This is a genomic window from Myroides odoratimimus (assembly GCF_001485415.1).
GTDB classification, from domain to species: domain Bacteria; phylum Bacteroidota; class Bacteroidia; order Flavobacteriales; family Flavobacteriaceae; genus Flavobacterium; species Flavobacterium odoratimimum.
Map to the genome: position 1 here is coordinate 230,686 of NZ_BCMQ01000002.1, position 57,671 is coordinate 288,356.

The window sequence follows — 57,671 nt, forward strand, 5'->3', positions numbered from 1 at the left end:
ATAATGTGTAATAAACGTATTTGTCAAGAAACTTACATTGTATGCTTTTTTCCATTTACCATCTTGTGATGTAATAACGTACTGTACTGGACCTTTAGAGAAGTTTTGTTTTGACCCATTTTCAGGAGTGATAGTTGCTCCGTCCGATAATTTAAATAGCGGTGCAAACTCTCTTTCGTCTACGTCAGGAAGAAGTCTAAAGAACACATTATTATTAGTAATTGTTGGAGTAGTAAGTAAGAACTTATTCGCATCTTCAATTGTTGCAGAAGTAATGTCTGATTCCATTGTGTCTGCCTCATCTTTTATACAAGAAGAGAACGTGATCCCTATGGTTGTTAATAGGGCGAATAATAAGTAGTTTATTCTCATAAGTATTGTATTATTTATGTTATATAAAATTATTGCTTGCTATTTAATGATAACTTAATGTTTAATTAACTGTCAAATAACAAACGAACATACAAAGATAAGGATTATCACTCTAATAGTCGTTTCCTTTAAATACGTTAAAGATATGAGGACAACTTCTTGTTTTGATATTATTGTAAGTGATTCGGTTTTTTGTACTCTTAAAGTTTGCCTATTCATTGAGAAAATGAAAAACACTGTGAGAATGTTTCAAATGGTTTTTAAATAATAAAGGTCAATCTATACGATTGACCTTCATAGTTTAATGTTTTTTTAACGTTAGAACGTATACCCAAAACCGAGATTTAAGTAAATATTATACATTTTAAAAGAGATAGCATCAAAGTCTTTTTTGAAGACACCATTCAGTCCCCAGTTTAGATCTGAGAATATGCGGAAATGTGTATTTAGCTTGTATTCACCTCCTACTTGTACTCCATATTGAAATCTGTTTAGATCCTCAGAGAAGTCATAGTCGCCTTTAGCATCTCCTTCGAATTCTACAGGTGTACCGATAGGTGTACCTTCTCTTAACACTCCATCATACACATATCCTGTAAAGTCCTTGTCTATTAAGCCTGATAGATACAGTCCTCCATAGGCATTCCAGTTCTCAGATGCATTATAGGCTACTAATACAGGAAAGGTTATATAAGAGTTTTTCATCGTAGTCTTTACGTTTCCTGTGAAGTACCCTTTGGTTTGTTTTCCATCACCACCATCTATCTGAGTATAATAGTTCTTTACACGAGCATCTGTTTTCATACCTCTACCTTCCATGCGCAGCCCTGTACGGATTCCCCATTTGTGGTCATTGCTCAACCATTTAGTGACGTTTAACTCTAGTCCTAATTGCAGCGTAGGGTTATAGCTATTGATCTCTCGTATCTCAGCAGGCATACCGAGTGGAGTACTTCCTCCTATGCTGAATTGTCCTCTTAGTTGGTATTCTATATTTTCTTTAAAGAAAGCTTTAAATCCTGTTGTGTCTTTAGTTTGAGCGAAAGACACTGTGTTTATTCCTATCAATAGGATTAAACAAATACTATATCTCTGTAGTAATCCCATCTTATTCCTTATTATCTTTTTCATAAACTAACTCTATCTCGTCTACTAGCAGTGTACTGCCTACTGCGCCCTTAAAGTCCGCTCCATCTATACTAGATGTCATCACGATAGCGAGTATATAATCTTTCTGTGGATCATAGGTCTTACCAGGTACTAGCACAAACGGGACATTAAACTCCGTCCACAAGTTTGTCTCTATTCTATCTTTAGCTTCTATTCTAGCGATAGCTACATTTCTAGGATCTTTAAAAGCGTGATCACCTGCTAGGAAGTTGTTTTTCTTTTGTGTTTCAAATAATATTGCATAGATATCAAAAGTGTCTTTTGCACCAGGTATCTCGTTATAGTTACTGTCTGTCACGATTTTACCAGCAGTGTATTTAAACGAACCTCTTAAACTACTAGGTAGCTCACCTGTGTAGGGTAGCCCAAACTTGGTAGATTTAATAGGAAACAGAGGATTGAGTTTAAAAGTACCTAGGAATAAGTTACCGGCAGCTATAGGGTTACCTGCTATCTGTCCCGTTTTTGAAGTATAGACCGTCTGCATCTTTACAGACAGACCACCTCTTCTACCAGGTGCTATCGTAGTAGGGTATCCTTCTGGTGGCGTGTTTCCTGCTACAGTAGAGTATCCCTCATTACCGCTATCCCAGTCGTATATTTTATCTCCATTAGAGCCTATTTCGTAGAATCTATAGTATCTGTTTTTATTTGTAAGTTCTGCATTGTTAAAGGTGTATAATGTACTTAGCTCATCACTCGTGAAGCTAACGATATACTTCTTTTTCCAACTTTGATCTTGTGCTGTTACGATAACTTCCTGACTATTTCTGAAGTCCCTTGTTGTACCATTAGGAGGATCCATAGTAGCATTAGGCGAGATGATAAAGAAAGGTGTTTGTTTTTCTAAATCAACATTCGCTTTTACTCTAAATTCTACAGATGTATTCGTGATAATAGGATCTGTCTTTAGATACTCAGAAGGAATATATGCCTCTAGAATGTCTGCATTCGTATCTAGTTCCTCATCCTTGATACATGATGAGAAGATTAGTGGAGTTAGCAGTAAGAAGGCTTTAATGTACTGATTCATATAAGTCTTTTTTATTGGGATAACAATATTCTTGCCACAGTTAGTTTTAGTATGATGTCTTCTTCATTTAGATACCCTATATCCTCCGTCATAATCGAGATAAAAATAAAAATATTGTTCTGATTATTTATCTAAAAGATGATTTTTTAGTTAGTATTTATACCTGTTTTAATGTGGTGATTATTAGGTTTTTGCATAATAAAAAAAGGGATGACCATTCAGATCACCCCTTAGTTAGTATATATTGGATTGTATTATTTCAGAGCTCTAGTTTGATATAGATCCGTACGTCTATCTTTTTTGATACGTACACTACCGTGCTCGTGTAGTTCTTTTAGTAAGTCTACATCCACATCTACGATAAGTGTCATCTCTGTATTAGGTGTTGCTTCTGCTTTTACCCCATTTGTTGGGAAGGCAAAGTCAGATGGAGTAAGTACAGCTGCCTGAGCGAACTGTATATCCATATTATTCACCTTCGGTAGGTTACCCACACATCCAGCTATCGCCACATAACACTCATTCTCGATCGCTCTAGCAGCAGCACAGTTTCTCACACGAGTATATCCATTCTGCGTATCTGTAAGGAATGGAACGAATAAGATATCCATCCCTTGATCTGCTAGTAATCTAGACAATTCTGGGAACTCCACATCATAGCATATCATGATACCGATCTTACCACAGTCTGTATCGAAGGTCTGTATCTTAGATCCTCCTCTCATACCCCAGTAGTGTACTTCGTTAGGAGTGATATGGATCTTAGAATACATCTCGTATGTACCATCTCGCTTACATAAGAATCCTACGTTATATAAGATACCATCTACTAAGTATGGCATACTTCCTGTGATGATATTGATATTATAAGAGATAGCAAACTCCTGAAACTTCTTGCGTATAGAGTCAGTATATCTTGCTAATTCACGTATTGCATCTGCCTCAGATAAGTGGTTATAGTCAGCCATAAGTGGTGCTGTAAACAACTCTGGGAACATAGCGAAGTCACTCTCATAGTCTGATACCGCATTGATAAAGAATTCTGCCTGATCGAAGAACTCTTGTAGATCGTTTAGCGGTCTCATCTGCCACTGTATCAGCCCTAGTCTGATTACACTTTTTTTAGCATTGATCAGCTGTACATCTTTCTCATAGTAGATATTATTCCACTCTAGAAGTACTGCATATTCCTTAGAACTCGTGTCTCCCTCTAGGTAATTGCGCATTAGGCGTACCATGTGGAAGTCGTTAGCCATCTGGAATGACATCACAGGATCGTGTATTTCTTTTGTTTTTACTTTTTCTAGATATTGCTTAGGCGTTAGCTCATCAGCATATTTAGAATATTTAGGGATACGCCCTGCGAATACGATAGACTTCAGATTTAACTGTTCACACATTTCTTTACGCGCATCATATAACCTTCTTCCTAATCTAAGTCCTCTATACTTAGGATGGATGAATACGTCTATACCATATAGTACATTTCCTTCCGGATTATGCGTGCTAAAGGTAGAATATCCTGTAATCTGCTCATAGGTATGGGCAGACATTGCCTGTTTTTCATCAATAATAAGTGACAAAGCTGACCCTACTACAACACCATCTACTAAAACGACAAGCTGTCCTTCTGGAAAGACTTCTAATAATTGTTCGATTTCATCTTTGTTCCAGTACGAATCTTCTAGCCCTTGGTATGATTCGAGCATTGATTTTTTTAGCTCTAAATAATCGTCAATTAATAAATTTCTTAATTCTACTTTATTGATAGTAGTCTCCATAATGAATTTTTTTGTTTGCAATTTACGAATAAAAGAAAACAAAGTAAATGAGAAGTTTGGTTAAATATTCAAATAAGTGTTAAAAAATGGGGCTATTTTTGATATTGTTTCTATTGAACAAAGCTATATGTAATAAAATATTAACCATTAAAAAAAACAGTTATGAGTTCAATAAAAAACAAAGTGCAATTAATTGGCAGGGTTGGACAAGACCCAGAAGTGAAAATGTATAAATCAAATAAAAAGCGTGCTACCTTCTCACTTGCGATAAATGATGTGTATTATAACGATGCTGGAGAACGAGTAGAATCTTGTAATTGGCATAATATTACAGTCTGGGGGAAGCTAGCCGACATTGTTGAAAAGTTTGTTAATAAAGGAAAAGAAATTGCTGTCGAAGGTAAGTTAGTTAATCGTAGCTTTGAAGATAAAGATGGTAATCAGCGCTATGTTACCGAAATTGCTGTTTCAGAATTAGTTTTTCTAGGCAGTAAGTAAAGTTTTATTATTTCTGTTGTCGCTCAATATTCGCAAGAATTTTGAGCGACTTTTTTTTGTGCTAATCCTTTGTAGGCAATATGTAGGGCAGGATTTAGCAACTATTTAGTACACTGTAATTTAACTTTATAATTAAAGTCTTACATCTCATTTTTTAAAAAAGCCTTACCTTGCTACAGGATAATTTAAGTAGTAATACAGTGGATAAAATATTAGTTATCGAAGATGATATTCGCGTAGCAGAATTACTTCAGCGCAGTCTAGAGGAACAAAACTTTGAAGTAGATGTAGCTTATGACGGATACTTAGGGAAGAAACTTGCCTTGCAGAAACCGTATGCACTAATCATAACAGATGTAATCTTACCTAAGATCAATGGTATCGATCTGTGTAAGGAGATTAAGGCTACCTTACCTCATATCCCTATCATTATGCTTACAGCACTAGGTACTACAGATGATAAGGTAGAGGGATTCGATGCAGGGGCAGATGACTATTTAGTCAAGCCATTTGAGCTAAGAGAACTTTATGTACGTATACGTGCATTGCTTAAGCGCTTCGAACATATACAGTCTACTGACGCTCATCTTTTAAAATATGCAGATTTAGAATTAGACCTAAACGAAAAGGTATTTAAGAGAAACGGACAAGAGATACATCTGACTCCTAAAGAGTTTAACCTACTGCAGTATATGATGGAGAATCCTGAGCGTGTACTATCTAGAACAGAGATTTCTGAGAAAGTATGGGATACACACTTCGATACAGGAACTAACTTTATCGATGTATACATCAACTATCTGCGCAAAAAGATAGAAATAGACCCTTCTAAGAAAGTGATTCATACCAAATCTGGTATGGGATTTATACTAAAGAGTAATGAGAATTAAGACTAGACTTACCTTATTGTTTACCTTACTAGTGGCATCTATATTATTAGTATTTGCTGTAGTAGTGTATTGGTCATCGTCTAAGAATAGGGAAGTGGAGTTCTTTGAAGAGTTAGAGAAGGAAGCCATCACTAAGGCTAAGCTATATCTAGAGACAGAGGTAAAGTCATCTACACTACATAAGATATACAGATATAATAATGAAGTCATCAATGAGGTACAGGTAGCTGTATATGACTTTGACTTTAATCTATTATACCACGATGCAGAAGAAATCGATAGTGTCAAGGAGACTAAAGAGATGATCGATCAGATCGCTTCACAAGGACGTGTACACCTATTCCAAGATGACTGGCAGGTGATTGGTATAGTGTATAACAGTGGAGGTCAGGACTATGTAATCACAGCCATCGCTCTAGATCAGTACGGATATACGAAGCTGCACAATCTTTTTCTGACGATACTCGTGTTGAGCATTGTGTCCTTGATTGTTATTTTCTTTGTGGGAAGCTTCTTTGCAGAGCGTGTTCTACGTCCATTGAAGCTAATGAATGAAGAGATTAATAATATCACGGCTACTAATCTAGATTTGCGAGTGAGTACTGAGGCTAATCAGGATGAGCTGAGCCGATTAGGAAATACATTTAATACGATGTTAGACCGACTAGAACAGTCTTTTGATTCGCAGAAGCAGTTCGTGTCGAATATCTCACATGAGCTACGCACTCCATTAGCAGCAGTGATAGCAGAGTTAGAGTTATCACTTTCTAAAGAACAAGACACCGCTAGCTATATCAGAACAATAGAGAACGCTTTATCAGATGCGAAGAAATTGGTACGATTATCGAATAGTTTATTAGACTTCGCGAAGGCGAGTTATGATCCTACCGAGATTGTATTCAAGCCTACTAGAATAGATGAGGTGATATTAGATGCCTGTCAGAAGATACAGAGGGGAAATGCTGCATATACCTTTAGCTTTATGATAGATGAAGAGATAGACAGCGAAGAGTTAGTGACGGTACGAGCAAACCCTTACTTACTGGAAGTAGCGATTATTAACTTGTTAGAGAATGCGTGTAAGTACTCCGATAATCATCATGGCAAGGTGAGTATTTCTAATCTGAATAATGCTGTAGTGATCAAGATAGCTGATGAAGGATTAGGGATGAGTGCAGAGGATCTAGACGGGATCTTTAAACCATTCTTTAGAGGTGAGAACGGAAAACACTTAGATGGAAATGGTATCGGACTTTCATTGACCAAGAAAGTTATTGATTTACATAAAGGTACTATTACAGTCATTTCAGAGATAAATAAAGGTACAGAGTTTACGATAACCTTATAGTACAACCATATAATAGCAGAAAGCACTCCTAGTAGGGGTGCTTTTTTTTGTAGTGTTGTTTCTCCTTATGATTAGCTATTAGAGGTTGTTCTAATCTTGTTGAATGTCTTTTTTGTCCTTTTTCGGTAGGTGTGGTCGGCATGTGGTCGGCTAGTGATGGGCATTTGGTCGGCTTATAAGTACCAAAAATAGCCCATCACTAGCCTATCATACCTATATCATTAGGCAATCATGTGAACTTAAAACGAAATAATGTCAAGCAGAGTGATGATTTTATCGCTTTTGGAACGCTATATGTGGGTATTCTAATAGGATTCTAATTTTTTTCTAAAAGCTTTCTAATAGCCTCTAGAAGGGGTAATACCTACTTTTGCCAAGTCAAAAAAAATAAGAGATGGAAACAGAGTCCACATTAGTTAAACGGGAATGTTAAACCTTCTTTCTGAATATGCATGATAACAATGTAGCTCAGAAAGAGCAAAAAAATAGTTATCATGTTAATTACAGTATTTATAGGAAGATTAGCTCTTGCTTTTATTTTAGGAGCTCTTATCGGGGCAGAGAGACAAGTGAGACAAAAAAGTGCGGGTCTAAGAACCAATACGCTAGTGAGTATCGGTGCAGCAGGCTTCGTGTTGATGGCGTATACCATCGGAGATATGGCTGTGGGGAGAGTAGCCTCTTATGTAGTAAGTGGTATCGGATTCTTAGGAGCTGGAGTGATTATGAAAGACGGATTCAGTATCCGTGGACTGAACACTGCTGCTACGATCTGGTGTTCGGCTTCAGTAGGGTCTATGTGTGCTGTAGGCTTATGGATGGAAGCGATAGCGATGACAGTATTGATTTTATTAGCACATATTTCGCTTAGACCTATTGGCAATATGATTAATAAACTCTCTTTTGAGAGTGAGACAGACTCAGCTGAGGTTCATTACGAGATTATCGTAGGATGTAAAGAGCAGGTAGAGAATCATATCAGAGTAATGGTGTTAGAGAATCTACGCGCTCAGAAAGATCTTCAGCTACGTTCATTAAAAAGTACAGATAATGGCAATCCTGCTTTTTCTTACCTGAAGTTTGAGATACTATGCATCGGTAAGAAAGATGATATTCTAGAGCAGATCACGAGTAAAGTGTCTTTAGAATACGGAGTATCAGAAGTGACATGGGAATTGACAGCGTATTAATCTATTAAAAACTGAGGTATTATGAGAATGCATAACAGAGATTTAAAAAATCTACAGAAGATAGCAACTGATATGAACAGTATGAAGAAGATAACGATGATGCTGCCTGTGATCAAGAAGATGCCTATTATCGACATCAGCGAGCTACTGAGTAGAGTGGCTAATGATGATTTGGTTCTTGTGTTTAATGAGTTTACAATAGCAGAGCAAGGGGAGATTTTTGCAGAATTTCCGTTGGTGAAGCAGTTAGGATTCTTTCAGAGAGTGAGTAAGAAGCTATTCGCTAGGATATTCGAAGAGATGCCATCAGATGCTAGAGCAGATCTGTTTCAGCTGATGACACAGCAGGAGCAGGTAGACTTACTACCTTATCTAACGAAGAATATACGCGAGAATGTGCTAGCACTTAGTTCGTATCCTGCGCATACAGCGGGGGGAATCATGATTACAGATTTCGCTACAGTATCTAAAGACATGACGTGCTTCGAAGCGATACAACAAGTGCGCAAAGACTCTCCTTCTAAAAAGACGATATACTATGTATATGTAGTGAATGAGGATAAGACTTTAGTAGGCTTTATTACTTTAAAAGATTTGATCATAGCTGAGCCTGATGTATTAGTTAAGGACGAATTACATACAGAGTTTGTATTTGGTTTTTTAAGTGATAGCAGTGAGTCAATAGCGAAGAAAATAGATAAGTATCAGCTAGTAGCCTTGCCGATACTAAACGATAAGAAACAGCTAGTAGGAATAGTGACACATGATGAGGCACTAGATGTGATACAAGCAGAACATACAGAAGATATGGAACGCTTCATGGGAATCATTGGTACGAATGAGGAGTCTGATTATAATCAGACGAGTATATTCAACCATTTTAAGAAGAGAGTGTTTTGGCTAGTGACACTAGCAGTAATCGGGATAGGAGCAGGGATGATCATCTACAGTTATGAAGCGACATTAATGCAGCTGATGATTCTAGCCTTATACATGCCGATGATAGCCTCTACAGGAGGTAATGCAGGGAGTCAATCTGCGACAGTAGTGATCAGATCACTGGCACTAGGGCAGATTACAGTAAAGTCATGGCTAAAGGTATTGTGGAAAGAGCTAAGGATAGCACTGATGTTATCTTGTTTTCTTGGTTTAGTCGCTTTTGGTATCGTAGTGTTTCTAAACTGGGGGACAGAGATTCCGACAGGTTACACACTAGCGTCCATAGGAGGAGTGATCGCGTTAGCCCTGTCGCTACAGGTGATTACCTCTACGATAATAGGAGCTTTGTTGCCGATGTTGGTTCGCAGGTTTAACGGAGACCCTGCAGTAGCAGCTAGCCCAGCTATCACTACGATCGTAGATATATCGGGGTTACTGATTTACTTTAGTATAGCAGCTCATTTTTTCAACCTAAAGTAGCATGATTATTGTAGATTACACTTAACATAAATTATATAAAAAGGAATGCAAAAATTACGCTCTCGATGCGATCTGTCAGCAGAAGGATAATAAAAATTCATAAAATGCTTCGTTATTTAATATGGAATCTCCGTATTATGAAGTAACTTTAAAGTGTTTTTAAGATAAAAACTTAGTGAAATAATAAATAAGGTATTAATTAAAAATAAACATAATGGCTAAAACATTAAAACTAGCAGGTATTTTAGGAGTTAGCATATTATTGAGCTATTGTTCTGAGAAGAAAGAGCAGGCAGCAGATAGTGCTCAGTTTACAGTAGAAAATAAGATCATCACTCTAACTGAAACTTCAAATCTAAAAGACAGAATAAAAACAAGTAAGGTATCAGAAGAAGACTTTACTTTCGATCTAGTTACTGCTGGGGTAGTGAAAGCTATTCCCAACCATTATGCAGAAATAGCATCTCCTTTCTCAGGGAGAATAGTCAAATCATTTATCAAACTTGGGCAAAAAGTGAGTGAGAATACTCCTTTATTTGAAGTGTCTTCACCTGACTATTTTGAGGCTCAAAAGGATTACTTCGATTCAAAACAAGAGTTTAAACAAGCAGCTCTAAACCTTAAAAGACAAGAAGACTTACTGAACAACGGTGTTGGGGTAAGACAGGAGTTCGAAGAGGCAGAGACAGAATACTCTATCGCTAAGGCGGCTTATGATAACGCTCGTGCAGCATTAAAGATATATAGTGTAGATGCTAGCTCACTAGTACTAGGACAGGCATTGACAGTGCGCTCTCCTATAGCTGGAGAGGTCTTAGAGAACAACCTAGTGATAGGACAGTTCATTAACGATGAGGCTGACCCAGTAGTGAAGATCGCTTCACTAGGTAAAATATGGATAGTAGGTAAAGTGAAAGAAAAAGATATCAATCACTTAGCTAAACTAAACAAAGTACAAGTGGAACTTGCAGCATATCCTGATGCTCCACTATCGGGTACTATCTATCATATCAACGAGATCGTGGATGAGGAGACTAGAAGTATAGATGTACTGATAGAAGTGGATAATGAGAAGAGAATTCTAAAACCGGGTATGTATGTGAGTGTTCGTTTTATCGATCAACCAGAACCAGTAATCTTAGTGCCTTCTAGAGCAGTCTTACAAGGTGAAGATAACTCATTCGTATTCGTGAAGGTAGGAGAGAATAAGTATGCTAAGAAGAGCATCGTGATCGGAGGAGTGTCTGGAGATAAGACCGTTATCCTATCAGGATTAGACAAACAAGATGAGGTAGTAAGTGAAGGAGGAATCTACTTGCCACAAGCTATTTAATAATAAACAATAATACAATGAAGAAAGGTATAATAGATACAGCTATTCACAAAAGATGGCTTGTAGCAGCGTTGTTTGCTTTGCTGTGTATATTTGGATATTATTCTTGGAAACAATTATCAATAGAAGCTTATCCAGATATAGCAGATACTACTTCTCAAGTAGTAACACAAGTGCCAGGGCTGGCAGCAGAAGAGATAGAATTACAGATTACCATTCCGATAGAGCGCGCTCTTAATGGTATGCCTGGAATGCACGTGATGCGTAGTAATAGTACATTCGGACTGTCTATGATCACGATAGTATTCGCTGATGGAGTAGATGACTACTTCGCTCGTCAACGAATCCAAGAGCGATTAAACGATGTAGAGTTGCCTTATGATGCGACTCCTGAATTAGATCCGCTGACATCGCCTATCGGTGAGGTATATAGATATATCATAGAGGGAGATGGCTATAGTCTTAGAGAATTAACGGATTTACAAAACTTCGTGATTATCCCTAAGCTTAATCAAGTACCTGGTGTAGCTGAGGTAACTAACTTCGGTGGAATCACTACTCAGTTTCAAATCGAATTAGATCCACATAAATTAGAACAATACGGTCTATCGCTAAGCGATGTAACAGAGACGATAGAAGAGAATAACGTCAATGCAGGAGGAAGTGTTCTAACGAGAGGAGACCTTGGGTATGTGGTGAGAGGTATTGGGTTGATTAAAGATTTAGAGGATTTAGGTAAAATCGTTGTTAAGGCAGAAGATGGTATACCTGTATTCTTAAACGATTTAGGTCGCTTAAAATATGGAAATGTAGAGCGCAAAGGTATTCTTGGTTTTACAGATAGAGAAAGAGATTATTCTGATAGTATCGAGGGGATTGTACTGTTATTAAAACACGAAAACCCATCTGTAGTATTAGATAAGATACACCAATATGTAGATGAACTGAACAATGGTTTATTGCCAGAAGGTGTTAGAATACACACTTTCTTAGATCGTACAGATTTAGTAGATACGACATTACATACTGTGTCTACTACGCTAATCGAAGGAATTAGTTTAGTAGTGATTGTATTGATTGTATTCTTAGGAAGTTGGAGAGGAGCGCTATTAGTAGCGATTACGATCCCTGTATCTCTGTTGTTTGCATTTATCATGATGCACTTCACAGATATACCTGCTAACTTACTTTCGTTAGGAGCGATTGACTTCGGTATTATAGTGGATGGTGCTATCGTGATGATGGAGTCCATACTGAAGAAGAGGGAGGACAATCCAGAAGAGGAATTAAAAGAGAAGTCTATAGCACAGCGTACCAAAGAGGTAGCTAAGCCTATCTTCTTCGCTACAATCATTATTATCACAGCATACTTACCACTATTCGCTTTTGAACGTGTAGAGAAGAAGTTGTTTACACCGATGGCGTTTACAGTAGGATATGCCTTGATAGGGGCATTATTAGTAGCCTTGATTTTGATACCAGGTCTTGCGTATGCGGTGTATAGAAAGCCTAGAAAGATCTACCACAATAAGTGGTTAGAGAAACTAACGAATGTATATCACAATAGAATTATCAAGATTGTAAATAAGCCAAAGCAAGTATTCGTACCGTTATTAGTTGTTTTAGCGATTACAATAGGATTGTCAATGAAGGTAGGTAAAGATTTCTTACCTCCATTAGATGAAGGTTCTATCTGGCTTCAAGTAACCTTACCTCCTGGTATCTCACTAGAGAAATCAAAAGAGATGAGTGATACACTACGTGCTAGAACTATGAAGTATGATGAGGTAACGTATATCATGGTACAGTCTGGGCGTAATGATGATGGAACAGACCCATTTACTCCATCACATTTCGAATGTTCGGTAGGTATCAAGCCTTATAAAGAATGGCCTCGTGGTAAGACTAAAGATGATTTAATCGAAGAGTTAGCAGCAGAGTATGAGTCTTTACCTGGATTTACAGTTGGGTTCGCTCAGCCGATGATCGATGGGGTAATGGATAAGATATCTGGAGCGCATAGTGAATTAGTAGTGAAGGTATATGGAGAAGATTTTCACGAGACTAGACGTATAGCGAATGAGGTATTAGGTACACTGCGTACGGTAGATGGAGCGGTAGATTTAGCAATAGATCAAGAGCCACCATTACCACAGCTACAGATCCATGCGAATAGAGATAAGATAGCTCAATATGGATTAAACGTATCTGACGTTGCAGAACTTATCGAGGTGGCTATAGGTGGTAAGGCAATATCACAGATATTTATCGGAAATAAAGTATATGACATCAGTGCTAGATATACTGAAGAGAGTAGAAATACACCAGAGAAGATCGCTAACTTAATGTTGACGTCTAGTACAGGTGCTAAGATTCCGCTGTCTCAGGTAGCAGATGTTAAGACGAGTACAGGAGAGAGTACGATCACTCGTGAGATGAATAGACGTCACTTAACTGTAAAACTAAACGTGCGTAATAGAGACTTAGCGTCACTATTAAAAGAAGCGCAACAAAAGATAGAAAGCAATATCACGTATGATCATGAGAAGTTCCACATCGAATGGGGTGGACAGTTCGAGAATCAGAATAGAGCGTATAGCCGTTTGGCAGTAATTGTTCCTTTGACCTTGTGTTTAATGTTTGTATTACTATACGGAGCTTTTGGACAGTTTAGACAAGCTGGATTATTGATGATCGTTGTACCGTTAGCTTTATTTGGAGGGATGTTAGCCTTGAACATTAGAGGGATGTCATTGAACGTATCTTCAGCAGTAGGATTTATTGCGTTGTTTGGGGTTGCGATACAGAATGGGGTGATTATGATCTCCCATATCAATGATCTCCGCAGAAGAGGTATAGCATTAAAAGAGGCAGTACTAACAGGTGCAGAAGAGCGTTTCAGACCTGTATTAATGACGGCTACAGTGGCGGTATTAGGGTTATTCCCTGCTTCGTTAGCTACAGGTATCGGTTCGGATGTACAGAGACCTCTAGCAACTGTGATCGTTTATGGTCTATTATTCGCTACTGTTCTTACACTATTTGTATTACCTGCCTTGTATTATATGGTAGAACGCAAATGGGGTAGTGATAGCGACTTCGTAAAAAGTGAAACAGACGAAAATTAGGATTAGGTATGAATGTTATTAGAAAATATATACTAGTAGGATTATTAGCATTGTTCTGTAATGAAGTTGTGGTAGCACAACTTCATACAGACAATGTAAGTGATAAGACAGCATTGACATATAAGGAGTATCTTCATAAGATGTCAATGAACAACTTAGGATATGCAGCAGCGAAGTATAATATAGATATTGCAGAAGCTGAGGTACAAGCAGCTAAGATGTTCCCAGACCCTGAGCTGAGTTTTGGTTGGTTTGATAATCAACAGAAGCGTATGCAGATGGGTTATGGCTTTGAGGCAGAGTTATCATGGGATTTAGAATTAGGTGGTAAGCGCAAGGCAAGAAAGAATTTAGCTGCAGATCAGAAGACATTAGCAGAATTAGAGTTGCAAGAGTTCTTCCAGACTATGCGTGCAGAGTCTACTATCTTATATTTAGAAGCCTTGCAGAATAAGATGTTGTTTGATATACAACGCGACTCTTATGAGTCTATGAAGCAAGTAGCTAAGTCTGATAGTATTCGTTATACATTAGGGCAGATCAGCAAAGTGGATGCTATCCAAAGTAACTTAGAAGCTAAAGGGATGTATAATGAGTTACAAGATGCAGATGACGCTTGGGAGAATAGCTTGATAGAGATCAGAAACGTGATCAGTAAACAGAGAAACGATACGATATATTTGCCTCAGGGAGACTTCAACAAGTTTGATAGATTATTCTCTTTAGATGACTTGATTGTGACTGCTCAGAACAATAGAGCTGACTTCCTTGTCGCTAGACAGAATAAGGTGGTAGCGAGTAAGCAAGTCTCTTTAGCTAAAGCAGAACGTGCGATAGATTTAGGACTTAACTTCGGGGTAGAGAACAACTCTTTTGTAAAGAATGCTATTGCTCCTACACCTGGTAATACGGTGGTTAAAGCAGGTTTTTCTATTCCGCTGAAGTTCTCTAATAGAAAAGAATCAGGATTAAAAACTGCATTATACGAGGAACGTCAAGCTCATCTAGAATATGACTTTATAGAGCTAGAGTTAGAGAAAGAGATCACTCAAGCATATCGTAACTATCTAACGAAACAAAAGCAGATCAATAGGTTTGAAAAAGGGATGTTAGAAGAGGCTAAACAGGTATACGAAGGGATCAAGTATAGCTATCAAAGAGGGGCGAGTAGCCTATTAGAAGTGTTGGATGCACAACGTACTTATAACGAAACACAACAGGCTTATGCAGAGACACTATTTGGGTATGCATCTGCTCTAGTGGAGTTAGAGAACGCAGTGGGTATTTGGGATATTGATTTTTAAGAATGAGAGGTATGAAAAACTTATTACTAAGTGTATGCTCTGTGTTAGCAGTATCAGGTACAGCTATAGCACAAGATGTAAATCACGATTTAAAAGGGAATACTACTTTTAGTGTAAAAGGAGGTTGGATACAGTCTACGCTTAAAGGAGATGATCTAGAGTATTTAGCTATAGATGGTAAAGTGAGTAACCGCAATAACTTCTTCGTAGGAGTGAGTGTGGATAATAGTTTAGGAAAATATTTTGGGCTGAAACACGAGTTGTTTTATCAACAGTATGGTGGTCGCTTTGATAGAGAGACTGAGGATGGGGCAACACTAGATGCTAAATTGCAAATGCACAGTCTACGCCTTAATCCAATCAGTGCTGTGTTTAAAGTAGGAGGGCTACAGATATATGCTGGTCCTTATGTGAATATGTTATTATACTCTTCTATCACAGCAGTAGATGAAGAGGGGAATACATATAAAGATCACGGTATTTTCGGTAGTATAGAAGATGATCAAGAAGATGGACAGTATCTACAGAAGATGGACTACGGTATCGTAGTGGGTGCTGAGTACCAGTTTAACTGTGGGTTCTTAGTAGGAGCTAACTACAGTAGAGGATTTGCCAGTATCTTCGATAACTCTAATACATTTGGGTTAGAAGAAAATCCTGGTGTGAAGAACCTGAAGATATATAATCAGAGTTTTAATGTATTCGTAGGATATAGATTCTAATCAAAGAATACATTGTTTATAAGTGTAAGTGAAAGGCTAGTTGATCATCAACTAGCCTCTTTTTATTTATAGTAGTATCTCTTTAATCTCTGATAGTTTTTTAATAGAAGTAAAGTTCGGATGTACTATTTCGTGATCGACATGCTCGTGTAACCATGTAGTATGGAAAGGGACGTGTACTGCGTGACCTCCTAATTCTAATACAGGGAGTACATCAGATCTTAGAGAATTGCCTATCATAATAAATTCTTCAGGCTTGATATCTAAACGTCCTAGTAACTTCTGATAGTCTATTTCTTCTTTATCCGTCATGACTTCTATATGATGGAAGTATGCTCCTAAGCCAGACTTATGTAGTTTGCGGTGTTGGTCTTTTAAGTCACCTTTGGTTGCGACCACTAGTTTATACTTTCCTTGAAGTTCCTTTAGTACTTGCTCTACGTCATCTAATAGCTCCACAGGCTTGGTTAATAAATCCTTTCCTATAGCTATGACTCTACTGATTACTTTTGGGCTTACAGTTCCCTTTGAGATTATGTTAGCTGCTTCTACCATGGATAGGGTAAAGCCTTTTATTCCATATCCGTATAGAGGTAGGTTGTCTATTTGTGTTTTGAATAGTATCTGTGAGATGCTTTGATGTGTTAGGTAATCTTCCATTAAGATACAGAATGCTTTCTCAGCTTCATTAAAGAAAGGTTCATTCACCCATAGGGTATCATCCGCATCGAAAGCAACAACTTTAAATGGTTTTGTCATGTTGTTTATTTTAGTATGTTATGTAAAGGTACGGGATAAAAGGATGAAAATAAGTATACAGAATATAGTAAAGTATAGAATGAATTGTATTTTTTATATATTAAGTTAATATTAATTAAAAATTAAGAAATGAGTATTTTTAGTTAAAATAAACCTGCAAAATGAGTGTTTTTAATCTTTAAAATAGTGTATTTTAAGTTAAATAAATTAATATAATGTCTATTTTTCGGGCTTAATTTACATTTATTTTAAGTGTTTGTCTTGAATAAATATTGTATATGTTTTTTTTGATTCATTTTTTTATATTTTTGGCAATGCTAAAATAATCTTAAAAAGATGTTTATGAAATTAAAACTTTACTTAACGTTTTCTATGCTTGTGTTAACAAGTGTAGTTTTTGCACAAGCAAAAAAGACAATAACTGGAAGTGTAAAAGACACTGACGGTTTACCGTTGATTGGTGCAACTATTGTTCTAGAGGGAACTGACTTCGGAACAAGTGCAGATGATCATGGGATATTTACAATTAATGCTGGCGAAGGCGATGTGTTAGTTGTTTCGTATGTGTTCTATGAAACACAAAGAATTAGATTAACATCAAAGACACATTATGACATAGTATTAAAAGAGGATGGTCAAGTGTTGGAGGATGTAGTTGTTGTAGCTTATGGTACTGCTACTAAAGAATCTGTAACAGGTGCTATCGCAGTTATAGAGAATTCAGAAATTACTAAAAGACCTGGTACCAATGCCTTAGCTGCACTAGAAGGAGCTGCTCCTGGGATTAGAGTAAACAATACATCTGGACAGCCTGGGGCTGAGCCAACTATTCGTATTCGTGGATTTACTTCTGTGAATGGAAGTAATTCTCCATTATTAGTTGTAGATGGTGTTCCTTTTGGTGGAAGCATATCGGATTTAAATCCTAATGATATTGATAGTATGTCTGTTCTTAAAGATGCTTCAGCTTCAACACTTTATGGTAATAGAGCTTCTAATGGAGTTGTTTTAATTACCACTAAGAAAGCCTCTAAAGGGAAGGGATTCTTTGGGGTAAACCTTAAACAAGGTTTGTTTACTAGAGGTATGTCTGAATATGATAAATTAGGAGCAGATGATTATATGGAAACAATGTGGAAAGCTAATAGAAACTCTTTAATAGCAAAAAATGGCTTAGAAGAGGCTAATAGGTTAGCTACAGAAACATTGATTCCAGATTATTTGAAACTTAATATTTATAATTTACCAGCAGATCAATTATTTACTCCAGATGGTAAGTTAGTATCTAATGCGTCTGTTCTATCTGGATATGCATCAGATTTAGATTGGTTTAAAGAGCTTGAAAGAACAGGGATGTATCAAGATTTAAATATGAGTGGGCGTGTGGCAAATGAAAAAGGAGGAGCTTATTTTTCAGGAAGCTTTTTAAATAATGAAAGTTATGTTAAAAATAGCGATTATAAGCGTTTTACTGCTAGAATTAATGCGGATTATAAAGTGAATGATGCTATTAAAGTAGGAGCTAATTTGACGGGATCACATCAAGAATCTCATGGTTTAACAGCTTCTATGGATGATAATACTTCAATTGTAAATCCATTCTATTTTGCACGTAATATTGCTCCAATTTACCCTGTTTATCTTCATGATAAAGTTACAGGTGATTTTGTTTATGATGAATTTGGGCAAAGAATTTATGATAATGGAGAAGGAACACGTGGTCAATTAGAAGGACGCCATACTGTTTTGGAAAATAATAAGAACAATCAGCAATCAATTAAAAATACTGTTAATGGACAGTTCTTTGCAGATTTCAAATTCTTACAAGATTTTACATTCTCTTTAAAAGGAGATATGAGTTTAAGAAATAGTGAAGCTCGTAAATATGATAATGCATTGATAGGTGATGGACAAGGTAGTAATGGACGTTCAAGACGTGATATTTATAGATATAAAACATATACAGCTCAACAGTTATTGAATTGGAATAGAAGTTTTGGTGATCATAATTTTGATGTTTTAGTTGGGCATGAAAACTTTAATAATGATTATAGCTACTTGTATGGTATGAAAACTAATCAAACTTTTGAAGGAATGGATGAGTGGATTAACTTTACAGAGGCAGGTAGTATTTATGATTATACTGTTAAATATAGAACAGAAGGATATTTATCTAGAGCTAAATATAACTATGCTAATAAGTATTTTGCAGAAGCTTCTTTCCGTAGAGATGGATCTTCAAAGTTTCATAAAGATAATAGATGGGGGAACTTTTGGTCTGTTGGAGGTAGTTGGATTATTAGTGCAGAGGATTTCTTCAAAGTGAAGCATATTGATTATTTAAAATTAAGAGCTTCTTATGGAGAGGTTGGAGAAGACGGTGGAGCTGGTACATATGGATATCAATCTTTGTATTCTATTGTGAAAAATGGGGGGAAAGCAGGACTGTATAAATCTCAAAATGGGAATGATAATTTGCAATGGGAGACATCATCATCATTTAATATTGGTTTAGACGGAAGGCTTTTTAATCGAGTTAATTTTACTGTTGAATATTTTGACAAACGTTCTCAAAATTTATTATTTGATTTAAATATGCCTTTATCAAACGGATCAAATACTCCTAGCACTAAAGGGATTTCTTCTATAACAAGTAATGTAGGAAGTATTTCTAATAAAGGATTAGAGTTGTCTTTTGATGTAGATATTATTAAAACAGCAGATTTAAGATGGAATTTCGCTGCAAATGCGACATGGTTAAAAAACAAAATAGCTAAGCTGCCTGAAGAGAATAGAAAGAATGGAATAATTTCAAGTGATTTTAAACGATTGGAAGGTAAGAGCATGTATGAATTCTACTTGTACCAATTTGTGGGTGTTGATCAAATGTATGGTGATGCATTATATGTAATTGATGATGAGAATTTTAACGTAAATGGTTCTGCGCCAGATAAAGATGCTATTGCTGATGAGTTTTTGAGAGAAATTAATGGAGTGACTTATACAACATCTACAACGTATGGAAAAAGAGAATTTGCAGGTTCAGCAATTCCTAAAGTAGATGGAAGCTTTTCAACTTCTTTAAATTATAAAAACTTTTCTCTATCAGCATTGTTTACATATAGCTTAGGATCTAAAGTATATGATTATTCTTATGCAAGTTTAATGTCTGTTGGTAGTAGCCCACATGCGTTACATAAAAATATTTTAGGATCTTGGAACGGTGCACCAGAAGGTATGACAGAAAAATCTGCAAATAGAATTGATCCTAATGGATTACCTGTATTAGATTTTGATAGAAATGTGTATACATCTTCGCGTTCAGATCGTTTTTTACAAAATGGTAATTATTTAGTTTTTAAGAATATTTCTTTAGGATATGATATGCCAAAAGAAGTAACTAAATCTTTAGGAATTAGTAGCTTGTCTTTTACTGGAACAGTTGAAAATGTTGTGACTTTTACAAAGTTAAAAGGGATGAATTCACAGATGAGTTTTGCAGGTCAAGTTATGAACTCATGGGCTCCTCCTCGAACATTTATTTTTGGAGTAAATGTAGGTTTTTAAACTTTTAATTAATTATAGTAAATATTTAGAAAGATGAAAATTAAATATATAAAATACATTTTACTGTCAGCAGTATTAACTTTGGGTTCTTGTAGTGATGATTATTTAGATACATATCCAACAAACTCTACTTCTCCTAATACAGCTTTTAAGACTACTAAAAATGTTGAAATGGCAGTAAATGGTTTAGCAAGAATTATGACAACTCAACATATAGGTGAGCAAGGGTATAATGGAGAAGGTACTATAAAGTTATTTTATGGAGAATATACAGGAAATAATTTTAGGCGTGATCAAACATCAGTGTCTTCTCTAATGAATGGATTACTCTTTGATAATAGTGCAAGTACTTATACTTATTATCCATGGCATTATTATTATTTATTGATTACCAATGCAAATGCTATTATAGCAAATGTTGATGGTGCAGAAGGACCTGTGAATGAAAAGAAGTATTTGAAAGCGCAGGCGCTTACTTATAGAGCATATTCTTATACCATGTTACTTCAATTATATGGGAATCGTTGGCAAGATTCTAATAATGGTGAACATAAATGTTTAATATTGAGATTAACCCCAGACGATCCAAAAGAGATGCCTTTATCTTCGCAAAATGATGTTTACGCACAAGTATATAAGGATTTAGATGAAGCGATTCAGTTGTTTAATGAAAGTAATTATAAAAGAGGGAATACAAATTATTTAATCGATGCAAATGTGTCACATGCTGTTTATGCTAGAGCTGCATTAGTAAAGCAAGATTATAATGTGGCATTAAGAGAAGCTACTTTAGCTAAGAAAGGTTATAAACTGATGAGTGAAGCTGATTATAAAGGAGGTTTTGCTACTCCAACATCTGAATGGATTTGGAGTAGTTATGGAGCTTTAGACGAGACTTTACATTATTATTCATATCAAGCATATATTGCTTATAATAGTTCATCATCTATTGTTCGTACAAGACCAACACGTATAAGTAAGGAATTCTATGAAAGTATTCCAACTACAGATATACGTAGACAATTATTTTTAGACCCAACAGGATATGATGCTGCTACTTATAACGCAACAACAGGAGAGGCAGATGCAAAATCTCTTATTGATGTGGAAACTAGAACAAAGTTTCCAAAGCTACAAACTAATGCTAAGGTAGCTGCATTTATGCAGTTTAAAATAGCTGCAAATGAGATGATAGGTGTTGGACATTTAAATCATTTCCGTTCTTCAGAAATGTATTTTATTGAAGCTGAAGCTTTACATTTTTTAGGCAGAGATGGAGAAGCTTCTAAGTTACTTGAGGAATTAACTAGGAGCACGGGTAGAGATGCTAGTTATACTTGTAATAAAACAGGAAAAGAACTGTTCAATGAAATCGTTAAATATAGAGGTATAGAGTTATGGGGAGAAGGATTTGATTGGTTCGATTATAAAAGATGGAACTTACCGATTTCTCGTAAGACAGTTAAAGAAGGAGGGAATTATAATGTGGCTTCTGGAATAACTATATTACCATCAGCTAACAATAAATGGACTTGGAGAACTCCTCAAAAAGAATCAGATTATAATCCGAACATATAATCATCATTTTATAAAATAGTTAGCTTAAAGGCCATTCAAATTTATGAATGGCCTTTATTGTTTTAAATAATTCAAAATAATAACACTCTCTTAATCTTGGAATTAAGGAGTAAGTTTACTTTTGAATTAGATATTTTAAATGTTAATATTGAAGTTTTTTGTCTATTAAATGCTTGTAAAGTCTCTTAGTTTAATAGATTTGTAGACAGAGACCTTATTAAACAAAACTAATCTTAAATAAATGAAATTTAAAACAACCTTATTTGCAGCAGTAGGCTGTATGTTTTCACTTTCTGCCTTAGCTGGTGAAACATTACCAAAACCAAAGTTAGTAGTAGGCGTAGTGGTAGACCAGATGAGATGGGACTACCTTTATAAATACTACGATCGCTATTCAGATAATGGATTTAAACGCTTATTAAACGAGGGATTTTCAAGTGAGAATACACTTATAGACTATATCCCAACTTATACTGCTATCGGGCATAGTACTATTTATACAGGAAGTGTACCTGCTGTACATGGAATAGCGGGTAATGATTTTATCATTCAAGCAACAGGTGAGAGTATGTACTGTACTCAAGATGATAGTGTAGAAGCAGTAGGAGGTGTAGGTAAAGTAGGAAAACAATCACCTAAGAATTTATTAGTGTCTACTGTGACAGATCAGTTAAAACTAGCTACTAACTTCCAATCAAAAGTAGTGGGAATCGCCATAAAAGACAGAGGAGGTATATTGCCTGCTGGTCATTTTGCTAACGCTGCTTATTGGTTAGATGGGGCATCAGGTGACTGGATTACAAGTACTTTTTATATGAATGATTTACCTAAATGGGTGAAGTCATTTAATAAAGAGAAGTTAGCAGATAAATATTTCAAAAAAGGATGGAATACTTTGTATCCTATAGATACGTATGTACTAAGTACTGCTGATGATAATGTATATGAAGAACCTTTTAAAGGAGAAGATAAACCTGTATTCCCACGTGATTTAGTTAAACTAAAGAAAGACAATGGGTATGACTTAATTAAAGCTACACCATTTGGAAATTCTCTAACTCTTGACTTTGCTAAAGTAGCAATTGATAGTGAAGCATTAGGAGCTAATCCTGCTGGAGTTACAGATTTCTTAGCTGTAAGTTTATCGTCTACGGATTATGTAGGACATCAATTTGCTATTAATTCGATTGAAGTAGAGGATACATATTTAAGACTAGATGCTGATTTAGCTGAGTTCTTAACTTATTTAGATAAGAAAGTTGGTAAAGGAAATTATACTTTCTTTTTAACAGCAGACCACGGAGCAGCACATAATCCTAAGTATTTTGCTGATCAAAAAGGTAACTCAGGTTATTTTAATACAGCTGAAGCAAAAAAAGTATTGAACGAAAAGTTAGAGAAAAAGTTCGGTGAGAAAGAAATCATCAAGAGCTTAACGAACTACCAAGTTCACTTAAATAACGCTTTGGTACAAGAGAAAGACTTAGAAGAAGATGATATCCGAGAGTTTATCGTTAAGGAGCTAAAGAAAATAGAAGGTATTGCTTTTGTTACAGATATGGATAAAGCAGCTATAGCAGCTATCCCTACTAAGATACGTGAGCGAATAGTGAATGGATATAATATTAAGAGAAGTGGAGTGATTCAGTATATCTTAGAACCACAATGGTATAGTGGAAGAAAAGATGCTAAAGGAACAACACATGGAACTTGGGGGTCTTATGATGCTCATATACCAGCTGTATTTATGGGATGGGGAGTTAAGCCAGGTAAGACTATCCGCGAGACTCATATGACTGATATAGCACCAACTATTGCAGAGATCTTAAAAATAGAAGCTCCTAATGGGAATATAGGTACACCTATTCACGAAGCAGTAGATGTAAAATAAGCATATTATTAGAGTAAATATAAAGGTCAGTTGTAATATTACAACTGACCTTTTTTTGTGTTTGTAATTTAGATTGAATTTTAATAAAAGAGTGTGAAATTTATTTTATAGCTTTGGAAGATAGACACAAAAACACCGACAAATGAAAAAAAGGTATTTACTGTTCGGTTTTATTTTCTCTGTAAGTGCTTCAATGCATGCACAGTATAAAACTGTTACTACAAAAGACGCTAATGGATTTACTTACGAATACGTAGAGAATGACCCAGCTAAAGCAAGAGTGTATACTTTAGGAAATGGACTAAAAGTATATTTAGCTCAGAACCATGATGAACCACGTATACAGACGTATATTCCTGTTCGTACAGGATCTAATAACGATCCAGAAGATAGTACAGGACTAGCTCACTATTTAGAGCATATGGTGTTTAAAGGAACTTCTAAATTAGGTACTGTAAACTGGGCTAAAGAACAAGAGTTAATTAAACAAATCTCTGATTTATATGAGCAACATAAAGTCGAAAAAGACGTAGAGAAAAAGAAAGCTATTTATAAAAAAATAGATGAAATCTCTAAAATTGCATCTCAGTACGCTGTTGCAAATGAGTATGATAAAGCTGTGGCTTCTATCGGAGCTACAGGAACTAATGCGCATACTTGGTTTGATGAGACAGTTTATAAGAACGTAATTCCTTCTAATGAGTTAGAGAAATTCTTATTGATAGAGAGTGAGCGTTTCTCAGAACTAGTATTGCGTCTATTCCACACAGAGTTAGAAGCAGTATATGAAGAGTTTAATAGAGGACAGGATAATGATTATTGGGCTTCACATGAAGCAATGATGAAGTTATTATTCCCAACTACACACTACGGAACTCAGACTACGATAGGTACTTCAGATCACTTGAAGAACCCTTCTATGGTAGCTATTAATAATTACTTTAATGAATACTATGTACCAAATAATATAGCTGTTGTATTAGTTGGTGATTTAGAGTTTGAACCTACAATTAAGTTAGTTAACGCTTACTTTGGTTCAATGAAAAAAGCAAATCAACCTAAAGAATATATCGCTCAAGAGGCGCCTTTAACTAAGATACAAGTTAAGGACATCTATAGCCCACAAGCAGAGCGTGTAGAAATAGGTTTCCGTTTAGGAGGAGTTAAGACGAAAGATGCTATTTATCTTAACTTGATCGATATGTTGTTAAGCAATGGTCAGGCAGGTATTATAGATTTAGATGTAAATCAGCAACAAAAAGCATTGTATGCGTCTAGTTCACCTATGGTAATGAAGGACTACTCTGTACACCAATTGACAGGTATGCCTAATGAAGGACAGACTGTAGAAGAAGTTAAGGATCTATTATTAGCTCAAATAGAGAAACTTAAAAAAGGAGAGTTTGATGAGTGGTTGTTAAACGCAGTTGTCAATGAATTCCGTAAGAACTCTATGGAGGCTTTAGAAAGTAATGATGCAATGGCTACAGAAATGTACCAAGCATTTATTCATGGGCGTACGTGGGAACAAGCTGTTTCTGATTTAGAGCGTATGTCTAAGGTGACTAAACAAGAGTTAATCGACTTCGTGAACGCAAATTATAAAGACAACTATGTTGTTATCTATAAACGTCAAGGAGAGAATAAAGACTTAGTACGTGTAGAAAACCCAGGTATTACACCTATTGATATCAATAGAGATAGTGAATCAGAATTCTATAAACGTCTAAAAGGAATAGAAGTTAAAGAAATAGCTCCTGTGTTTGTTGATTTCAATAGCGCTATTCAAAAAGAGAAGATTGGTAAAACGAATAGTCAATTATATTCTATTAAGAATACTACAAATGATCTAGCAACTGTAACTTATATTACAGAAGTAGGTTCTGATAATGATAATAAGTTATCATTAGCTATTGGGTACTTAGATTATTTAGGTACTAGTAAGTATTCTGCTGCTGATATTAAGAAAGAGTTCTATAAGTTAGGTATTTCTTATGGTATTAGTACAGGTACAGATAAGACTTATATCACTGTAAAAGGATTGAAAGAAAACATCCCTGCAGGTATCAAATTATTAGAGCATTTAGTAACAGATGCTAAGGCTGATGATACTGCTTATGCTAATATGGTTGATCAGATCTTAAAAGGACGTTTAGATGCTAAATCAAGTAAAGGAGGAATCCAAAGAGCATTGAATAGCTATATCGTTTCTAATGGAGAGTTAAGCCGTTTTAAAGATATCTTAAGTGAGAATGAATTAAAGACTATTAAACCAACAGAATTAGTTGGATTAATTCATAACTTCTTCGATTACAATAATGATGTTTTCTACTATGGTAATGATAAGGAAACAGCGAAGAAAGCAATCGTAGAGCATCATAACTTAGGAAAAGGTAAAAAAATACCTGTTGCTAAAGTATATCCAGAACCAGCTACTGACGGAACATTGTACTTTGCTCCTTATGATATGGTTCAGGCAGAGATTACGTATAGAGCAAGAGAAGGTAAGTTTAATAAAGACTTATTAGCGACTAGCTCTGTATTTAATAACTACTTTGGAGGAGGAATGGCTTCAGTGGTATTCCAAGAAATTCGTGAGTCTAAATCATTAGCATATTCAGCTTATGCATACTATATGAATGCTGCAAAAGCTGACAAACATAACTATGTAATGGCTTATGTAGGTACACAAGCGAATAAATTACCACAAGCAGTAGAAGCAATGATGGAATTAATGAATGCTATGCCTCAAGGAGAAAGCCAATTCCAAAATGCTAAAAATACTGTTCTTAAGAATATCGCTACACAGCGTTATACTAAAGCACAGATATTCTCTTACTGGTTAAGCTTAAAAGAGAAAGGTATTGACTATGATATTAATAAAGATATCTACTCTCAAGTACAGAATATGCAGATGACTGATCTAGTTAACTACTTCGATAAATACGTAAAAGGAAAAACTTTCAACGTAGGATTATTAGGTAAGAAAGAGAACTTAGACTGGGAAGCTGTGAAGAAAATGGGTAAAGTAAAAGAACTTAGCCTAGAAGACTTATTCGGTTATTAATAGTAAGTTTTAAATTATATACTAAAGGAGCTTTGCATATAGTGCAAAGCTCCTTTTTCTTTTATTATAGAGAGAATTAGCTATGTATAGTAACTTATTATATCAGAATAAGATTAATGGCTGTAAATGTCTCTATTTAAGTTTTGATGATAGACTATATAGAAACGCCTGATATTAATACAATATCAGGCGTTATAAGTTTATGTTAAGCTTCAGCTGAATCTAAAAGTTCAATGTATTCTAACCCTTGTTTGATAGACTTTATATTTTTGAATGTTAGCAATAATCTCAGTCCATTCTTTGTCTGCTTCTCTTTCATCTCACAGATATTAGAACGGTGTTGTATGAAGATTAATACCTTTCTAAATTTGGCAGATTGATAGAAGTCTGACTGTTGATCCCCTAAGAAGTAACAAATCATCTTTCCTTGTTTCATCACGATCTTTTCTATTCCCATATTAGCAGCATGCCATTTGATTCGCAAGCTATTTAATAAAGCAATAGCCTGACGTGGCAGTGCACCGAATCGGTCTATTAATCGCTGTTCATACTGCTGCAAGACTTCTTCATTCGTTATTAAGCTCAGTTCGTTATACAGGTTTAGTCGCTCTGTGATATTATTGATATACTCATCAGGGAACAATATCTCGAAGTCAGTATCTATCTGAGTATCTTTTACGAATACCTTGTTCTCTTCTTTATTCTCTTCTTCGTATAGGTCTTTAAACTCGTTTGCCTTAAGCTCTTCGATAGCCTCTTGCATGATCTTTTGATACGTTTCGAATCCTATTTCATTGATGAAACCACTCTGTTCACCTCCTAAGATATCACCTGCCCCTCTGATCTCTAAGTCTTTCATAGCGATGTTTAGACCACTCCCCAGGTCACTAAACTGCTCTAGTGCCTGTATTCTCTTTCTCGCTTCTTCTGTCATAGCAGAATAAGGAGGACAGATGAAGTAACAGAACGCTTTTTTATTACTTCGTCCTACACGACCTCTCATCTGATGTAAGTCAGATAGCCCGAAGTTGTTTGCATTATTAATCAGTATTGTATTGGCATTAGGAACATCTAATCCACTCTCGATAATGGTAGTAGCAACGAGTACATCGAACTCCCCATTCATAAACGCGAGCATCAGTTCTTCTAACTTTTTACCATCCATCTGACCATGGCCGATACCTACTTTAGCATCAGGTACTAGACGTTGTATCATACCCGCTACTTCTCTAATATTCTCTATACGATTATTGATGAAGTACACTTGACCACCTCTTTCTATTTCATAAGACACAGCATCTCTAATCACCTCTTCATTAAATCCTACTACATTTGTTTCGATAGGATATCTATTCGGTGGAGGAGTACTTATCACAGATAAGTCACGTGCAGCCATCAGAGAGAACTGTAGTGTACGTGGAATAGGTGTAGCAGTAAGTGTAAGTGTATCTACATTCTCTGATATCGTTTTCAACTTATCTTTTACAGCTACTCCGAACTTTTGTTCTTCATCTATAATTAATAATCCTAGATCTTTAAACACAATGCCTTTATTCACTAACTGATGTGTACCGATAAGGATGTCTATTTTACCAGCTTCTAGGTCTTTTAGTATTTCTGCTTTTTGTTTAGCAGTTCTAAATCTATTGATATAAGACACACGTACAGGCATATCCTTCAGACGCTCTGTGAATGTCTGATAATGTTGAAAGGCTAGGATAGTCGTAGGGACTAGTATTGCGACTTGTTTGCCATTATCAACCATTTTAAAGGCAGCTCTAATAGCTACTTCAGTTTTTCCAAAACCTACATCCCCACATACCAAGCGATCCATTGGTCTTTCTTGTTCCATATCCGCCTTTACCTCTTGTGTCGCTTTTAGCTGATCTGGAGTGTCTTCATAGATAAACGAACTCTCTAGCTCATGCTGTAAATAGCTATCAGGAGCACATTGGAATCCTTTCTGCAAACGGCGTTTTGCATATAGTTGAATAAGGTTAAAGGCAATGTGCTTAACACGAGCCTTTGTTTTATTCTTCAAGGTTTTCCATGCAGCCGAACCTAATTTATGGATCTTAGGTACAGCCCCGTCTTTACCATTGTATTTTGATATTTTGTGTAGAGAGTGAATACTTACATAGACGATATCATTATCAGCATATACTAGCTTGATAGCCTCTTGTGTTTTTCCTTCTACTTGTATTTTTTGTAACCCTCCGAACTTACCGATACCATGATCTATATGTGTTACATAATCACCTACCGAAAGAGAGTTTAGCTCTTTTAGTGTGATCGTTTGCTTCTTAGTATACCCATTCTTGATACTAAACTTGTGATAGCGTTCGAAGATTTGGTGGTCAGTATAGCAGACGATTTGCTTCTCCTCATCGATAAATCCTTCGAAGATTGGCATCACGATTGTCTTGAATGATTGTACTACTTTGTGATTATCATCTTCTTTAAGAGACTCAAATATATCTTTGAAGCGCTTAGCCTGATTCTCATTAGAGCAGAATAGGTAGTTATAGAACCCATTGTCTGTATTGTCATTCAGGTTACGAGCCAGTAAGTCAAACTGTTTGTTAAACGAAGGCTGAGGTTTGATGTGAAACTCAACGGTCTTATTGACATCCATCAGTTTGGTATCATTCAGCTCCAGTAGCGTAAATAGCTCTAGCTTATGTAAGAAAGATTGTCCGTCTAAGAACATATCTTTTGGTTCCTTGTGCTTTAAATCTTTATTAAGTTTAGAGAAGGTATCTACAGCTCTATCGAACTGACGGTCTAGCTGTTCTACTGTCATAGCAGTATGCTGCGTTAGTACAATAGTCTTCTCAGAGATATAGTCTAAGAAACTCTCTCTTACCTCTGCAGAGAACTTGTTCTCTACGTTGGGAATGATAGTGATTTTCTTTTGTTTATCTACAGATAACTGCGTTTCTACGTCGAAGGTACGGATACTATCTATTTCGTCTCCGAAGAACTCTATACGGTACGGGGTGTCATTAGAGAAAGAGAATACATCTATAATTCCTCCTCTTACAGAGAACTCTCCCGGCTCAGCTACGAAATCAACTCGTTTAAAATTGTATTCAAACAATACCTCATTGATGTAGTCTATAGAGAGTTTATCTCCTTGATGTACTTTAAGTGTATTCTTTTCTAATACCTTTTTAGTAACCACTTTTTCGAAGATAGCCTCTGTATACGAAACAATGATAGCAGGCTTTTTACGAGAACTAATTCTATTCAATACCTCTGCACGTAGTAGTACATTAGCATTATCTGTCTCTTCTATCTGATACGGTCTTCTATAAGAACCTGGGTAGAAGAGAACATCGGTTTTATTGACTAGTGTTTCTAAATCATTTAGGTAATAAGCAGCCTCTTCTTTATCATTGAATATTAATAAAAAAGGAGCATCAGCTTCTCGGAATAAGGCTTCTATCTGAAATGAGATAGCCGAGCCTATTAATCCTTTTAGATATATTTTATTACCTCTAGATTGTAGGTCTTGGAGGAGTTGTTTTGTTTTTGAAGACTCTTGAAAGCGTTGTTTAATATCCATGCTCTATTCGTTTTCTGGTGTTGGGTTAGCCCTTCTTTCTTCGTTAATAGCCTCTAGCATCTCAGCTTCACCTTCTTCTTGTGGTAATTTTGCTTTGACAATATTTTCATCCATCTGAGCTAGAAGTAGTCTTAGCGCAGTGTTGGTATGCTTTAGATTTTGATCTAACTTTTCTATACTTATCGGAGTCACTTCTAAGAACATATTTAAGTTGTTTAGAGAAGTTTGTAGAAGTGCCATTCTAGCTTTGATGTCTGGCAAGTCTAGCTCCTTAGGATATTGTTGGTAAGTAAGGCTTTGTAGTAATTCTGTTATTCTATTAGCACTCTTCTGAAAAGCCCCTATAGTAGACACAGGTTTTAACTTTACCTCTTGTGCAAACTCTTGCCAAGGTTTCCAATCTTTTAGGATAACGTCTAACTCTGCTGAAGCAGCCGGAACACGTAGATTCCAGTTCTTCGTTAGATAGTCATACACACTGTCATTGTGTTGTGCTATTTTTAATTCTTGTTCTTTCACGAACTTCTCTTCGTCTTTACACGAGAATGATACGATAGATACGAAGAATAAAAGAGGTAGAAGTATATATAAATTGCTTTTCATTGTTCTTATGATTTAGAGGTCAAATTTACAAAGTTCTAAGCTATTTTATACCACATAGATTGTCAGATTGTTATATAAGTTATAAAGTTATGGGAATCTTGGTGGTGAAAATTGATTTGTAATAGGACTTAAACTATATTTGTGTACTTTTTAAATACACAAACAATGGGAACCAAAATTCTTATAATCGGAGCTTGCGGACAGATAGGTTCTGAGCTAACGCTTAAATTAAGAGATGTTTATGGAAGTGAGAATGTGATCGCTTCTGATATTAGAGAAGGAAATGAAGCTCTTATGAGTTCTGGACCTTTCGAGACATTAAATGCTATGGAGTTTGACGCTGTTGCGGCAGTGATAGAAAAACATCAAGTAGAGGAAGTATATTTAATGGCAGCATTGTTATCAGCGACTGCAGAGAAAAACCCAGCTTTTGCTTGGGACTTAAATATGAACTCGTTGTTCCACGTATTAAACCTTGCTAAAGAAGGTAAAATTAAAAAGATATTCTGGCCATCATCAATAGCTGTTTTTGGACCTACTACACCTAGACATAAGACACCTCAGTACACTGTGATGGAGCCAAGTACAGTATATGGTATTTCTAAGCAGACAGGAGAGCGCTGGTGTGAGTACTACTATAACAAATTTGGAGTAGACGTACGCAGTATCCGTTACCCAGGGTTAATCTCTTGGACTACACCTCCAGGTGGTGGTACTACAGATTACGCAGTAGATATTTTCTATAAGGCTATCGAGGATAAGCACTATAACTGTTTCTTATCTGAGGGGTCAGCTCTTCCGATGATGTATATGGAAGACGCACTGAATGCGACTGTAGGTATTATGCAAGCGAAGAAAGAAGATGTGAAGATTCGCTCTTCTTATAACTTAGGTGGTATCTCATTCACGCCAGAAGAGATAGCAGCTGAGATTGCGAAGCATATCCCTGACTTTACGATAGAGTATAATCCAGACTTTAGACAGGCTATCGCTGACAGCTGGCCAGCTAGTATAGATGATACTTCTGCACAGCAAGACTGGGGATGGAATCATAAGTATGACTTATCTTCTATGACAGAAGTAATGTTAGAAAACTTGACAAGAGAATTAAAGAAATAGAACTTTAAATATTCTGAAGAGCCAGCTTATAGCTGGCTTTTTTTGTACTTTAGCTTTTCGTATAGAAAGAAAAGTTCTTTGTGATATATAACTAAACTACATAATAATAAAATGATTCTTTATGTTTGGCAGTTTTTCTTACTTTCACTTATTGGGCTAATAATTTATAGCTTGTATAAAGTAGGAAGATCAACGTTAGAATATAATTATAAGGTGATATGGTGCCTCATTATTATATTCGCTCCAGTATTAGGCGCTATAGCCTATCTGTTAGTAGGAAATAGAGATAAAAAAGTAAGCCAGCTATAAGCTGGCTTTTTTATTTGCGTAGTTTTTTAAAGACTAGTTTATACAGTGGTACTACTACGATGACTAGCGATATTATAGCTAATGCTAGGATAACGCTACTACTGATAGCTGTCATAGAACGAAGTACTATAGTGATTATAAAAAGGAAAGCCCCTAGGAGCAATAACTTTACATTTTTATCCATCTTTGTTTTTTTTGACAAAAGTAAAACTTTAGTTTAACTTATTAAATAGATAGATCACTAATGGGCTAATGATCATAACAAAAGATATCAGAAGCACAAAGTAAGCTAACTGCGCGCCTATTACATTTAAGTAAAATAAGATAAATGACAGGGCAAATAATGCGATGCCGATTAGAAAAATTAGTTGATTTCTACTCATAGTCATTTCATTTTAGGATGATACTAATTTAGCTATTTTAACTGAGTTGTCAAATTTTATCTCGTTGCTTAAGGAGGTTTGTAAAACAATTATTAATTTTAGAGAAAATGTAAACATTCAAACTATGGACAAAGTAGTAACAGATATTTTAGATAATGCCAATAGTGCATTTCTAAATTGGAAGAAACTTAAAGTGAGTGATAGAGTAGCTTATCTTCAGAAAGTTAAGCAGAACCTACTTACTAATGTAGAGGAGTATGGAAAATGTATGACATTGGATATGCATAAGCCTATTAAGCAAGCTGTAGCTGAAGCAGAGAAGAGTGCGAGGTTAATAGATTATTATATAGAGCATGGAGAAGAGATTCTAAAAGGGAGAACTATACAGACAGATTGGTCAGAGACGTATACGGTGAATGATCCTTTAGGTGTCATTCTAGGAGTGATGCCGTGGAACTTCCCTTTCTGGCAAGTGTTTAGATTTGCTATTCCGACCTTATTAGCAGGTAATACGGTAGTAGTGAAGCATGCGAGTAACGTGCCTCTTAGTGCTAAGGCATTAGAAGACTGCTTTAGAGTAGAGGGGTATGAGCAAGTGTACTTTAATGTAACTGTAGCAGGTAGAGAAGTAGATGCGATCATCGAGTCACCTATCATCAAGGGAGTATCTCTTACAGGGAGTGAGGCAGCAGGTAGCTCTGTAGGGAAGAAAGCAGGGGAATTGATTAAGCCTACTGTGTTAGAACTTGGAGGGAGTAATGCCTTTATCGTAAGAGAAGATGTGGATATAGACGCTCTTATCCCCACAGCTATCAATGCTAGATTTCAGAATACTGGGCAGAGCTGTATAGCAGGAAAGCGATTTTTAATCCACAATGCTATTATTAAAGAATTTACAGATAAGTTTGTAGCCGCAGTCAGAGAGATCAGATTCGGTGACTTAATGGATCATAATACAGGTATCGGATTGATGGCTAGAGAAGATTTAGCGATAGAACTAGAGACCATTATGAATGATTCTGTACAGATGGGGGCGAAGATAGCAGTAGGAGGTAAGCGTGATGGAGCGAAGTTCGAGCCTACTGTGATCACAGATGTCACGCCTGATATGCCTGCATTTAAGCTAGAGACTTTTGGTCCACTAGCGGTTATCGTAGGCTATGATACATTCGATGAAGCGATAGAGATGAGCAACGATTCTCGCTTCGGATTAGGTGTGGCGATGTTTAGTAAAGATGTCGAATTCTTAAAATCTAAGGTTCACGAGTTCGACGAAGGAGCTGTATTTATAAACGAGATGGTAATCTCTGATCCTAGAGTACCATTCGGAGGGAATAAGTTCTCTGGAATAGGAAGAGAAATGGCAGAAGAAGGATTATTATCATTCGTAAATAAGAAGTCAGTGGTAATTAAATAAGGCGGTTTTTATACATATATTGTCGTGTTATGCTAGATAAATTTATTGATTTTTGGACTACAATACACTTTGTAGACATTATTGAGTTCTTCGGGACTTGTGCATTTGCTATTTCGGGTATCCGCATGGCCTCAGCGAAGAGCCTTGATTGGTTCGGTGCATTAGTAGTAGGATTTGTCACTGCTACAGGAGGGGGGACTCTGCGTGACTTACTATTAGGAGTTACGCCTTTCTGGATGTTAAATAGTGTGTATGTGTGGTGTACGGTAATAGCATTATTCTTCGTGGTACTCTTTAGAAAACAATTAGTGCATCTAAACAGTACCTTCTTATGGTTTGACAGTATAGGTCTAGGTTTATTTGTTGTGGTAGGTACAGAGAAGACCATGTCTCTAGGCTACCCATTTTGGGTAGTAGTGATCATGGCGACTATCACTGGGATAGTAGGAGGTATCGTTAGGGATATAATGATTAACGAGATTCCTGCTATTTTTAAACAGGAGTGGTATGCGCTGACCTGTATATTCGGTGTGATGATATACTATCTACTTGATTATTTCAGTGTAGGTATAATTTTTACACAAATATTCTGTGCGGCTTCCGTTTTTGTAATTCGCTTGATAGCAAATCGTTATAAACTGGGGCTTCCGACCTTAAAAAGTGAAGAATAAAAAAGTTTTAATTTTTTAAATTAAATATTTGCAGATACTAAAAATCGTTATATATTTGCACCGCAATAAAGGTAAAATATAACCTTCCTCCTTAGCTCAGTTGGTTAGAGCATCTGACTGTTAATCAGAGGGTCCTTGGTTCGAGCCCAAGAGGGGGAGCAAAACAAAAGCCAGTCTTATGACTGGCTTTTTTATTTTTAGACTATTTCTATATTTGTTATCTAATTTGAGTGTTCTTTTTAATTAGATTTTGTACTTGATTCTTTTCAGTCGTGTTAAATTAGTCCAATAAGTTTGTTTTGAGATTATCTGGAAGCCTATTTATAAGCTATAAATAGGGCGATAAGTAGTATTTTGAATTAGTACTTTTATTTTTTTTAGAAAAAAGTAAAAGTACTTCTATCTCATAATCAGATAGTTTTAATTCAAGCTTCATTTTTTTTGACAAAAAATGCTCAAAAAGCCTATAAACAGTGAGGTATTTGATTAAAAATGTATATATTTGCAATGCAATAAAGGTAGAATATAACCTTCCTCCTTAGCTCAGTTGGTTAGAGCATCTGACTGTTAATCAGAGGGTCCTTGGTTCGAGCCCAAGAGGGGGAGCAAAACAAAAGCCAGTCTTATGACTGGCTTTTTTATTTGATATCTATCCCATTCTTGTCTTTAAGGGGGTTGATTATCTTCATTTTATTATCTGTTCATCTACTAGAGCATAAGTTTTCTTTCATTTTTAATTCTATCGATATCAAGCTAATATTCGCTTGCATTCCATTTTTTAGAACGATTAATAGGTGTTAGAATTAGCGTATTCTGTTATCTTTTTTACATTAATATAGGGGGTGGTCGGCATGTGGTCGGCTAGTGATGGGCATTTGGTCGGCTAAAAAGTACTATAAATAAGCCTATCACCTGCCTATCACTATACTATCAAATAGGGAGCATAGGAAGGCAAGTGAAAACATTGTCTCATTTGTCTAAGAAGAGATAATAGAAATTGTCTAATTGGAATAAAAAGAAAGTCCCCTAATAAGATCTCTTATTAGGGGATTGATAATTATATAGTGTCTACAACAGCAGTGTTGGATAATATTAGTTAGTTCTATTTAAAGTTAGTCTTTTATAAAGTGATGTAATTAGAAAAAAAATCCCAACAGAAGGTTACTATTGGGATGGGATGATCAGGGGGTAAGGTCTTATTAGTACTGTCCGTCTCTACTGAAGTTGATCATCCATTGGATGCCAAATTGGTCTAATACCATTCCAAAATAGTCACCCCAAAACATGTCTTCGATCGGCATGATCACAGTACCACCTACCGCTATCTTAGCGAATAGATCATCTGCCTCTGCTTGGCTATCTGTGGATACTGATATCGAGAAATTGTTCCCTTGTACAATAGGTGTTGGATCGCCACATGAAGTATCACTACCCATTAAGACAGATTTACCGATAGGAAGTGAGACGTGCATGATTTTGTTCTTGTCCTCTTGGGATACTACGAATTCTGGGCTATCTGGAATGCTGTCGAATCTAACGAGGTAAGTGAATTCTCCTCCAAATACAGATTTATAAAAATTAAATGCCTCTTCACAATTGCCATTGAAGGTTAGGTAGGTGTTCGTTGTTGCCATAGATATAATTTTTTAAGTAGTTAATTATGAAGCAATTTAGGTAAAAAACAGGCTTTTGGATAAACTGTTTTGAGATAAATTGTCACAATTTTTATTTTTCGAGTATTGGCAAGGGATTGGAGAGTTTTGAGATTGTGGTATATTCACTTATGGTGAATAATGTGTTCTATAAATACAACATTGCTATATAAATTACGACATTATTATTTAGTAAAACCTGCTTTTTATCATGTATTATGAGGTATGTAAGTGCAATCTTTGTACTAGAACAATAAAACACTATAGCACTATGAAACAAAGAGTACCTGTATCTCAAATTATGTCTAAAGCACTTATAGCTGTGCCAACTAATAAAAAGTTAAGTGAAGTAAACCAATTATTAGTAGAATATAATATTAGACATATCCCTGTTATAGAAGCAGAGAATGTAGTGGGGATCATCAGTAGCAACGATATCTTAAAGATAGGATATGGAGCAAATGATTTAGACCAAAGTGCATTAGACGCTATTTATGACGCTTATAAGTTAGAAGATGTAATGACGAAGAACCCAATCGTGGTGATGGATGATACTAATATCAAAGATGTAGCTGAGATCTTCTCTAAACAGCAGTTTCACTCACTTCCGGTAGTAGATAAGGATAATGTACTACAAGGAATAGTGACAACTACAGATATGATCAATTACTTGATAGCACAATATTAAAACAACAACAATTATCCCCACAAAGTAACCTATAAAGAAATAATGATTGATAACTGATAGCGCTGTTTATACCATCATTATACCAATTTACTGGTTTGTACTATTAAAGAGTGCCTGTCTAATTTTTTAGATAGGTACTTTTTTTATGATGAGGTAGTGCGAGATTAGTTCTTCTTTTGATTATAGTACAGGGGTAAGATTAAGAAGGATAGTGCTCCTAATATGACTACGATTGCTGTCTGAGTAGTCCATAATATCCACCCAAAGGCTGTACCAGCGACAGCAGAGATGCTGTAAATAGACAATAATTCTGCGATGATTAGCGGGAATGCTCCAAAACCTCCATTAGTAAATGATACGGCAAAACTACCTGCTACAAAGGCAGACATAACGATAGGAATGCTGAGTGAACTAGTAGCTTCTAGGGCATGTGTACCGAAGTAGAATGTAGCGATATAACCAAACCAAATAAGAAAAGTGTGGAATAAGAAACCAACTTTATACGGCATTTTAAAGATGCTACTGACTCCTTCTGTAAGTCCTTTGATTTTATTTTTAATAAATAAGATTACTTTCCATTTGCTATAATAGAATAAGGCAATAGTGGCTAATAAGCCTACGAATGCGATGATAGCTAATATACTTAGTTTCTCTACTGGAACCTTGGCTAATAAGAAGTCTTTTAGTACTTCATACTGTAAAATTAAGGCTAAAAATACGCAAAGCAATAAACAGATAAGGTCAATAATTCGTTCTGAAACAATGGAACCAAAGCCTTTGTCAAAAGGGACTTTCTCGTACTTCTGCAAGACGATCGCTCTAGATACCTCTCCTGATCTAGGTACTGTCAGGTTAAGAAGATAACCAATAGAGATAGCCATAAAGTTAGTGAATGTGGATACAGGATATCCCATATAACGCAAGGCGTACTTCCATCTATAGGCGCGTGCCCACAGACTTAAAATAGAAAAGAAAGAGGAGATGATAATATAGTTATAATTAGCATCTCTAAACTGAGATTTCATCTCCTCTATCTGGTCTTCAGTAAACTGATTATAGGCGTAATAAACCAAAAAAACTCCCAACAAAAGTGGGAGTAATATATTCAATAATTTACTGATATTTTTTTTCAATAAGAGGCTATGTTAACGTGTTGGTCTCTTCATTAGGGAATACGATAGAAGGCTTGAATGTCTTCGCTTCTTCGAAATCCATAATTCCATAAGTAATAATGATAATGATATCCCCTTTGTGTACTTTACGTGCAGCAGGACCATTTAAGCAGATCTCTCCACTGTTACGAGGTCCAGGGATAGCATAAGTTTCAAAGCGTTCCCCATTGTTGATATTAACAATCGAAACTTTCTCTCCTTCTATGATGTTAGAAGCTTCCATTAAAACTTCGTCAATCGTAATACTTCCGATGTAGTGTAGGTCTGCTCCAGTTACAGTTACACGGTGAATTTTTGATTTTACTACTTCAACTTGCATTTCGCGTGAGTTTTAGTTAAAAGATATATTGTCAATTAGTCGAATGCCTTCGATATGAGCAACTAAGAATCCTCTGTATCTATGAGCCTCATTTTTAGATGTAGCTGTTTTTAGAGTATCTTCTTCTGCTATAGTGAAGTATTCGAGTTCAAAGTTAGGATTATTTTTAAATTCATTCTCAACAAAAGCGTTAACTTTAGAAATACTTTCACTTTTGAATAAATCCTTGGCTTTCAACAATACTTGATATAAGAAAGTTGATTTTTCTAATCCTTCAGTAGATACTCGTTCGTTACGAGAACTCATGGCTAATCCGTCCGTAGCTCTGAAGATAGGCACTCCGATAACCTGAACAGGTATATGAAGCTTATCTACCATCTTGCGGATGATCTGCAATTGTTGGAAGTCTTTTTCTCCAAAATAAGCTTTGTTAGGCGTAACAAGCTCAAAAAGTTTACTCACGATAGTTCCTACTCCATCAAAATGACCAGGGCGAGAAGCACCTTCCATTTCGTTTTCTAGTCCATCAAAATCAAATGATTGGGCTACAGTATTTCCACCATAAATCTCATCAACAGATGGTGCAAATATTACAATTTGTTCAGAAAGAGACTTAATGATCTCCTGATCTCTTTCTAAAGTACGAGGGTATTTTTCTAAATCTTCTGCATTGTTAAACTGCGTCGGATTAACGAAAATACTTACTACAGTACATTCATTTTCATTTAATGATTGTTCCATTAATGAAAGGTGCCCCTTATGGATGGCCCCCATTGTTGGTACAAGACCAATTGCCTTATTAGCGTCGCGAAATGGTTTTAAATACGCTTGTAATTCGGCTTTTGTACTAAAAAGAAACATTAGCTTCGTGTTTAAAATAATGGCAAAATTAGTTATTTAGAAAATAACTGCATAAATTTTTGTAAATTTGCAATGTTTATTTGTTTCAAACACAGAAATTATAATTGAAGATGAAAGAAAAGAGGATATTATATGTATCATCTGAAGTGGTACCTTATTTAGCAGAAAATGAAGTTTCATTAATGTCTTATGATGCTCCTAAAATGATTAATGATCAAGGAGGACAGATAAGAATTTTTATGCCTAGATATGGTAGCATAAATGAGAGAAGACATCAATTACACGAAGTTATTAGATTGTCAGGTATGAATCTAGTCGTAAATGATATGGATATGCCACTAATCATTAAGGTAGCTTCTATCCCGAAAGAGCGTATTCAAGTTTACTTTATAGATAATGACGAGTATTTTAAAAGAAAATCTACTTTCTCAGATGAGGATGGAACATTGTATCCTGATAATGATGAAAGAGCTATTTTCTTTACAAAAGGTGTAATCGAAACGGTTAAGAAACTTAACTGGGTTCCTGATGTGATACATGTACAGGGTTGGATGGCTTCATTGCTGCCAGCTTATTTAAAACATTATTATAAAGATGAAGCTATTTTCTCTGATACGAAAGTAGTTACTTCTATTTTTAGCGAAGGATTTAGCGGTGTCTTAGATGCTACTATGAAAGAAAAAATAGCATTCGATGGCTTCCCAGAAGACGTAGTGAATGACTTCGAGAACCCTACTTATGAAAGTATCATGATGAATGCTATCAAAAATTCAGATGGTGTTATCGTTGCTTCAGAAGAGGTAAGTTCAAATTTAACAAAATTTATAGAGTCTTCTGAAAAACCTTTTTTACCTTTCGTAGCTAAAGATGAGTTTGCTAAAGCTTATACTGAATTTTATCAGAAGTTTTTTTAATAACTATATCAGAATAGAATAGTAATAACCCAAATAGATTGGATTGACTAGATGAACCAAAAGAATATATTAAAAGGAATATCTCTTGTATTAGGCTTTATGGCCTTACAAGCTTGTGAGAGTGATTTTACAGAAACGGGAAGCGATATAATAGGAGGAGGAAACTTCGATATCGAATCGTATAACGTAAAGGATATAAAAGCTTATAATCAAGCTTATGGAGCAGTAGATGGAAGTAGATTAGGAGAAGTCCCTTTTGGGTATCTAGACAATGGATTATTTGGTGCTACTAGTAACGATTTAGTTGTACAACTAGCTAATTCAACATCAGTTGTTGGAGATATTGGAGATAATGTAAAGGTAGACTCTGTATATGTGTATGTGCCTTACTTTTCTCAATTTGACAAAGTAGATAATAAAGTTAATTACTATAAACTTAAAAATGTATATGGTGAAGGTTCTATAGATTTAAAAGTTTATCAGAATAACTATCACTTGATGGATGTAGACTTAACAGATGGTTCTGCATCTAAATACTATACTGACCAAACAGGTGCTTTAATCGATAAAAATAAGATTAATACACAGTTAAATACTTCGGGACAGTCGTCTCAGAATTCTAATTTTACTTTTACAAATAGAGAAATCGTTATCTATAAAACAGATAAGGACGGTAATCCTATTAAAGATCCAAATACAGGAGATAATCAGATTAAAGAACGCCTTATCCCTGGAATGTGGTTAGATTTGAATAAGAACTACTTCGAGAAATTTATTAATGATAATAAAGCGAAGTTGTCAGAGGCTAACGGATTCAGTGATTTGTTTAAGGGATTATACCTAAAAACAGAAGGAAACGGAAGTAAAGGAACTACTGGATTATTAGATATTGCTAAGGGTAAAATCGTAGTTATATTCCATGTTGATAAAAAGACAAAAGGAGAAGATGGTAAGGAAGTGATTACACGCGAAAGAAAAGAAATCACTCTTAGCTTAAGTGGTAATACGGTAGGAACTAAGAAATTTAGTGTGAATATGTTTAATACACTTCTAGACGGAACTTACCAATCAGAGGTGGCTAATGCGAATAAAGTGCAAGGTGATGAAAGCCTTTACATAAAAGGTGGACAAGGTAGCTTAGCAGTTATCGATCTTCTAAAGTCTAATAACCTTGAAGAGTTAAAAGCACTTAAGAAAGAGGACGTATTGCTGAACGAAGCTTACTTAACGATCTATGTGGACAAGGAGCGTATGCAAGGGCAACCTATCCCTGAGCGTCTGTTCTTATACGATTATGACAACAGTATTGCGTTGTCAGACTTTGCTAATGATGCGGTGAGTACATCTCAGTATATCAAACAAGGATATAACGGTATCTTCGTAAAAGAAGATAAAGAGAATAAAAAAGAAGGGTATTATTATAAGTTTAAAATCACTGACCACATAAGAGGTCTTCTGAAAAGTAAGAATGACGTGAGCCCTAAATTAGCCTTGACTGTTGCGAATAACTTTGCAGTAGGAGGGTATGTTAATCAGAAATTGAAAAACGAAATAAACAACGAACCTACTAACGTGAATGTTGTTCCAGCTTATGCTGTTAGCTGCCCAATCGGAGTTGTACTTCATGGAGCGAATACTACGCTGGACAATAAGAAGATGAAGTTAGAGATTTTTTATACTAAAGCTAAAAAGTAAACAAGTATGTGTGGAATTGTTGGATATATAGGTCATCGCGATGCGTTCCCTGTTATTATTAAAGGTTTAACAAGATTAGAGTACAGAGGATATGACTCTGCTGGTCTTGCTATATTCGATGGAGAGACAATCAATCTTTGTAAAACAAAAGGTAAAGTTGTTGATTTAGAAGAAAAAAGTACAGATGCAATAAAAAAAGGAACAGTAGGTATAGGGCATACTAGATGGGCTACACATGGTGTTCCAAATGATGTGAACTCACACCCTCACTTTTCTAATTCGGGTGAATTAGTTTTAATTCACAACGGTATTATAGAGAACTATGATTCTCTTAAGCAAGAATTAATTAAAAGAGGTTATACATTTAAGTCTGAAACAGATACTGAGGTATTAATTAACTTAATCGAGGATGTACAAAAAACTCAAGGTGTTAAGTTAGGAAAAGCTGTTCAGATCGCTTTAAATCAAGTAGTGGGAGCGTATGCTATCGCTGTAATGGATATCAAAAAACCAGACGAAATAATAGCTGCTAGACTTGGTAGTCCATTAGCTATCGGAATCGGTGAGAATGAGTACTTCATTACATCTGATGCATCACCTTTTATCGAGTATACTAATAATGCTATTTATTTAGAAGATGAAGAAATGGCTATTATTAGACTGCACAAACCATTGCGCATTCGCAAGATTAAAGATGACTCATTAGTTACACACTACGTTCAAGAGTTACAATTAAACTTAGAGCAGATCGAGAAGAATGGTTACGACCATTTTATGCTAAAAGAGATATACGAGCAACCAGAGGTAATTAAAGATACTTTTAGAGGTCGTTTATTAGCTGATCAAGGTTTGATCAGAATGGCAGGTATCGAAGATAATATCGATAAATTCTTAAATGCGAAGAGAATTATTATCGCTGCTTGTGGTACATCTTGGCATGCTGCTTTAGTAGCTGAGTATGTAATCGAAGAGTTTGCAAGAATACCAGTAGAAGTAGAGTATGCTTCTGAATTTAGATATAGAAACCCAATTATTGACTCTAGTGATGTTCTGATTGCTATTTCTCAATCTGGAGAGACAGCAGATACTCTTGCCGCTATTAAATTAGCGAAAGAAAAAGGAGCATTCGTATTCGGAGTTTGTAATGTGGTAGGATCTTCTATTTCTAGAGAGACACATGCTGGAGCTTATACACATGCTGGACCTGAGATTGGTGTTGCTTCTACAAAAGCATTTACAACTCAGATTACAGTATTGACTTTAATTGCTCTTCGTTTAGCAAAAGCAAAAGGAACTTTACCTAATTCTGAATATTTAAAATATTTACATGAATTAGAGCTAGTGCCTGAGCGCGTAGAGGAAGCGTTAACTCAAAATGAAGAAATATTAAAAATCTCTCAGGTTTATAAAGACTCAACTAACTGCTTATACTTAGGTAGAGGATATAACTATCCTGTGGCATTAGAAGGGGCGTTAAAACTGAAAGAAATCTCTTATATACATGCAGAAGGATATCCTGCTGCTGAGATGAAACACGGTCCAATCGCTTTAATTGACGAGCATATGCCAGTTATTGTAATTGCACCTAATCAAGATCACTATGATAAAGTAGTGAGTAATATCCAAGAGATTAAAGCAAGAAATGGAAAAATCATTGCTGTGGTAACAAAAGGAGATAAGCAAGTAAGAGAACTAGCTGATCACGTTATCGAAGTACCTGGTATTTCTGAGGCTTTAACTCCAATATTAACGACAATTCCATTACAACTGTTATCTTATCACATCGCTGTTTTAAGAGAGTGTAATGTTGACCAACCGAGAAACTTGGCTAAGTCAGTGACGGTTGAATGATAGTAGAAAAGTGAGTCTTTTTAAGGCTCGCTTTTTTTTTATTTAAAATAAAATTTCAAAGTTTTAATATTCAGAGAAAAAAACTATCTTTGCACTCTGAAAAAGTAGAATTTTTCGATAAACGTAAATAGCTGTTAAATAAATACATAAGCAATGTCTAAAGTTACAGGAAAAGTTGCGCAAGTTATCGGGCCAGTAGTTGACGTAGTATTCAACACTGCAAATGCCGAGCTTCCAAAGATTTATGATTCATTAGAAATCACAAAACCAGATGGTACTAAATTAATCCTAGAGGTACAATCTCATATTGGAGAAGATACAGTAAGAACAATTTCAATGGACTCTACAGACGGTTTAAGTAGAGGATATGAAGTAGCATCTACAGGATCTCCAATCCAAGTACCAATTGGTAAAGATGTATTTGGTAGATTGTTTAATGTTGTAGGAGACGCTATTGATGGTCTTGGAAACTTACCAAAAGAAGGTTCTAATGGTTTACCAATTCACCGTTCTGCTCCAAAATTTGAGGATTTATCTACTTCAACTGAAGTATTATTCACAGGTATCAAAGTAATTGACTTAATTGAGCCTTACGCAAAAGGGGGTAAAATTGGTTTATTCGGAGGTGCTGGAGTAGGAAAAACAGTATTGATTCAGGAATTAATTAATAATATCGCTAAAGGACACGGTGGACTTTCAGTATTCGCTGGAGTTGGAGAGCGTACTCGTGAGGGTAATGACTTATTACGTGAGATGTTAGAGTCAGGTATTATTAAATATGGAGATGACTTCATGCACTCTATGGAAAATGGAGGATGGGATTTATCTAAAGTAGATAAGCCAGGTATGAAAGAATCTAAAGCTACATTCGTATTCGGTCAGATGAATGAGCCACCAGGAGCACGTGCACGTGTTGCATTATCAGGATTAACTATTGCTGAGTTCTTCCGTGATGGAGCTGGTGATGACCAAGGAAAAGACGTATTATTCTTCGTAGATAATATCTTCCGTTTTACTCAAGCTGGTTCTGAGGTATCTGCATTATTAGGTCGTATGCCTTCTGCAGTAGGATACCAACCAACATTAGCTACTGAGATGGGAGCTATGCAGGAGCGTATTACTTCGACTAAAAAAGGATCTATTACTTCTGTACAGGCGGTTTACGTTCCTGCGGATGACTTAACTGACCCTGCACCAGCAACAACGTTTGCTCACTTAGATGCTACTACTGTATTATCTCGTAAGATTGCAGAGTTAGGTATTTATCCAGCAGTTGATCCACTAGAGTCTTCTTCTCGTATTTTGACTCCAGAGATCTTAGGAAAAGACCACTATGCTTGTGCTCAAAGAGTAAAAGAGATTTTACAGAAATATAAACAATTACAAGATATCATCGCGATCTTAGGTATGGAAGAGTTATCTGAAGAAGATAAACAAGCTGTATACAGAGCTCGTCGTGTTCAACGTTTCTTATCTCAACCATTCCACGTAGCTGAGCAGTTTACTGGTATCCCAGGTGTATTAGTTGATATTAAAGATACTATCAAAGGATTTAATATGATTATCGATGGTGAGTTAGACCACTTACCAGAGGCAGCTTTCAACTTAAAAGGTTCAATCGAAGAAGCGATTGCAGCTGGAGAGAAAATGCTTGCAGAAATATAATCTAATTAATATTTAAAGAGATCGACATGAGATTAGAAATTGTATCACCTGAGGCTACTTTATTTTCTGGAGAAGTTACTTCAGTTTCAGTTCCAGGAGCAAATGGAGAGTTTCAGATGTTAAATAATCACGCTCCTATTGTTTCTATCCTAACAAAAGGAAGTGTAAAGTTCACAGGGCAAAACATTTCTATTGCACCAGAGTTTAGTTCTAAATTCGAGAAAGTAAGTAATGATACTTATCATTTACCTATCAGTCTTGGAACTATCGAATTAAGCGATAATAAGATTATTATATTAGCTAACTAATTAGCTGATTAGAAATAAAAAAAGACCTACTCAATGAGTAGGTCTTTTTTTGTTCTATATATTAGAAGGTATAGCCGATACTTAATCTTAGTGCTAAACCTGTTTCTTTTTCAGTTGGTCTATGATCATAATGTATTCTATAGAAATCAATACCGATACCAGCTTCGTAAGAAAAATTAGATTGACCTATATTTCGTCTTATATTCCACATAGGAGATAGATGAGATGATTTTTCTACCTTAATGTTGTCTTTTGAATCCGTACTTGTAAGTGCATCTGGCATATAATCAAAGCCTAAAGAAAGAAAGTTAGCTGAATTATTCTTTGTGTTTTTACCTTTTCGAACTCTTTTATTAAAGTTATAGTAATATCTAGATTCTACTCCTAAGGACAAAGAAGCGATGTAATCTACATAATCAGAGTTACCGAAAAAGCCTACGTTGTATTGTACTTTCCCTAGTACAGTTAACTGATCTACTATTGGGTATTCATAGTTAACTCCAACTCCAAGTAGGTGTATTCCTGCTTCAAAGCGTTTCTCTAGTTTTTGTTCTTGTGCATGCACAGCATTAAAGCTTAAGGTTAGTGTAGCTATTAAAGCTGTGTAAATTAGTTTTCTCATGTGTTAATAGTGTGTTTTATTGTAGTAAATATAAATGTTATTATAGAATATAATTTATTTCTTGTGGAGTAATTAGTTTTTATCAAGTTATTATTGTCTAATGATAACATCGTATCTTCGTAAGAAGATTTTAAATAGAAAGTAATGGCAAAGGTAAAGACGGCTTTTTTCTGTCAGAGTTGTGGTACACAATACGCTAAATGGCAGGGACAATGTAATGCTTGTAAAGAGTGGAATACACTTGTAGAAGAGGTAATCCAAAAAGAAGAAAAGACAGCGTGGAAAGCAGTAAGTAGTTCTCCTAATACCATGAAGAAGGTAGCGAAGCCTCTAAAGGTACGAGAGATAGACAGTACAGAGGAGATACGTATGAATACTATGGATGGTGAGCTTAATCGTGTTTTAGGAGGTGGACTGGTACCTGGCTCTATGGTGCTTTTAGGTGGTGAGCCTGGGATAGGAAAAAGTACATTATTATTACAGATATCTCTGCGTTTGCCTTTTAAGACTCTCTATGTATCAGGAGAGGAAAGTCAGAAACAGATAAAGATGAGGGCAGAGCGTATTAACCCTGCTAATGATAACTGTTATATCCTTACAGAGACCAATACACAGAACATCTTTCGTCAAATAGAGGAGATACAGCCTGATGTATTAATCATTGACTCTATTCAAACTTTGCATACAGAATATATTGAATCTTCTGCAGGGACTGTTTCTCAGATTAAAGAGTGTACAGCTGAGCTAACTAAATTCGCTAAAGAAACTGGAACTCCAGTATTGATTATTGGACATATAACAAAGGATGGAAGTATAGCAGGACCTAAAATGTTAGAACACATGGTGGATACTGTATTACAGTTTGAAGGTGATAGAAATCACGTATATCGAATACTAAGAGCGAATAAGAACCGTTTTGGTTCTACAGCAGAGCTTGGTATTTATGAGATGCAAGGAAGTGGTCTTAGAGAGGTGTCTAATCCTTCTGAAATATTAATATCACATAAAGAAGAAGAATTATCAGGAACAGCCATCGCTGCTACTTTAGAAGGGATGCGCCCACTGATGGTAGAGGTACAAGCCCTTGTGAGTACAGCTGTATATGGTACTCCACAACGTAGTGCAACAGGATATAACCTGAAACGACTGAATATGATCTTAGCTGTATTAGAAAAAAGAGCTGGATTTAGATTAGGACAAAAAGACGTATTCTTAAATATCACAGGAGGTATTACAGTAGATGATCCTGCCATTGACTTAGGGGTGGTTGCTGCTATTCTATCTTCAGATCAAGATATGTCTATTGGCAAAGACTTTACATTCGCTGGAGAGGTAGGGCTATCTGGTGAGATTAGACCTGTAAATAGAGTAGACCAACGTATACAAGAAGCAGAGAAGCTTGGTTTCTCTACTATTTTTGTTTCAAAATATAATAAGATTAGTCATACTGGTAGAGGAATTAAGGTTGTTCTAGTGACTAAGATTGAAGATGTAGTAGAATACCTCTTCGGATAACTTAAAATTGAATACTATGAAAAAGAATCTAACGATTGTTACATTAGCTTTGACTACGGTTATGACATGGGCACAGAAGCCTGTGTTTACACCTGCTAAGCTAGAGAGCGCCCGAGTGTACTTTAACAGTGCTGAATTAACGCATAAGGCCAAATTGAAGTTGCCTAAGGGAACTTCAGAGGTAGTGATTACCAATGTAGCTGATTATCTAAACGAACCTACTATACAGATCGGATCTATATCTGAGGTGACAGTCATGGCTATACAGTATAGTAATCGATATGTAGAAGAATATGATAGTCCAGTAGATTCTCCATTGTTGAAGCCTGTAAGAGATAGTATTAAATTAGTTCAAACTGAATTAAAGAAGGTGAATAATGCTATTGATGTAGAAAGTAGAACAATTGCTTTATTAGACTCTAATCAGAAAGTAGGTGGAGAACAAGGAACAACTACTGCAGAAGTGATGAAGATGGTAGACTATTATAAAACAAAGAGACTACAGCTGAGTACAGAGTTAGATAAGTTAAACGAGAAGAAGGATGACCTTAATACTCGACTAACCAATTTACAAGATAAGCTTGCTTTTAATGAAGGCAAAAGTGAGAAATCTAGCAAGGGTAAGCTGATTATACAAGTAATGAATGACAGAGAAGGTGAAGTGCCTTTTCAGATTAAGTATTTAACGAATGCTGCGTCATGGAAGCCTTTTTATGACCTAAGAGTAGAGAAGATTAACTCTCCTGTAAAAGTAGTTTATAAAGCGGATGTGAAACAGAGTTCTGGTATTGACTGGAGAGGTGTGAATCTTAGCTTGACAAGTGGTGTAGCGAATCAGAGTAATGTTATTCCTACTTGGAGCACGTGGTTCCTTGATTATAATACCTATCTAACGACTGCAGGATATAATAGAAATGCAAATAAGAAATTAAATGTAATGGCAGATATGTCTGCTAAGATGAGTTATGAAGCTGAATCGTCTTCTATGCTAAATGACGCTGTTGTATATGAAGAGAGTACAATGAGTAACTTTACTCAAGTAAACGAATCACAGTTAAACGTATCATTTGATATAAATATTCCGTACACGGTGATGTCTAATAATAAGTCACATAGTGTTACACTTAACGACTTTGCTATTCCTGCGGAGTATAAATATTATGTAGCTCCTAAGCTTGACCTAAATGCTTATTTAGTAGCAACGATTAAGGACTATGGTAATTATAACTTATTAGCAGGAGAGGCAAACGTAATCTTTGATGGAGTATATGTTGGTAAGACAATGTTGAACCCTGCAAACACTGAAGAGGAGATGAAACTAAATATGGGTAAAGATCCTAAAGTAGCAGTTACTCGTATTTTATTAAAAGATAAATCAGGTACTAAGATGTTATCTTCTAAAAAGTCTCAAAACTTCGTATACGATATTACAATCCGCAACAACAAAGCTGAGCAGATAGATATACAAGTAGAAGACCAGTATCCTATTAGTTCTAATAAAGATATAGAAGTAGAATTAACAGAGACTTCATCAGGAAAGCTTAATGAAGAGAAAGGGCTTGTGAAGTGGGACCTTAGACTGAAAGGAAATGATAGTAAATCACTTCGCTTTGGATACCAAGTGAGATATGATAAGAATCAAAATTTAAACTTATAAGATTATAGCAAGTGAATAAAAAAGCAGGAGTGATAGAATATATCACTCCTGCTTTTTTTATAAGGCTATTCTAATGCCTATATCTCAGTGAACGGTCTTTAGCTGTCCATATATCTTCTAAATAATCTATCGTCAGAACAGTGTCTTTTTTGATAATCTCTAGTCTTGTAGAATTTTGTTTAGTGATTAGTGTATCTCCTATCTCTATTACCTTATAGAGGTATTCTCTCTCATAGAATCGCATATCATTGTCTAGTATGTAATAAGATCCTGCTCTAGATCCTTTATTAGCTTCTTGACTGATGACAACAGCCTTAAACTCTTTAAGTGTATTTTCTTTTAGTTGTCTATCATTCTCTGTGTAGGCATTTTCTCCTCCGCATTTATAAGCGACTAAGACGATAAGACATAATACAGCTAGCATAGGTATAAATGGGTTTATACTTATGTTTTCGAAGTCAAGTCCATCTTTAAACCAATTGTTTTTCATAGTAGGGTATAGTAGTGCAGGTAAGCTGTTATTTATAAAAGTTAGATCCTCTAGGTAATCTTGCCCAAATATCCGTTTTATAGTCTATATAGATAATAGTATCTTGTTTTCTGATTTCTAATGTAGAAGAATCTTTCTTAGTGATCAGGTTATCCCCTACATCTATTAAGTTAAAGATAGGGTGATATGTATAGAACTTCATATTGTTATCTAGCTGATAGTACTCCGTATTTTTATTATTTTTTTCAATGCCTTTATAGATTACAGAAGCATTAAACTCTCTCTTTAGGTTTTCTTCTAATTCTTTATCATTGAGAGTATACACATTTTCGTTGCTTTGGAAGTACATACCTACACCAAATATAGTCATTACTAGTAATGCCAATAACATAGGATATTTAGGAGTTTCTCCTTCGTTGAATAAATAATCAAACATTAGTTTAGTTGCTTTTGATAACATCTAAGATAAGTGTTATTGTTGAATAGAACTAATGAGATTGTCTTTGAGGTTGTCCTACTATTTTATGATATAGAAGGATGAGATAGTCTAGAAGTTGTGTTTTTTGTATTTAGCTTTTGTTTAAATTTGAAGTAAAAGCAAGTATTTATGGAGTATTTAGATATCGTATGGAGAAGTGTGGCTGTATATTTATTTATGATTATAGCGATGCGTGTGTTTGGCAAGAAACAGTTGTCTCAGTTAAACACATTTGACGTTGTTTTAATGCTCTTAATTAGCAATTCAGTACAGAATGCTATGGTTGGCCCTAATACGAGCTTAGAAGGAGGAATATTAGCTGCTTTTGTTTTGTTCTCTTTAAATTACGGAATGAAACGACTGATCGCTCACAACAAACTTGTCAATCGATTACTCCAACAAAAACCTGAAGTCATTATCCAGCACGGTGTGGTTGATTTCGCTAAAGCTACACAGCTAAGCATTACCTCAGAAGAGTTGACTGAGGCTATGCATGAACATGGTGTAGAGTACTTCAAACAAGTGAAATTAGCAACATTAGAAATCAACGGAAGCATCAGTATTATCGCTAAAGATAATGAGGGGCAGTATAAAGAGACTTTTCATAAGCGCAAGGAAAAACACCAAACAGTCTAAGCACTATAAATTAACATATCGCACCTAATGGTTACGGATTGTTAACCTGGTTTTAATTCTCTGATAATGCGAGAAGAGTTGTTTTGTGATAAAGTTTTTAAAGTATGGATAATTCACAATTCAATAGAAGGAAGTTCTTGCGCACTTCTTTATTAGCATCAGGAAGTTTATTTTTAGCTCCTATAATTATTAGTTGTTCTAATGACGATTCAAGCAATCCTAACACAGATGGTGTAGATGGACAGTTTCAGATCAAAAACTTTGACTATGGTGTAGCTAGTTTTGACCCAACTGCTACTAGTATTATCATTTGGACTCGTTATGCCAATGCTAATACTGAAATAGTATGGGAAATAGCAAAAGACCTTCATTTTAAAGATATTGTTCGTCAAGGCAAAGCGACTGTTGCCTCTCTTTCAGACAATACAATCGCTATAGAAATACAAGACTTACCTTCTAATAGTAAGTTTTATTATAGATTCTATAATACTGCTGCCAAAGATACTTCTGTGATCGGGGAGACCATCACACTACCTGCTACATCAGATCAAGTGAGTAATGTGAAGCTAGCCATAGCGTCGTGTTCTAATTATCCTGCAGGTCTATTTCATGTCTATGGTGAGATGGCTAAGTCAGATGCAGATGTCATTATCCACTTAGGTGATTATATCTATGAATACGCTCCTGGACAATATGGTACTAATGCGAGTACATTAGCCTTTAACAGAGCTCATAAACCGAATAAAGAGATCGTTACTTTAGAGGATTATAGAGAGCGATATAGACAGTATAGAAGTGATGCTAACCTTCAGTTGGCACATCAGAAGAAGCCCTTCATCTGTGTGTGGGATGATCATGAGATAGCTAATGATACGTATAAGGATGGTGCAGAGAATCATCAGCCAGAAACAGAAGGTAGTTTTGAAACAAGAAAAAGAGCAGCATTACAGGCATATAGTGAGTTTATACCACTAAAGACTGGTAAAGACGCTCGTATCTATAGAAGTTTTGACTTCGGTAATATTCTTTCATTACATATGTTAGATACTCGTGTTATTGCTAGAGATAAACAGTTGAGTTATGGCAATTATATGACGGCTAGCGGCTTTGATCAAGCTAAGTTTATGCAAGATTATATGAACCCTAATCGTCAATTATTAGGGAAAGAACAGTTGGGGTGGTTAGCTGGTCAGATGAACTCTAGTGGGGCTACATGGCAGGTGTTAGGACAACAGATCTTAATGGCGAAGATGCTTGTTCCTGCTGAGTTTTTAATGATTGTTAATCAGATCATGGCAGAGATAGAGGCAGGAGGAAGTGCTTCTGCTAACTCAATGCTTGCTTTACAAAAGGCTGTAGGAGAATTAGTAGTGATTAAAACTCGCTTACTGCAAGGAGATCCTACACTTACAGCACAGGAGAAAGCTAGAGTGACTACTGTACTTCCATATAATCTAGATGCATGGGATGGGTATGCGGTGGAGCGAGAGATGCTGTATAGCTTATGCAAGGGAAAAAAGGTAATGACTCTAGCAGGAGATACACATAATGCATGGTATAGTCAGATGAAGACACAGACAGGAGAGGTAGTAGGATATGAGTTAGCAACTAGTTCTGTTAGTTCACCTGGTATGGAGACGTATTTAGGAATATCGAATGATCCGAGTCAGGCTAGACAATTAGAACAAGTAATGCCATTATTAATAGATGAACTTGACTATGTAAATCTTACGGATAGAGGATATTTATATATTGATTACACCACATCTGGAGCGAAGGCAGAGTGGAGATTTGTAGACACTGTGTTTAATACTAATTATACAGTACAAACTAAAAAAACAGTTGTGATATAATAAGTTGTTGTATTTCATATTATTTAGGGAGCTCTTAGGAGCTCTTTTTTAGTAGGGTAATACATCTAAGTAGTTGGTAATAGAGCGTTTTATTTTGAATGGTTCAAGGGAAAAATACGAATGTTTTTAGGTCTTTTTGAGAATCTAATAGCATTGTTATAGGTTGATTATGAGTATTTAAGATTCAATTAGCGAATTTAAAATAAAAGAGTACATTTGTTCTTGTAAAAAAATATTAACATTATGAAAAAAGTTTTATTATCTGCATGTTTAGTGTGTTTTGCAATAGGAACAGCTAATGCACAGTTTGGTAAATTAAACCCAAAGAAGATCGAAGCTGGTCTAAAAGCAGCTAAGGCATTTACAGTAAGTGATGAAGAAGTAGCTCAGTCTGCCGCCGCTGCTGTTAAGTGGATGGATGAGAATAACCCTGTGTGTACAGTGAAGGATAAAGATCCTAAGAAGAAAGCATATGCAGAGCGTTTAGAGCGTATCTTCGGGCCATATAAGAACTATGATGGTCTAGATCTAAACTATAAAGTATATTACGTTACAGACGTAAATGCTTTTGCTTGTCCTGATGGAAGTGTGCGTGTATTCTCTTCATTGATGGATATTATGAGTGATGATGAGCTATTAGGTATCATCGGTCACGAGATCGGACACGTAAAATTAAAGCACTCTTTAAACGGGTATAGAAAAGTATTGTTAGCAGAAGCAGCTGTACAATTTGCTGGTACAACTCAAGGTACAGTAGGTGACTTAATGAAAGGAGACCTAGGGGCTCTAACAGAGAAACTTATTGGAGCTCAGTTCTCTCAAGGACAAGAGACTGATTCAGATGATTACTCTTATAAATTCTTAGTAGCGAATGGTAAGAACCCACAAGCGTTAGCAGATGGATTCCAAAAGTTTGCTGATATGGAGAAAGAATATGGAGCTGATAAATCTACTAAAGCTAAAATATTCTCTACTCACCCTGATAGTGAGAAGCGTGTAAAACGTATCGAAGATAAAATCAAAAAAGACGCTAAGAAATAGTCGTCTAAACAACAATATGAAGAGCCATTTCTGTATAGAAGTGGCTTTTTTTTGCTTCTATGTATAAGTGTCTAAGCCTATTTTGATGAAGTACTTATAATAGTCTTCTTGCATTTTTTAAAAAACACACTTCACTTTTTTAAAAAAATGCTGTTTTAGGGGGTACTAATCAGGTATATTTTAGAGTTATTGTCTCTCTTTTTTTAGAAAAACATTGATTTTGGGTACTAATGAAGGGCTATTCTAAAAAAAAGGATATATTTTTTTTAATAGGCTATTGTTTTAAGTTGTTGTTATTTAGTTGTTTATGCTTTTCTTGTGTTTTTTCTCTTCTTGGTGTACCTATCTCTATCCTAGAGGATATCTACCTTCGTCTTAAATCGCTCGACAGTTAGTGGAGAATAGGTCGTAAATAGTGGACTAGAGAAATAGTAGTCGAAGAATGCTTCTAGTATTGATCATGTATTATCCAAGAAGAAAGAATGGGGAAAGAAAGGGCAGAGGTTCTATGCTATTTTAGGAAATAGCCGGAAGGGGTAGCATTTGATTATAGCAATACGGTTTGTAGCGCTTGATGTGAAGTGCTTAAGTAAGTGGTGTTGGAGAGCTGTTGCTTAGAATTAAGTACTGATCAGCAGAAGAATTCATGTTGTATCGGGATTGAGAGTAGCTAAGAGAGAGCATTGATATACAGTTATCTTGATCTTTTCTTTTTTTTCCTCTTTTTCTTTTGATTAGGTTTTTTTACGATAAGGAGATGTTTTATATAAGCACCTAGTAAGATAAATATAAGTGCATCTACGAATATAAGGCTGCTGTACGTATTCCTAAGACTAATGTGATAGATAAATAAGCCCACTAGCGCTATTTGGCATAGTGCTAGTATTCTCATTTGTGTGGTTATCTTATTATGAGGTCTTGTACTCATGGTGTATTACAGACTTAGATGATACTATAATCTCTTAGAGATATGAGAGATGTGTTGTCATTATCTAAGAAGGAATTATTGGTTTATAATGAATAAAATAACTATGATTATAAGGGAGATGAAGAAGTAGATTAGTTTACGAATATTCTTTTGCCTCAAATTAGGATCATGGTCAGGTTTATCATTGTATCTGTTATCATCAGCGTGCTTATAGGGGGCCAATTCTTTAAATTCCTTGTTGTCTATCGAGGCTATACCTGTTCCAGTACCTATTAAGTCTATTGGGTCGAAGTACCGTATAGGATAAACTTGCTGTTTTTTTATGGATGTTATCTCTCTGTTTATACCCTTAATGAAGTCCTGTGGTGAGTCACAACAGCGAATATAGTATAGTATCTCTAAATTAATCACACCTCCTTGAGAGAGATGACTCTCTATACAAGCTATAAAATCATCGTATAGAGGTAATGCTTGATTGAGTTGCTTCTCTATCTTTTCTCTAGCTATTGCGGAATTGGTATGAAATTTTTCTTTAGAGATAGTGATTGTACATGCGGTATTATCTATACTCTCATCATCTCTCTCATATTCCAGATCGAAATCTACGAATCTATAAGCTTGTTCCCAGTGAGGTATTCTACTACTTATCATCTCATGGTCTAGTAGGCAAATCCAGAAGAAAGGTAAAAATAGTCTCTCTTCAAAGAGTGTAATAGAACTGTTGTCTTTAGTAATACTCAAAAAGATTTCGTTAGTCATAGCGTATTTTTTAAAGTATTAAATATAAGATATTTAAAGGCATGTTAAAAAAAATCCATTACTTAATTAGTAATGGATTCTATATTTATCTTTTGATGATTTTCTTGATCATTGCATTCTCAAATTTGTATATAATACCTAAGAATACGAGTATAAAGGCTATTCCTATGAAGTAGTTTTCTCTGAAGCAGTAGAAGTATATAAAGCTAAGGAGTATAGATATTCCTAAGTATCCTCCTATAGCTCTTTTGTCATAAGGGATAGGATAGTGTTTTTGTCCCATCACATAAGAGACTAGCATCATGGATGCATAGGCTATCAGAGTAGCTATCGCTGATCCCATATATCCCCAAATAGGGATAAGGATAAAGTTAAAGATCAGTGTGAATACAGCTCCCATAATAGAGATGTAAGCTCCTATGGCTGTCTTATCTCTTAGTTTATACCATACAGATAGGTTGGTATAGATTCCCATACATAAGTTGGCTAAGATGATAAGTGGTACGACTATCATCGCATCCCAATAAGACTCGTTTCTAATAAACAGGACTTTCAATACATCTGCAAATACGATAACGCCTAACATAATCATACTACCAAAAATAGTGAAGTATTTAGTAATGGTAGCGTATTTAGTAGGTGCGTCGTCATTCTTAGCGTAGTTAAAGAAGAATGGTTCGATACCTAGTGTATAAGCTTGTCTGAACAAGACCATAAACAATCCTAACTTATAACATGCAGCATATTTTCCTACTTCTGATAGTGCGATATCAGCTGGTAATAGTCGTTCTAACAAGATTTTATCAAAACCTTCATTAACAGCAAATGCAAGTCCTCCTACCATGATAGGAAAACTGTAGGTAAGCATCTGTTTATTCAGTTCTTTATTAAACTTAAACTTGATACTAAAGTAGTCTTTATAGAAGACTAAGAAAGTGAATAAACTAGCAACTAGGTTAGCAATAAATATATAGACTACTTGATTTCCCTCTTTGTAAATAGTGTTGAATATACTATCTGGATAAGCGTTATTTAGCTTAGGTAGGTAGTATAAGAAGAATATATTAAGAGCGGTGTAGATACATACATTCGCTATCCTGATGGCGCTGTAGTATAGAGGTCTTTGATCTGCTCTAAGCTTAGCAAAAGGAACTATAACTAAGGCGTCTAGTACTAAAATAAAGAGTACATAGTATAATAGTTCATTTGATACACTAAGGATAGAAGCCCAAAAGTCTAAGGTCAATACGCTAATTATGGCGAATAGTAAAGTGGTGCATCCAAGGAATAATAAACTGTTATTAATAACCTCTTTCTTATCCTCTTGTTTATTATAAAATCTAAAGAAGGCGGTCTCCATCCCAAATGAAAGTATCACATTTAGAAACATCATAATAGAGAAAATAACACTATACTGACCATAGTCGTTATTTTGCATCAAGTCTGT

The 57,671-nt window shown here is 35.6% G+C and carries 46 protein-coding genes and 2 tRNA genes (2 of these 48 only partly in view); 30 read left to right on the plus strand and 18 right to left on the minus strand.

The features are described from left to right. The 4 genes from MODO_RS03235 to MODO_RS03250 form a co-directional block, all read right to left on the minus strand. Window positions 1–372, minus strand: the start of a protein-coding gene (locus tag MODO_RS03235; RefSeq protein ID WP_006257817.1) for a PCMD domain-containing protein. Its footprint begins 768 nt before the window's first position; 372 of the gene's 1,140 nt are visible here — the first part of the coding sequence; its start codon is at window positions 370–372; the stop codon falls past the left edge of the window. A 318-nt stretch (window positions 373–690) separates the two neighbouring features. Continuing rightward, entirely contained in the window at window positions 691–1,479 is a 789-nt protein-coding gene (locus MODO_RS03240; protein ID WP_006257816.1) for a porin family protein, read from the minus strand. 1 nt (window position 1,480) lies between these two features. Next, window positions 1,481–2,575 carry a PCMD domain-containing protein gene (locus MODO_RS03245; RefSeq protein WP_006257815.1) on the minus strand — a complete coding sequence of 365 codons (1,095 nt, stop codon included), beginning with the start codon at window positions 2,573–2,575 and terminating at the stop codon, window positions 1,481–1,483. A gap of 254 nt (window positions 2,576–2,829) precedes the next feature. Then, on the minus strand, window positions 2,830–4,356 hold the full coding sequence (locus tag MODO_RS03250; RefSeq protein ID WP_006257814.1) for a bifunctional GNAT family N-acetyltransferase/carbon-nitrogen hydrolase family protein: 1,527 nt from the start codon (window positions 4,354–4,356) through the stop codon (window positions 2,830–2,832). A 162-nt stretch (window positions 4,357–4,518) separates the two neighbouring features. On the opposite strand from MODO_RS03250, the gene MODO_RS03255 reads away from it, so the two are divergent. The 9 genes from MODO_RS03255 to MODO_RS03295 all read left to right on the plus strand — a co-directional run bounded on the left by MODO_RS03255 (window position 4,519) and on the right by MODO_RS03295 (window position 16,188). Continuing rightward, window positions 4,519–4,854, plus strand: coding sequence for a single-stranded DNA-binding protein (locus tag MODO_RS03255; protein ID WP_006257813.1), 336 nt, complete (start codon window positions 4,519–4,521; stop codon window positions 4,852–4,854). 170 nt (window positions 4,855–5,024) lie between these two features. Continuing rightward, the gene (locus tag MODO_RS03260; RefSeq protein ID WP_006257812.1) at window positions 5,025–5,744 is read left to right on the plus strand and encodes a response regulator transcription factor; all 720 of its coding nucleotides are present in this window, start codon (window positions 5,025–5,027) and stop codon (window positions 5,742–5,744) included. Beyond that, a complete protein-coding gene (locus MODO_RS03265) occupies window positions 5,734–7,092 on the plus strand; it encodes a HAMP domain-containing sensor histidine kinase (protein ID WP_006257811.1) in 1,359 nt (452 codons plus the stop codon). Before MODO_RS03260 ends, MODO_RS03265 begins: the two co-directional genes overlap by 11 nt. A 494-nt stretch (window positions 7,093–7,586) precedes the next feature. After that, entirely contained in the window at window positions 7,587–8,282 is a 696-nt protein-coding gene (locus MODO_RS03270; RefSeq protein ID WP_006257810.1) for an MgtC/SapB family protein, read from the plus strand. Window positions 8,283–8,303: 21 nt separating this feature from the next. Next, the gene (mgtE, locus tag MODO_RS03275; RefSeq protein WP_006257809.1) at window positions 8,304–9,701 is read left to right on the plus strand and encodes a magnesium transporter; all 1,398 of its coding nucleotides are present in this window, start codon (window positions 8,304–8,306) and stop codon (window positions 9,699–9,701) included. 214 nt (window positions 9,702–9,915) lie between these two features. Continuing rightward, complete coding sequence (locus MODO_RS03280) at window positions 9,916–11,034, plus strand: efflux RND transporter periplasmic adaptor subunit (protein WP_006257808.1); 1,119 nt, start codon at window positions 9,916–9,918, stop codon at window positions 11,032–11,034. Between the two features lie 17 nt (window positions 11,035–11,051). After that, window positions 11,052–14,162, plus strand: coding sequence for an efflux RND transporter permease subunit (locus tag MODO_RS03285; protein WP_006257807.1), 3,111 nt, complete (start codon window positions 11,052–11,054; stop codon window positions 14,160–14,162). Window positions 14,163–14,170: 8 nt separating this feature from the next. Next, window positions 14,171–15,466: a TolC family protein gene (locus tag MODO_RS03290; RefSeq protein WP_006257806.1), complete on the plus strand. Its 1,296-nt coding sequence runs from the start codon at window positions 14,171–14,173 to the stop codon at window positions 15,464–15,466. Window positions 15,467–15,477: 11 nt separating this feature from the next. Beyond that, a complete protein-coding gene (locus tag MODO_RS03295; protein ID WP_006257805.1) occupies window positions 15,478–16,188 on the plus strand; it encodes an outer membrane beta-barrel protein in 711 nt (236 codons plus the stop codon). Window positions 16,189–16,254: 66 nt separating this feature from the next. Here MODO_RS03295 and MODO_RS03300 read toward each other — a convergent pair whose 3' ends face one another. Then, window positions 16,255–16,947, minus strand: coding sequence for an HAD family hydrolase (locus MODO_RS03300; protein WP_006257804.1), 693 nt, complete (start codon window positions 16,945–16,947; stop codon window positions 16,255–16,257). Between the two features lie 342 nt (window positions 16,948–17,289). Between MODO_RS03300 and MODO_RS03305 the strand changes: the two genes are divergently transcribed. From MODO_RS03305 to MODO_RS03320, 4 genes are all read left to right on the plus strand, one after another. After that, on the plus strand, window positions 17,290–20,514 hold the full coding sequence (locus tag MODO_RS03305) for a SusC/RagA family TonB-linked outer membrane protein (protein ID WP_006257803.1): 3,225 nt from the start codon (window positions 17,290–17,292) through the stop codon (window positions 20,512–20,514). A gap of 33 nt (window positions 20,515–20,547) precedes the next feature. Further along, window positions 20,548–22,092, plus strand: coding sequence for a RagB/SusD family nutrient uptake outer membrane protein (locus tag MODO_RS03310; protein WP_006257802.1), 1,545 nt, complete (start codon window positions 20,548–20,550; stop codon window positions 22,090–22,092). Window positions 22,093–22,333: 241 nt separating this feature from the next. Beyond that, entirely contained in the window at window positions 22,334–23,983 is a 1,650-nt protein-coding gene (pafA, locus tag MODO_RS03315; RefSeq protein ID WP_006257801.1) for an alkaline phosphatase PafA, read from the plus strand. Between the two features lie 142 nt (window positions 23,984–24,125). Continuing rightward, entirely contained in the window at window positions 24,126–27,050 is a 2,925-nt protein-coding gene (locus MODO_RS03320) for a M16 family metallopeptidase (RefSeq protein ID WP_006257800.1), read from the plus strand. A gap of 205 nt (window positions 27,051–27,255) precedes the next feature. On the opposite strand, the gene mfd is transcribed toward MODO_RS03320, so the two are convergent. Both mfd and MODO_RS03330 read right to left on the minus strand, forming a co-directional pair. Next, window positions 27,256–30,618, minus strand: coding sequence for a transcription-repair coupling factor (mfd, locus tag MODO_RS03325; protein WP_006257799.1), 3,363 nt, complete (start codon window positions 30,616–30,618; stop codon window positions 27,256–27,258). 3 nt (window positions 30,619–30,621) lie between these two features. Beyond that, complete coding sequence (locus tag MODO_RS03330; RefSeq protein WP_006257798.1) at window positions 30,622–31,221, minus strand: hypothetical protein; 600 nt, start codon at window positions 31,219–31,221, stop codon at window positions 30,622–30,624. A 165-nt stretch (window positions 31,222–31,386) separates the two neighbouring features. Between MODO_RS03330 and MODO_RS03335 the strand changes: the two genes are divergently transcribed. Together MODO_RS03335 and MODO_RS03340 are read left to right on the plus strand one after the other, a co-directional pair. Then, on the plus strand, window positions 31,387–32,340 hold the full coding sequence (locus MODO_RS03335) for an NAD-dependent epimerase/dehydratase family protein (RefSeq protein WP_006257797.1): 954 nt from the start codon (window positions 31,387–31,389) through the stop codon (window positions 32,338–32,340). A 111-nt stretch (window positions 32,341–32,451) separates the two neighbouring features. Continuing rightward, window positions 32,452–32,649 carry a PLDc N-terminal domain-containing protein gene (locus MODO_RS03340; RefSeq protein WP_006257796.1) on the plus strand — a complete coding sequence of 66 codons (198 nt, stop codon included), beginning with the start codon at window positions 32,452–32,454 and terminating at the stop codon, window positions 32,647–32,649. Between the two features lie 10 nt (window positions 32,650–32,659). Here the strand turns inward: MODO_RS03340 and MODO_RS19430 are convergent, their stop codons facing one another. Continuing rightward, a complete protein-coding gene (locus tag MODO_RS19430; RefSeq protein ID WP_006257795.1) occupies window positions 32,660–32,833 on the minus strand; it encodes a hypothetical protein in 174 nt (57 codons plus the stop codon). A 28-nt stretch (window positions 32,834–32,861) separates the two neighbouring features. Next, a complete protein-coding gene (locus MODO_RS19435) occupies window positions 32,862–33,032 on the minus strand; it encodes a hypothetical protein (protein ID WP_006257794.1) in 171 nt (56 codons plus the stop codon). Between the two features lie 124 nt (window positions 33,033–33,156). Here MODO_RS19435 and MODO_RS03345 point away from each other — a divergent pair, with 124 nt between their 5' ends. The 4 genes from MODO_RS03345 (at window position 33,157) to MODO_RS03360 (ending at window position 35,726) form a co-directional block, all read left to right on the plus strand. Continuing rightward, the gene (locus tag MODO_RS03345; protein ID WP_006257793.1) at window positions 33,157–34,449 is read left to right on the plus strand and encodes an aldehyde dehydrogenase family protein; all 1,293 of its coding nucleotides are present in this window, start codon (window positions 33,157–33,159) and stop codon (window positions 34,447–34,449) included. A gap of 29 nt (window positions 34,450–34,478) precedes the next feature. After that, on the plus strand, window positions 34,479–35,120 hold the full coding sequence (locus MODO_RS03350; protein ID WP_006257792.1) for a trimeric intracellular cation channel family protein: 642 nt from the start codon (window positions 34,479–34,481) through the stop codon (window positions 35,118–35,120). Window positions 35,121–35,205: 85 nt separating this feature from the next. Then, window positions 35,206–35,279 (plus strand) — tRNA-Asn (locus MODO_RS03355). A 373-nt stretch (window positions 35,280–35,652) separates the two neighbouring features. Further along, window positions 35,653–35,726, plus strand: a tRNA-Asn gene (locus MODO_RS03360). A 593-nt stretch (window positions 35,727–36,319) separates the two neighbouring features. On the opposite strand, the gene MODO_RS03365 is transcribed toward MODO_RS03360, so the two are convergent. After that, a complete protein-coding gene (locus tag MODO_RS03365; protein WP_006257791.1) occupies window positions 36,320–36,754 on the minus strand; it encodes a VOC family protein in 435 nt (144 codons plus the stop codon). Between the two features lie 289 nt (window positions 36,755–37,043). Here MODO_RS03365 and MODO_RS03370 point away from each other — a divergent pair, with 289 nt between their 5' ends. Continuing rightward, entirely contained in the window at window positions 37,044–37,460 is a 417-nt protein-coding gene (locus MODO_RS03370) for a CBS domain-containing protein (protein WP_006257790.1), read from the plus strand. 164 nt (window positions 37,461–37,624) lie between these two features. On the opposite strand, the gene MODO_RS03375 is transcribed toward MODO_RS03370, so the two are convergent. From MODO_RS03375 to panC, 3 genes are read right to left on the minus strand one after another with little or no spacing between them, the layout of a single operon-like run. Then, the gene (locus tag MODO_RS03375; protein ID WP_006257789.1) at window positions 37,625–38,593 is read right to left on the minus strand and encodes a lysylphosphatidylglycerol synthase transmembrane domain-containing protein; all 969 of its coding nucleotides are present in this window, start codon (window positions 38,591–38,593) and stop codon (window positions 37,625–37,627) included. A gap of 7 nt (window positions 38,594–38,600) precedes the next feature. After that, on the minus strand, window positions 38,601–38,951 hold the full coding sequence (gene panD, locus MODO_RS03380; protein ID WP_006257788.1) for an aspartate 1-decarboxylase: 351 nt from the start codon (window positions 38,949–38,951) through the stop codon (window positions 38,601–38,603). Window positions 38,952–38,963: 12 nt separating this feature from the next. Beyond that, window positions 38,964–39,812, minus strand: a complete 849-nt coding sequence (gene panC / locus MODO_RS03385) for a pantoate--beta-alanine ligase (protein WP_006257787.1) — start codon at window positions 39,810–39,812, stop codon at window positions 38,964–38,966. Between the two features lie 110 nt (window positions 39,813–39,922). Here panC and MODO_RS03390 point away from each other — a divergent pair, with 110 nt between their 5' ends. The 5 genes from MODO_RS03390 to MODO_RS03410 all read left to right on the plus strand — a co-directional run bounded on the left by MODO_RS03390 (window position 39,923) and on the right by MODO_RS03410 (window position 46,245). Further along, entirely contained in the window at window positions 39,923–40,726 is an 804-nt protein-coding gene (locus MODO_RS03390) for a glycogen/starch synthase (protein WP_006257786.1), read from the plus strand. Between the two features lie 51 nt (window positions 40,727–40,777). After that, the gene (gene bamH, locus MODO_RS03395) at window positions 40,778–42,421 is read left to right on the plus strand and encodes a BamH family beta-barrel-assembly machinery protein (RefSeq protein WP_006257784.1); all 1,644 of its coding nucleotides are present in this window, start codon (window positions 40,778–40,780) and stop codon (window positions 42,419–42,421) included. A gap of 6 nt (window positions 42,422–42,427) precedes the next feature. Next, window positions 42,428–44,272, plus strand: a complete 1,845-nt coding sequence (gene glmS, locus MODO_RS03400; RefSeq protein WP_006260490.1) for a glutamine--fructose-6-phosphate transaminase (isomerizing) — start codon at window positions 42,428–42,430, stop codon at window positions 44,270–44,272. Between the two features lie 153 nt (window positions 44,273–44,425). Next, on the plus strand, window positions 44,426–45,937 hold the full coding sequence (atpD, locus tag MODO_RS03405; RefSeq protein ID WP_006257781.1) for a F0F1 ATP synthase subunit beta: 1,512 nt from the start codon (window positions 44,426–44,428) through the stop codon (window positions 45,935–45,937). A gap of 26 nt (window positions 45,938–45,963) precedes the next feature. After that, window positions 45,964–46,245, plus strand: coding sequence for a F0F1 ATP synthase subunit delta/epsilon (locus MODO_RS03410; RefSeq protein WP_006257780.1), 282 nt, complete (start codon window positions 45,964–45,966; stop codon window positions 46,243–46,245). A 61-nt stretch (window positions 46,246–46,306) separates the two neighbouring features. On the opposite strand, the gene MODO_RS03415 is transcribed toward MODO_RS03410, so the two are convergent. Continuing rightward, window positions 46,307–46,867, minus strand: coding sequence for a hypothetical protein (locus MODO_RS03415; protein ID WP_006257779.1), 561 nt, complete (start codon window positions 46,865–46,867; stop codon window positions 46,307–46,309). 144 nt (window positions 46,868–47,011) lie between these two features. Between MODO_RS03415 and radA the strand changes: the two genes are divergently transcribed. Together radA and MODO_RS03425 are read left to right on the plus strand one after the other, a co-directional pair. Next, on the plus strand, window positions 47,012–48,382 hold the full coding sequence (radA, locus tag MODO_RS03420) for a DNA repair protein RadA (RefSeq protein ID WP_006257778.1): 1,371 nt from the start codon (window positions 47,012–47,014) through the stop codon (window positions 48,380–48,382). A 16-nt stretch (window positions 48,383–48,398) separates the two neighbouring features. Next, window positions 48,399–50,039, plus strand: coding sequence for a DUF4139 domain-containing protein (locus MODO_RS03425; protein ID WP_006257777.1), 1,641 nt, complete (start codon window positions 48,399–48,401; stop codon window positions 50,037–50,039). A 70-nt stretch (window positions 50,040–50,109) separates the two neighbouring features. Here the strand turns inward: MODO_RS03425 and MODO_RS03430 are convergent, their stop codons facing one another. Together MODO_RS03430 and MODO_RS03435 are read right to left on the minus strand one after the other, a co-directional pair. Then, complete coding sequence (locus MODO_RS03430) at window positions 50,110–50,529, minus strand: hypothetical protein (protein WP_006257776.1); 420 nt, start codon at window positions 50,527–50,529, stop codon at window positions 50,110–50,112. 28 nt (window positions 50,530–50,557) lie between these two features. Beyond that, entirely contained in the window at window positions 50,558–50,989 is a 432-nt protein-coding gene (locus tag MODO_RS03435; RefSeq protein ID WP_006257775.1) for a hypothetical protein, read from the minus strand. A gap of 147 nt (window positions 50,990–51,136) precedes the next feature. On the opposite strand from MODO_RS03435, the gene MODO_RS03440 reads away from it, so the two are divergent. The 3 genes from MODO_RS03440 (at window position 51,137) to MODO_RS03450 (ending at window position 54,537) form a co-directional block, all read left to right on the plus strand. Then, the gene (locus MODO_RS03440) at window positions 51,137–51,643 is read left to right on the plus strand and encodes a DUF421 domain-containing protein (RefSeq protein WP_006257774.1); all 507 of its coding nucleotides are present in this window, start codon (window positions 51,137–51,139) and stop codon (window positions 51,641–51,643) included. A 104-nt stretch (window positions 51,644–51,747) separates the two neighbouring features. Beyond that, entirely contained in the window at window positions 51,748–53,496 is a 1,749-nt protein-coding gene (locus MODO_RS03445; RefSeq protein ID WP_006257773.1) for an alkaline phosphatase D family protein, read from the plus strand. A gap of 243 nt (window positions 53,497–53,739) precedes the next feature. After that, on the plus strand, window positions 53,740–54,537 hold the full coding sequence (locus tag MODO_RS03450) for a M48 family metallopeptidase (RefSeq protein WP_006257772.1): 798 nt from the start codon (window positions 53,740–53,742) through the stop codon (window positions 54,535–54,537). 1,003 nt (window positions 54,538–55,540) lie between these two features. On the opposite strand, the gene MODO_RS03455 is transcribed toward MODO_RS03450, so the two are convergent. Continuing rightward, window positions 55,541–56,224 carry a hypothetical protein gene (locus MODO_RS03455; RefSeq protein ID WP_006257770.1) on the minus strand — a complete coding sequence of 228 codons (684 nt, stop codon included), beginning with the start codon at window positions 56,222–56,224 and terminating at the stop codon, window positions 55,541–55,543. Window positions 56,225–56,309: 85 nt separating this feature from the next. Beyond that, window positions 56,310–57,671: the 3' portion of an oligosaccharide flippase family protein gene (locus MODO_RS03460; RefSeq protein WP_006257769.1), read on the minus strand. 96 nt of this gene lie beyond the right edge of the window; the window shows 1,362 of its 1,458 coding nt (coding positions 97–1,458); its start codon lies off the right edge, out of view; the stop codon is at window positions 56,310–56,312.

Excerpts from the sequence above, each read along its gene's own strand:
- MODO_RS03240 (WP_006257816.1), bottom strand. The coding sequence starts at position 1,479 with ATGGGATTACTACAGAGATATAGTATTTGTTTAATCCTATTGATAGGA.
- MODO_RS03245 (WP_006257815.1), bottom strand. The coding sequence starts at position 2,575 with ATGAATCAGTACATTAAAGCCTTCTTACTGCTAACTCCACTAATCTTC.
- MODO_RS03250 (WP_006257814.1), bottom strand. The coding sequence starts at position 4,356 with ATGGAGACTACTATCAATAAAGTAGAATTAAGAAATTTATTAATTGAC.
- MODO_RS03255 (WP_006257813.1), top strand. The coding sequence starts at position 4,519 with ATGAGTTCAATAAAAAACAAAGTGCAATTAATTGGCAGGGTTGGACAA.
- MODO_RS03265 (WP_006257811.1), top strand. The coding sequence starts at position 5,734 with ATGAGAATTAAGACTAGACTTACCTTATTGTTTACCTTACTAGTGGCA.
- MODO_RS03270 (WP_006257810.1), top strand. The coding sequence starts at position 7,587 with ATGTTAATTACAGTATTTATAGGAAGATTAGCTCTTGCTTTTATTTTA.
- mgtE (WP_006257809.1), top strand. The coding sequence starts at position 8,304 with ATGAGAATGCATAACAGAGATTTAAAAAATCTACAGAAGATAGCAACT.
- MODO_RS03280 (WP_006257808.1), top strand. The coding sequence starts at position 9,916 with ATGGCTAAAACATTAAAACTAGCAGGTATTTTAGGAGTTAGCATATTA.
- MODO_RS03285 (WP_006257807.1), top strand. The coding sequence starts at position 11,052 with ATGAAGAAAGGTATAATAGATACAGCTATTCACAAAAGATGGCTTGTA.
- MODO_RS03290 (WP_006257806.1), top strand. The coding sequence starts at position 14,171 with ATGAATGTTATTAGAAAATATATACTAGTAGGATTATTAGCATTGTTC.
- MODO_RS03295 (WP_006257805.1), top strand. The coding sequence starts at position 15,478 with ATGAAAAACTTATTACTAAGTGTATGCTCTGTGTTAGCAGTATCAGGT.
- MODO_RS03300 (WP_006257804.1), bottom strand. The coding sequence starts at position 16,947 with ATGACAAAACCATTTAAAGTTGTTGCTTTCGATGCGGATGATACCCTA.
- MODO_RS03305 (WP_006257803.1), top strand. The coding sequence starts at position 17,290 with ATGAAATTAAAACTTTACTTAACGTTTTCTATGCTTGTGTTAACAAGT.
- MODO_RS03310 (WP_006257802.1), top strand. The coding sequence starts at position 20,548 with ATGAAAATTAAATATATAAAATACATTTTACTGTCAGCAGTATTAACT.
- pafA (WP_006257801.1), top strand. The coding sequence starts at position 22,334 with ATGAAATTTAAAACAACCTTATTTGCAGCAGTAGGCTGTATGTTTTCA.
- MODO_RS03320 (WP_006257800.1), top strand. The coding sequence starts at position 24,126 with ATGAAAAAAAGGTATTTACTGTTCGGTTTTATTTTCTCTGTAAGTGCT.
- mfd (WP_006257799.1), bottom strand. The coding sequence starts at position 30,618 with ATGGATATTAAACAACGCTTTCAAGAGTCTTCAAAAACAAAACAACTC.
- MODO_RS03330 (WP_006257798.1), bottom strand. The coding sequence starts at position 31,221 with ATGAAAAGCAATTTATATATACTTCTACCTCTTTTATTCTTCGTATCT.
- MODO_RS03335 (WP_006257797.1), top strand. The coding sequence starts at position 31,387 with ATGGGAACCAAAATTCTTATAATCGGAGCTTGCGGACAGATAGGTTCT.
- MODO_RS03340 (WP_006257796.1), top strand. The coding sequence starts at position 32,452 with ATGATTCTTTATGTTTGGCAGTTTTTCTTACTTTCACTTATTGGGCTA.
- MODO_RS19430 (WP_006257795.1), bottom strand. The coding sequence starts at position 32,833 with ATGGATAAAAATGTAAAGTTATTGCTCCTAGGGGCTTTCCTTTTTATA.
- MODO_RS19435 (WP_006257794.1), bottom strand. The coding sequence starts at position 33,032 with ATGAGTAGAAATCAACTAATTTTTCTAATCGGCATCGCATTATTTGCC.
- MODO_RS03345 (WP_006257793.1), top strand. The coding sequence starts at position 33,157 with ATGGACAAAGTAGTAACAGATATTTTAGATAATGCCAATAGTGCATTT.
- MODO_RS03350 (WP_006257792.1), top strand. The coding sequence starts at position 34,479 with ATGCTAGATAAATTTATTGATTTTTGGACTACAATACACTTTGTAGAC.
- MODO_RS03365 (WP_006257791.1), bottom strand. The coding sequence starts at position 36,754 with ATGGCAACAACGAACACCTACCTAACCTTCAATGGCAATTGTGAAGAG.
- MODO_RS03370 (WP_006257790.1), top strand. The coding sequence starts at position 37,044 with ATGAAACAAAGAGTACCTGTATCTCAAATTATGTCTAAAGCACTTATA.
- panD (WP_006257788.1), bottom strand. The coding sequence starts at position 38,951 with ATGCAAGTTGAAGTAGTAAAATCAAAAATTCACCGTGTAACTGTAACT.
- panC (WP_006257787.1), bottom strand. The coding sequence starts at position 39,812 with ATGTTTCTTTTTAGTACAAAAGCCGAATTACAAGCGTATTTAAAACCA.
- MODO_RS03390 (WP_006257786.1), top strand. The coding sequence starts at position 39,923 with ATGAAAGAAAAGAGGATATTATATGTATCATCTGAAGTGGTACCTTAT.
- bamH (WP_006257784.1), top strand. The coding sequence starts at position 40,778 with ATGAACCAAAAGAATATATTAAAAGGAATATCTCTTGTATTAGGCTTT.
- glmS (WP_006260490.1), top strand. The coding sequence starts at position 42,428 with ATGTGTGGAATTGTTGGATATATAGGTCATCGCGATGCGTTCCCTGTT.
- atpD (WP_006257781.1), top strand. The coding sequence starts at position 44,426 with ATGTCTAAAGTTACAGGAAAAGTTGCGCAAGTTATCGGGCCAGTAGTT.
- MODO_RS03410 (WP_006257780.1), top strand. The coding sequence starts at position 45,964 with ATGAGATTAGAAATTGTATCACCTGAGGCTACTTTATTTTCTGGAGAA.
- MODO_RS03415 (WP_006257779.1), bottom strand. The coding sequence starts at position 46,867 with ATGAGAAAACTAATTTACACAGCTTTAATAGCTACACTAACCTTAAGC.
- radA (WP_006257778.1), top strand. The coding sequence starts at position 47,012 with ATGGCAAAGGTAAAGACGGCTTTTTTCTGTCAGAGTTGTGGTACACAA.
- MODO_RS03425 (WP_006257777.1), top strand. The coding sequence starts at position 48,399 with ATGAAAAAGAATCTAACGATTGTTACATTAGCTTTGACTACGGTTATG.
- MODO_RS03430 (WP_006257776.1), bottom strand. The coding sequence starts at position 50,529 with ATGAAAAACAATTGGTTTAAAGATGGACTTGACTTCGAAAACATAAGT.
- MODO_RS03435 (WP_006257775.1), bottom strand. The coding sequence starts at position 50,989 with ATGTTATCAAAAGCAACTAAACTAATGTTTGATTATTTATTCAACGAA.
- MODO_RS03440 (WP_006257774.1), top strand. The coding sequence starts at position 51,137 with ATGGAGTATTTAGATATCGTATGGAGAAGTGTGGCTGTATATTTATTT.
- MODO_RS03445 (WP_006257773.1), top strand. The coding sequence starts at position 51,748 with ATGGATAATTCACAATTCAATAGAAGGAAGTTCTTGCGCACTTCTTTA.
- MODO_RS03450 (WP_006257772.1), top strand. The coding sequence starts at position 53,740 with ATGAAAAAAGTTTTATTATCTGCATGTTTAGTGTGTTTTGCAATAGGA.
- MODO_RS03455 (WP_006257770.1), bottom strand. The coding sequence starts at position 56,224 with ATGACTAACGAAATCTTTTTGAGTATTACTAAAGACAACAGTTCTATT.